Annotated in this window: 43 protein-coding genes (1 of these 43 cut by a window edge); 17 read left to right on the top strand and 26 right to left on the bottom strand. The window is 58.8% G+C overall.

The features are described from left to right. Positions 1–240: 240 nt before the first annotated feature. Positions 241–1,455, bottom strand: coding sequence for a tyrosine--tRNA ligase (gene tyrS / locus FHR87_RS06585; RefSeq protein ID WP_183165928.1), 1,215 nt, complete (start codon positions 1,453–1,455; stop codon positions 241–243). Between the two features lie 172 nt (positions 1,456–1,627). On the opposite strand from tyrS, the gene FHR87_RS06580 reads away from it, so the two are divergent. Further along, the gene (locus FHR87_RS06580) at positions 1,628–3,058 is read left to right on the top strand and encodes a peptidoglycan DD-metalloendopeptidase family protein (RefSeq protein WP_183165913.1); all 1,431 of its coding nucleotides are present in this window, start codon (positions 1,628–1,630) and stop codon (positions 3,056–3,058) included. A gap of 1 nt (position 3,059) precedes the next feature. Beyond that, positions 3,060–4,145, top strand: a complete 1,086-nt coding sequence (locus tag FHR87_RS06575; RefSeq protein ID WP_183165912.1) for an anhydro-N-acetylmuramic acid kinase — start codon at positions 3,060–3,062, stop codon at positions 4,143–4,145. Between the two features lie 76 nt (positions 4,146–4,221). Here the strand turns inward: FHR87_RS06575 and erpA are convergent, their stop codons facing one another. Then, positions 4,222–4,572, bottom strand: a complete 351-nt coding sequence (gene erpA / locus FHR87_RS06570) for an iron-sulfur cluster insertion protein ErpA (protein WP_183165911.1) — start codon at positions 4,570–4,572, stop codon at positions 4,222–4,224. Between the two features lie 81 nt (positions 4,573–4,653). After that, positions 4,654–5,697, bottom strand: coding sequence for an N-acetyl-gamma-glutamyl-phosphate reductase (gene argC / locus FHR87_RS06565; protein WP_183165910.1), 1,044 nt, complete (start codon positions 5,695–5,697; stop codon positions 4,654–4,656). Between the two features lie 138 nt (positions 5,698–5,835). Between argC and hemJ the strand changes: the two genes are divergently transcribed. The 3 genes from hemJ (at position 5,836) to FHR87_RS06550 (ending at position 8,123) form a co-directional block, all read left to right on the top strand. Then, on the top strand, positions 5,836–6,264 hold the full coding sequence (gene hemJ, locus FHR87_RS06560) for a protoporphyrinogen oxidase HemJ (RefSeq protein WP_183165909.1): 429 nt from the start codon (positions 5,836–5,838) through the stop codon (positions 6,262–6,264). A 162-nt stretch (positions 6,265–6,426) separates the two neighbouring features. Beyond that, positions 6,427–6,720, top strand: a complete 294-nt coding sequence (locus tag FHR87_RS06555; RefSeq protein ID WP_183165908.1) for a hypothetical protein — start codon at positions 6,427–6,429, stop codon at positions 6,718–6,720. A gap of 29 nt (positions 6,721–6,749) precedes the next feature. Beyond that, positions 6,750–8,123, top strand: coding sequence for an MATE family efflux transporter (locus FHR87_RS06550; protein ID WP_183165927.1), 1,374 nt, complete (start codon positions 6,750–6,752; stop codon positions 8,121–8,123). Positions 8,124–8,141: 18 nt separating this feature from the next. Here FHR87_RS06550 and FHR87_RS06545 read toward each other — a convergent pair whose 3' ends face one another. The 6 genes from FHR87_RS06545 to treF all read right to left on the bottom strand — a co-directional run bounded on the left by FHR87_RS06545 (position 8,142) and on the right by treF (position 16,455). Then, the gene (locus FHR87_RS06545) at positions 8,142–9,338 is read right to left on the bottom strand and encodes a hybrid sensor histidine kinase/response regulator (RefSeq protein WP_183165907.1); all 1,197 of its coding nucleotides are present in this window, start codon (positions 9,336–9,338) and stop codon (positions 8,142–8,144) included. Continuing rightward, positions 9,331–9,933, bottom strand: a complete 603-nt coding sequence (locus tag FHR87_RS06540) for a chemotaxis protein CheB (RefSeq protein ID WP_183165906.1) — start codon at positions 9,931–9,933, stop codon at positions 9,331–9,333. Before FHR87_RS06540 ends, FHR87_RS06545 begins: the two co-directional genes overlap by 8 nt. Continuing rightward, positions 9,930–10,757: a CheR family methyltransferase gene (locus FHR87_RS06535; RefSeq protein ID WP_183165905.1), complete on the bottom strand. Its 828-nt coding sequence runs from the start codon at positions 10,755–10,757 to the stop codon at positions 9,930–9,932. The genes FHR87_RS06540 and FHR87_RS06535 overlap by 4 nt, the downstream gene beginning before the upstream one ends. Further along, positions 10,754–14,266, bottom strand: a complete 3,513-nt coding sequence (locus tag FHR87_RS06530; RefSeq protein ID WP_183165904.1) for a response regulator — start codon at positions 14,264–14,266, stop codon at positions 10,754–10,756. The genes FHR87_RS06535 and FHR87_RS06530 overlap by 4 nt, the downstream gene beginning before the upstream one ends. A 207-nt stretch (positions 14,267–14,473) precedes the next feature. Further along, on the bottom strand, positions 14,474–14,632 hold the full coding sequence (locus tag FHR87_RS06525) for a YqaE/Pmp3 family membrane protein (protein ID WP_183165903.1): 159 nt from the start codon (positions 14,630–14,632) through the stop codon (positions 14,474–14,476). Between the two features lie 224 nt (positions 14,633–14,856). Then, positions 14,857–16,455 carry an alpha,alpha-trehalase TreF gene (gene treF, locus FHR87_RS06520; protein ID WP_420826727.1) on the bottom strand — a complete coding sequence of 533 codons (1,599 nt, stop codon included), beginning with the start codon at positions 16,453–16,455 and terminating at the stop codon, positions 14,857–14,859. A gap of 616 nt (positions 16,456–17,071) precedes the next feature. Between treF and FHR87_RS06515 the strand changes: the two genes are divergently transcribed. The 5 genes from FHR87_RS06515 (at position 17,072) to FHR87_RS06495 (ending at position 23,725) form a co-directional block, all read left to right on the top strand. Beyond that, positions 17,072–17,605, top strand: a complete 534-nt coding sequence (locus FHR87_RS06515; protein ID WP_183165901.1) for a sigma-70 family RNA polymerase sigma factor — start codon at positions 17,072–17,074, stop codon at positions 17,603–17,605. Continuing rightward, a complete protein-coding gene (locus FHR87_RS06510) occupies positions 17,598–18,572 on the top strand; it encodes a FecR domain-containing protein (RefSeq protein WP_183165900.1) in 975 nt (324 codons plus the stop codon). The genes FHR87_RS06515 and FHR87_RS06510 overlap by 8 nt, the downstream gene beginning before the upstream one ends. A 112-nt stretch (positions 18,573–18,684) precedes the next feature. Then, on the top strand, positions 18,685–21,105 hold the full coding sequence (locus tag FHR87_RS06505) for a TonB-dependent siderophore receptor (protein WP_183165899.1): 2,421 nt from the start codon (positions 18,685–18,687) through the stop codon (positions 21,103–21,105). Positions 21,106–21,289: 184 nt separating this feature from the next. Continuing rightward, the gene (locus tag FHR87_RS06500) at positions 21,290–21,574 is read left to right on the top strand and encodes a hypothetical protein (protein ID WP_183165898.1); all 285 of its coding nucleotides are present in this window, start codon (positions 21,290–21,292) and stop codon (positions 21,572–21,574) included. A 192-nt stretch (positions 21,575–21,766) separates the two neighbouring features. Beyond that, positions 21,767–23,725: a PhoX family protein gene (locus FHR87_RS06495; RefSeq protein ID WP_183165897.1), complete on the top strand. Its 1,959-nt coding sequence runs from the start codon at positions 21,767–21,769 to the stop codon at positions 23,723–23,725. A 313-nt stretch (positions 23,726–24,038) separates the two neighbouring features. Here the strand turns inward: FHR87_RS06495 and FHR87_RS06490 are convergent, their stop codons facing one another. The 7 genes from FHR87_RS06490 to bioB form a co-directional block, all read right to left on the bottom strand. Next, on the bottom strand, positions 24,039–24,461 hold the full coding sequence (locus FHR87_RS06490; RefSeq protein WP_183165896.1) for a heme-binding protein: 423 nt from the start codon (positions 24,459–24,461) through the stop codon (positions 24,039–24,041). Between the two features lie 46 nt (positions 24,462–24,507). Further along, positions 24,508–26,313 (bottom strand): acyl-CoA dehydrogenase C-terminal domain-containing protein, encoded by a 1,806-nt coding sequence (locus FHR87_RS06485; protein ID WP_183165926.1) that lies wholly within the window; start codon positions 26,311–26,313, stop codon positions 24,508–24,510. A 78-nt stretch (positions 26,314–26,391) separates the two neighbouring features. Continuing rightward, positions 26,392–27,096, bottom strand: coding sequence for a dethiobiotin synthase (bioD, locus tag FHR87_RS06480; RefSeq protein WP_183165895.1), 705 nt, complete (start codon positions 27,094–27,096; stop codon positions 26,392–26,394). 1 nt (position 27,097) lies between these two features. After that, a complete protein-coding gene (gene bioC / locus FHR87_RS06475; protein WP_183165894.1) occupies positions 27,098–27,880 on the bottom strand; it encodes a malonyl-ACP O-methyltransferase BioC in 783 nt (260 codons plus the stop codon). After that, a complete protein-coding gene (locus FHR87_RS06470; protein WP_183165893.1) occupies positions 27,877–28,596 on the bottom strand; it encodes an alpha/beta fold hydrolase in 720 nt (239 codons plus the stop codon). Before FHR87_RS06470 ends, bioC begins: the two co-directional genes overlap by 4 nt. Then, entirely contained in the window at positions 28,589–29,770 is a 1,182-nt protein-coding gene (gene bioF, locus FHR87_RS06465; protein ID WP_183165925.1) for an 8-amino-7-oxononanoate synthase, read from the bottom strand. The genes FHR87_RS06470 and bioF overlap by 8 nt, the downstream gene beginning before the upstream one ends. A 105-nt stretch (positions 29,771–29,875) precedes the next feature. Continuing rightward, entirely contained in the window at positions 29,876–30,931 is a 1,056-nt protein-coding gene (gene bioB / locus FHR87_RS06460; protein ID WP_183165892.1) for a biotin synthase BioB, read from the bottom strand. Between the two features lie 101 nt (positions 30,932–31,032). Between bioB and FHR87_RS06455 the strand changes: the two genes are divergently transcribed. Both FHR87_RS06455 and FHR87_RS06450 read left to right on the top strand, forming a co-directional pair. Continuing rightward, the gene (locus FHR87_RS06455; protein WP_183165891.1) at positions 31,033–31,737 is read left to right on the top strand and encodes a ComF family protein; all 705 of its coding nucleotides are present in this window, start codon (positions 31,033–31,035) and stop codon (positions 31,735–31,737) included. 86 nt (positions 31,738–31,823) lie between these two features. After that, positions 31,824–32,798, top strand: coding sequence for a serine/threonine protein kinase (locus FHR87_RS06450; RefSeq protein ID WP_183165890.1), 975 nt, complete (start codon positions 31,824–31,826; stop codon positions 32,796–32,798). A 55-nt stretch (positions 32,799–32,853) separates the two neighbouring features. Here the strand turns inward: FHR87_RS06450 and FHR87_RS06445 are convergent, their stop codons facing one another. Together FHR87_RS06445 and FHR87_RS06440 are read right to left on the bottom strand one after the other, a co-directional pair. After that, positions 32,854–33,702, bottom strand: coding sequence for a 23S rRNA (adenine(2030)-N(6))-methyltransferase RlmJ (locus FHR87_RS06445; protein WP_183165889.1), 849 nt, complete (start codon positions 33,700–33,702; stop codon positions 32,854–32,856). Between the two features lie 27 nt (positions 33,703–33,729). Then, a complete protein-coding gene (locus FHR87_RS06440; RefSeq protein WP_221189746.1) occupies positions 33,730–34,638 on the bottom strand; it encodes a LysR family transcriptional regulator in 909 nt (302 codons plus the stop codon). A gap of 99 nt (positions 34,639–34,737) precedes the next feature. Between FHR87_RS06440 and FHR87_RS06435 the strand changes: the two genes are divergently transcribed. The 4 genes from FHR87_RS06435 to selO all read left to right on the top strand — a co-directional run bounded on the left by FHR87_RS06435 (position 34,738) and on the right by selO (position 41,232). Further along, positions 34,738–35,916: a YbfB/YjiJ family MFS transporter gene (locus FHR87_RS06435; protein WP_183165888.1), complete on the top strand. Its 1,179-nt coding sequence runs from the start codon at positions 34,738–34,740 to the stop codon at positions 35,914–35,916. Position 35,917: 1 nt separating this feature from the next. Further along, positions 35,918–36,124 (top strand): 2-hydroxymuconate tautomerase family protein, encoded by a 207-nt coding sequence (locus FHR87_RS06430; RefSeq protein WP_183165887.1) that lies wholly within the window; start codon positions 35,918–35,920, stop codon positions 36,122–36,124. Between the two features lie 250 nt (positions 36,125–36,374). After that, a complete protein-coding gene (gene mscK, locus FHR87_RS06425) occupies positions 36,375–39,671 on the top strand; it encodes a mechanosensitive channel MscK (RefSeq protein ID WP_183165886.1) in 3,297 nt (1,098 codons plus the stop codon). Between the two features lie 100 nt (positions 39,672–39,771). Then, complete coding sequence (gene selO, locus FHR87_RS06420) at positions 39,772–41,232, top strand: protein adenylyltransferase SelO (RefSeq protein WP_183165885.1); 1,461 nt, start codon at positions 39,772–39,774, stop codon at positions 41,230–41,232. Positions 41,233–41,247: 15 nt separating this feature from the next. On the opposite strand, the gene FHR87_RS06415 is transcribed toward selO, so the two are convergent. After that, positions 41,248–41,577 (bottom strand): DUF1992 domain-containing protein, encoded by a 330-nt coding sequence (locus FHR87_RS06415; RefSeq protein WP_183165884.1) that lies wholly within the window; start codon positions 41,575–41,577, stop codon positions 41,248–41,250. 303 nt (positions 41,578–41,880) lie between these two features. Here FHR87_RS06415 and trxC point away from each other — a divergent pair, with 303 nt between their 5' ends. Beyond that, on the top strand, positions 41,881–42,309 hold the full coding sequence (gene trxC, locus FHR87_RS06410; protein ID WP_183165883.1) for a thioredoxin TrxC: 429 nt from the start codon (positions 41,881–41,883) through the stop codon (positions 42,307–42,309). A gap of 759 nt (positions 42,310–43,068) precedes the next feature. Here the strand turns inward: trxC and FHR87_RS06405 are convergent. From FHR87_RS06405 to gltB, 7 genes are all read right to left on the bottom strand, one after another. After that, entirely contained in the window at positions 43,069–43,680 is a 612-nt protein-coding gene (locus FHR87_RS06405; RefSeq protein WP_183165882.1) for a hypothetical protein, read from the bottom strand. A gap of 50 nt (positions 43,681–43,730) precedes the next feature. Then, complete coding sequence (locus FHR87_RS06400) at positions 43,731–44,297, bottom strand: hypothetical protein (RefSeq protein ID WP_183165881.1); 567 nt, start codon at positions 44,295–44,297, stop codon at positions 43,731–43,733. Then, a complete protein-coding gene (locus FHR87_RS19455; RefSeq protein WP_275944062.1) occupies positions 44,294–44,425 on the bottom strand; it encodes a hypothetical protein in 132 nt (43 codons plus the stop codon). The genes FHR87_RS06400 and FHR87_RS19455 overlap by 4 nt, the downstream gene beginning before the upstream one ends. 69 nt (positions 44,426–44,494) lie before the next feature. Continuing rightward, complete coding sequence (locus FHR87_RS19450) at positions 44,495–44,623, bottom strand: hypothetical protein (RefSeq protein WP_275944061.1); 129 nt, start codon at positions 44,621–44,623, stop codon at positions 44,495–44,497. A 144-nt stretch (positions 44,624–44,767) separates the two neighbouring features. Beyond that, positions 44,768–45,829 carry a uroporphyrinogen decarboxylase gene (hemE, locus tag FHR87_RS06395; RefSeq protein ID WP_183165880.1) on the bottom strand — a complete coding sequence of 354 codons (1,062 nt, stop codon included), beginning with the start codon at positions 45,827–45,829 and terminating at the stop codon, positions 44,768–44,770. 105 nt (positions 45,830–45,934) lie between these two features. Beyond that, on the bottom strand, positions 45,935–47,353 hold the full coding sequence (locus FHR87_RS06390; protein WP_183165879.1) for an FAD-dependent oxidoreductase: 1,419 nt from the start codon (positions 47,351–47,353) through the stop codon (positions 45,935–45,937). A gap of 108 nt (positions 47,354–47,461) precedes the next feature. Beyond that, positions 47,462–50,000 carry the 3' portion of a glutamate synthase large subunit gene (gene gltB / locus FHR87_RS06385; RefSeq protein WP_183165878.1) on the bottom strand. It continues 1,910 nt past the right edge of the window, so the window shows 2,539 of its 4,449 coding nt (coding positions 1,911–4,449); the start codon falls outside the window, past its right edge — the gene reads right to left on this strand; its stop codon occupies positions 47,462–47,464.

The raw sequence follows: 50,000 nt of genomic DNA, 5'->3' as shown, positions 1-50,000 counted from the left end.
ATTTCGTTTTCTACTCAATTGCTTGCCGCTGACTGCTGGGCTAACCAGCTGCCTGCGGGAGGCGCATAATACAGCATCTCAAACTACCGTCAAGCTATTAAAACAACCATAACCTTTCCGACACGCCAAACCACCCTTAAAAACAACATAACCCATTGATTAAACAGAATCTTCCATCAGAAGGCCAGGTAATAAAAAAGCATTACAGAGCAATCAAAAGCGATGTCAGCCAATGTAAAGCTAATCAGCTTTATCTTGCCCCCGCACCATACCAATACGTGCAAAGCTTTTCTTTCCCGCCTGGCATATATATGTTTTGCCAATTTCGAGCACAAAGCTCCGATCAATCACTTCCCCATCTACGCGAATACGCCCAGACTCGAGCAAATCTCGTGCAGCAGCAGCATTTCTCGCCAAACCAGCCTTGTTTAAAACCGCCGCAATAGGCATATCAGAAGCAGTAATTAATTCAATCGCAGGAATATCATCTGGCAAATCACCATCCTTCATTCTATTACCGGCAGCACGATGCGCGCCATGCGCAGCATCTTCCCCATGGAAACGGGCAACGATTTCTTCTGCCAGCTTTATCTTGATATCACGCGGATTGGCGCCTTGTTCGACATCACTACGAAAACCTTCAATCTCCGCCATGGACCTGAAGCTCAAAAGCTCGAAGTATCGCCACATCAATGTATCGGGGATCGATACGAGCTTGCCGTACATAACACCAGGCGCATCCTGAATTCCCACATAGTTCCCCAAAGACTTGGACATTTTTTTGACGCCATCCAACCCCTCAAGTAAAGGCATAGTGATAATACACTGGGATTCCTGCCCATAAGCTCGCTGGAGTTCACGCCCCATCAACAGATTGAACTTCTGATCGGTACCTCCCAACTCGATATCGGCAGACAAGGCAACCGAGTCATATCCCTGAACCAAGGGGTAGAGAAACTCATGAATTGCAATAGAGTGCCCCGATGCGTAGCGCTTATGGAAATCATCGCGTTCGAGCATCCTAGCAACCGTATACTGAGAAGCTAGACGGATAAATTCAGCCGGACTCAACTGATTCATCCAGGATGAATTAAAGGCAATTTCCGTTTTTTCAGGATCCAGGATCTTAAATACCTGAGACTTGTAAGTTTCGGCATTTTCCAGAACCTGGTCACGAGTCAGCGAAGGTCGAGTAGCGCTTTTACCGGTAGGGTCGCCAATCATGCCCGTGAAATCACCGATAAGAAAGACGACCTGATGCCCAAGCTCTTGGAACTGTCGTAGCTTATTGATCAAAACCGTATGGCCTAGATGCAGATCTGGAGCAGTTGGATCAAACCCTGCTTTTATCCGCAAAGGTTTTCCACGCTTAAGCTTGGCAACCAAGTCTGCTTCGACCAGAACCTCTTCGGCGCCACGCTTGATAAGCTGCAGCTGCTCCTCTACAGACTTCATAAAGATCAAACTCGCAAGAATAAAGCCTTCAAAAATACAGGACAGAAAATTTAAAACAAGTTTGACCAAGATCTTGCTTAGGCCAATCCGATCTATTAATCAGGGTTGCCTATACCATATTTTACTTATATTTTAAGCAGCTATTTATCACCATCCCCCATTCCAGCTCCAAATGAACAAAACTGCAAAAAAGGCACCTTTCTACCCAAAGAGCCATTTATTGGCTGCAAGCGGTGTGGCAACGCTTCTCAGTTTGGCGCTGCTGATTTTTCCTTCTCGAGAAGTCGAAGCCAAAAAAACATTCATTAGTATCGATATGGAACCGGCAATCGAACGGGCAACAGAAAGCCTCAGCGAAGCCGTCTTCGAGGAAGGAGTTGATGCCGCCAATGGCTTGACTGTCAAAAGTGAAGAGCCCTTCCTTTTACACTCCGGAGCGGAAACATCTGGCCAGTCCATTGCCGACAGCAGCAAAGATTCGGGCAATAATGAAGCCAAAGAGCCCTTGAAGAGGATAACAGTAGCTCGTGGAGATACCTTGTCCACTCTTTTCGAGAAAGCAGGCCTGTCAGTAGCAACTGTTCAAGACATTCTTGGCAGCAGCACAGAGGCAGAGCAGCTAGTTCAATTGAAACCCGGGCAAGTATTCGAGTTTCAACTGGATAAAGAAGGTCAGTTACTAACCCTCAGCCACAAAATCAATCACTTGGAAACATTACGGCTCGAGAAGACTGCAAACGGTTACGCTCTGCAGAAAGACAAGCAAAAGCCTGAAACTACATCCGCATATGCCTACGGCACTATAGATAGCAGTCTTTTTCTGGCCGCCCAAAAAGCTGGGCTCAGTCATGGATTGGCGGTAGAACTGACTAATATTTTCGGATATGACATCGATTTTGCACTGGATCTCAGAAAAGGTGACTCTTTCGAGCTTCTGTATGAAGAAAAAACCATCAAAGGTAAGCGTACAGGAGGCGGCAAGATTCTAGCTGCTCGCTTCACGAATCAGGGTAAAACCTACACGGCCATTCGCTATAAAAATGCCCAAGGCGGCACTAAATACTACACGGCCAATGGCGATACCATGCGCAAGGAGTTCATTCGTACTCCAGTCGACTTTGCCCGGATCAGTTCACGTTTCTCCATTGGCCGCAAGCACCCTATTCTGAACAAGATAAGAGCCCATAAGGGTGTCGATTATGCAGCTCCTAGTGGCACACCAATCAAGAGTGCCGGAGATGGGAAAATAGTCTTGGCCGGGCGCAATGGTGGCTACGGAAATACAGTGATAGTGCAACACGGGCAAAGATATCAAACGCTTTATGCACACATGCAAGGCTTCGCCAAAGGCATTCGCAACGGTGCTTCCGTGAAGCAAGGCCAGATCATTGGCTATATTGGTACAACCGGGCTCTCTACGGGACCACATCTTCATTATGAATTTCAAGTGGATGGGCAACATATAGATCCACTGAGTCAAAAGCTCGCCATGACAAATCCTTTGACGAAAGATGAAAAGCAGCTCTTTCTGAAATTCAGCAAACCATTGCTGGCACAAATGGATGAAAAAAGAAGCGTGACGCTAGCACTGAGCCAACAATAGCATGAGCTATTACATAGGATTAATGTCTGGCACCAGTCTGGACGGGATCGATTTGGCCTTGATCGAGCAAGGCGGAACTACTCGGCTGGCAGCTACCCATTACATGAGTATGCCCGAAGAGCTTCGCCAGGAAATGCTCGCATTATGCACCCCTGGACCGAACGAATTAGCTCGTAGCGCCATTGCCGAGCAACAATGGGTTCAGCTTACTGCGGCCGGTATTTCGGTCCTTCTCGAAAAAAGCCAAATAGCGCCTGAGAAAATCCGTGCAGTTGGCAGCCATGGGCAAACCATTCGTCACGAGCCCGCTCTCGGCTTCACCATTCAAATCGGCAACCCCGCTCTCTTGGCTGAATTGACGGGCCTGACAGTGATTAGCGACTTTCGGCGCAGGGATATAGCTGCCGGTGGCCAAGGTGCTCCGCTGGTTCCCGCTTTCCATGAGGCTATCTTTGCATCCTCCGAACGCAAACGCGTCATCCTCAATGTAGGTGGATTCAGCAATCTGACGTTATTGTCACCAGATTCCCCAGTACGTGGCTTCGATTGTGGCCCTGGGAATGTGCTGCTCGATTCGTGGATACAGAAGCACCAGGGCAAGCGCTATGACGACAATGGTAGCTGGGCAGCAAGCGGAAAGGTTCAGAATGCGCTTCTACAGTTAATGCTGAGCGACGATTTCTTTTCCAGGCAAGGCCCCAAAAGTACCGGTCGAGAGTTGTTCAACTCAAGTTGGTTACAACAGAAACTTTCTGTATTACCCGAGTGCCAATCTCAGGACATACAGGCAACACTGCTTGAACTTACAGCTAGAAGTATCGTTGATTCAATAGCAACAGAAAGTATCGACGACTTGTTCGTTTGTGGTGGTGGTGCTCACAACCTCGCACTAATCAGACGGCTGCAGGCGCTCCTGCCATCGTGTAAAGTCAGCACGACCCAGAAAATGGGTATCGATCCCGATTGGGTGGAAGCCATGGCTTTTGCCTGGCTGGCACACTGTTGCCTGGAGGGAATACCGGCCAACCGGCCGAGCGTAACCGGAGCAAGAGGTTTACGCGTATTGGGTGCGATCTACCCTGCCTGAGTAGCCCCAGTATACGCAGTAAACCATACAGGCTACTGGTGTGACGCCTCTTAGAGACAGATGTCCAGGAACAAGCTCAGACCGAAAAGGACTGGCCGCATCCGCAAGTGGTCGCGGCATTCGGGTTCTTGATCACAAAGCGAGAGCCTTCCAGACCTTCCTGGTAGTCCACCTCGGCACCTGCCAAGTACTGGAAGCTCATCGGGTCGACAACGAGACTTACTCCATTGCGCTCCACAATCGTGTCGTCATCGGCAACGTCTTCGTCAAAGGTGAATCCATACTGGAAACCGGAACACCCTCCTCCCGTCACGAAGACTCGTAACTTGAGCTGCGGATTGCCTTCTTCGTCAACCAGACGCTTCACTTTGTTGACCGCATTCTGCGTGAACTGCAAGGCAGTTGGCGTAAACGTCTCGACAGTCATTTGATTCTCCCAGCAAAACCTCGACCAGAGGCAGAAGCATGCATTCAAAATCGCCTCGCGGCAACTATTGTACTGATGGATTCAAGGCAGCAGACCAGGATTACCCAAGCCAAGTCGCTCATCCAGACCGAAAAGAATGTTCATGTTCTGCAAGGCTTGGCCTGAAGCACCTTTGACAAGGTTATCGATCACGGAAAGCACTACGATCAAATTGCCATCCTGCGGCCGATGGATAGCCATACGGCAAACATTGGCGCCTCTTACGCTGCGTGTTTCGGGATGGCTGCCTGCTGGCATCACATCGACGAAAGGTTCGTTAGCATAGCGGTTTTCGTATAGTTGCTGTAGCTGTTGCAGGTCGATGGAGGAATCGATCAGCGAAGCATACAGAGTGGCGTGAATACCCCGGATCATGGGCGTGAGATGCGGAACGAAGGTCAAACCAACCTCTCCACCGGCAGCTAGGCGCAGACCTTGAGCGATTTCCGGAAGGTGCCTGTGACCCTTGACCGAGTAAGCCATCATGCTTTCCCCAGCTTCGGTAAACAACGATGAGACCTTGGCTCCGCGTCCCGCTCCACTGACCCCGGATTTGCAGTCGGCGATCAGGCGCAGTGGATCGACCAGACCATTTTCGAGCAAGGGAATAAGCCCCAGTTGAGTGGCCGTAGGGTAGCAGCCAGGCACGGCAATCAAGCGAGCTTCCTTGATCTTTTCGCGATTCACCTCGGGCAAACCGTAAACAGCTTCGGGCAGAAGTTCGGCCGCGCCGTGTGGTTGGCCATACCATTTAGCCCACTCCTGGGCATCCTTGATCCGAAAATCGGCAGATAGATCGATTACCCGGGTTCCGCTTGCCAGCAACTCTGCGGCCAGAGAATGAGCAACCCCATGAGGGGTCGCGAAAAAAACCACATCGCAGGAGCCCAATACATTTGTATCGGGCACGCTGAACACCAAATCATCATAGTAACCGCGCAAGTTCGGAAACATATCGCAGAGCCTGACTCCGCTTTCCGATCGAGACGTGATGACAGCTACTTCCGCCTGCGGATGCTGCGCCAGCAAACGCAATAGCTCGACTCCAGTATAGCCCGTGCCACCTACGATACCGACCTTGATCATGGAGCGCCCCTTGCTACAAACGATTGAAAACTGAAAATGATAAGACCAGTTTTACCAAGAGCCAACCATCTGCAGGGTGACTGACTACTTGACCGACACTACTATGCAGGGCTCGTTCGAAACCGCAAGGAACCCCCCATGCTTTACCTCTGGTTGAAAGCATTGCACATCATCGCTGTCGTCTGCTGGTTCGCCGGCCTGTTCTATCTGCCGCGCCTGTTTGTCTATCACGCCATGAGTGAAGACCAGACCAGCAGAGACCGCTTTTGCATCATGGAGCGCAAGCTTTACAGAGGCATCATGATGCCCTCGATGATTGCTACCGTGATGCTGGGTATGGCAATCATTAAAATGAACCCGGCACTCTTTTCGACCGGAGGCTGGCTGCATGCGAAGCTCGCCCTGGCGTTGCTGCTGGTAGGTTATCACTTCATGTGTGGAGCGCAGCTCAAACGCTTTGCGGATGCGGGAAATACGCATAGCCATAAATTTTTCCGCTGGTTCAACGAAATTCCAGTCTTGTTTCTCGTGACCATTGTCATTCTGGTAGTAATCAAACCATTCTAGTGGCCTGTTTAGTTGATTCGATTAGTCAATTTTGGCACTCGAGGCTCCGTTGCTGCCTGGCAAGAGGGAGTCCACTTGTGCCATCCGCCTGGTCCTCGCCGTTGCCAGGCAATCAAGCCTTGAATGCAAAATGCGCAGTGTCGGCAACCAATGGAGCTGGAAATGGGAATAGAAGGGTTTTTCGAAGGATTGGGTGAAGCCATAGGGGCGGCCATTCGCTATGTTGTCGATGCATTGAAAGGAATTTTCGACTGGATAATTATCGCCGGGTATAACTTTCTCGAAGGTTTATCCAGTGCCTTAGGGATAGATCGTTCCGTTCTCGGTATTGGTGGATTGATCGTTGGCCTGGTACTCATCGTCACGGCCTTCAGGGCCTTTTTCCGACGCGCAGTGGTGAGTGGCCTGATCTGGTTGTTTCTCGGACTCTGGCTATTAAGCTGGCTGATCTACTGAGTGTGCCTCTGCATTTCATGACACCTTTCCTGTCACGGCTGACCAAGGCCTGGAGCCACCGGCCTACCCATACGAAAGCCTGGACGCTGGCCGCACCGATGGTTCTATCCAACCTTTCCGTTCCGTTGGTGGCGCTGACTGACATCACCGTGGTCGGACATTTGCCACAGGCTCACCAGTTAGGTGCTGTGGCAGTCGGTGCAATGTTCTATGAAGTGATGCTCGGCCTTTTCGTTTTCTTGCGCATGGGTACGACCGGCTTTGCCGCCCAGGCAGCAGGACGTAGCGATGGAAACGAGCTGCGCCGGATTCTCTTCCAAAGTCTTGTTCTGGGGTTTGGTCTGGCACTGCTGGTCGCCGTAATAGCTGTCCCTGTCGGCAATACGCTCCTGGACTCGATGAGCGCTTCGCCGGAGCTGAAAAGCCTTGCCCAGACGTATTTCCAGACACGCTTGTTCGGCTTGCCGGCCGCCTTGACCAGTTGCGCACTAATCGGCTGGTTTCTCGGCATACAGAATGTTCGGGTGCCGTTGGGGATGTTGCTGACGACTAATATCATCAACATGATGCTTGCTCTCTGGTTTGTCCTCAGTCTGGATTGGGAGGCGCCAGGAGCAGCGCGCGCTTCGGTAATCGCCGAGTGGGCCGGCGCCTTGCTGGGTTTGGGACTGGCCTGGTTGGTTCTGCCGCGTTATCCGGGCCAACTGGAGTTGTCTCGCCTAGGACACTGGCGCGCCTGGCAACCGCTATTGGCAGTCAATCGCGATATTCTGATTCGTTCGCTGCTCCTGCAGGGAGTGTTTCTCCTGATCGCCTGGCGCGGGGCTCAGCTCGGCGATGCCACCGTGGCAGCCAATGCCCTGCTGCTCAACGGCCTGCTGTTCACCGCGTTTGCCCTGGACGGACTGGCCCACGCCCTGGAAGCCTTGAGCGGCCATGCCATCGGGGCCGGTGACCGTAGCGGGCTGGAGCGCGTGCTGGTCATCTGCAGCGGTTGGGCATTCATAATCAGCCTTGGCTTCGCCCTGTTCTTCTGGATTGGCGGCAATCGATTCATCCAGTTTCAGACCGACATCGAGGAAGTTCGCAGCGCAGCGCAAGCCTACCTGCCTTATCTCATCCTGCTACCGCCGATCGCCGTTTGGAGTTACATGCTGGACGGACTATTCATCGCCGCAACCAGAGCTCGGGAAATGCGCAATGCAATGTTGCTTGCCGCGCTCCTGGCCCTACCGCTGGGCTGGCTGACCTCTGGATGGGGCAACCACGGCCTCTGGCTGACCTTCATCGCCTTCATGCTATTGCGCGGCCTTTGTCTGGGGCGGGAGGCATGGCGCCTGGAACATCAAGGCTGGATAAGGCCACGTGAGCCACAAAGCCCTATCGCAACCCCTGCGGGATAACCGGCCTTACCCTGAAAATCACGGCGAATCTAAAGGCGGCAGGATCACACAGAATCGAGCGCCCTGCCCTTCCGTGCTCTGCACTTCGATACGCCCACCGTGCGCCTTGACGATCTGATCCGCGATGAACAGCCCCAAGCCCAGCCCCGCGCTGTTTTCGCTGCCATCGCCACGTTCGAACTGATGGAAGATACGTTCCAGGTTAGCCGGGTTGATGCCTATTCCGTAATCACGAACCTCAAGACATACGCCATGCGTAACGGAGTAGGCGCGTACCTCAACCGGCTTGCCGACGCCGTAGCGCGCCGCATTGGTCAACAGATTGGCCAATACCTGCTCGATGCGAAATTCGTCCCAGACGCCTGGCAACGACTCCGAACACTGAAAGGTCAGCTCGCAACCATTGATAGCCATCTGCTGGAAAAAGCTTTCCACCACCTTACCGACCAACTGAGCCAAGTCAAAATAAGTGGGTCGAATCGATAGCTTACCGGTACGGATACGTGAAACATCCAGCATATCGTCGATCAGCCGAATCAGACTGCGAATCTGGCGCTCGTCCTTTTCCACCATGGCCTGCAAGCGATCCTCGCTAAAGGCGGCCAAGTTATGTTTGGACAACTGCAATTTGCGCAACTGGACTTCGAGAATCAGCGTATTCAGCGGTGTTTTCAATTCATGGGAAACCATGGACATGAAGTCATCCCGCATGCGCACTGCCTGTTCCAGCTCCGTCTGGGTACTGCGTAATTCGTCCAGCAGGACTTCCTGCTCCCGCCGGCTCTGCTCCAGAGCTTCCAACTGCCGGGCCATACGCTTGCGATTGCGGTAAAGCGCGACGAATACATTGACCTTACTGCGCACGGCATGGGAATCGAGCGGCTTGTGCATGAAGTCCACCGCACCGCTTTCATAACCCTTGAAGGCATAATTGAGTTCGTGCCCGGCGGCACTGACGAAGACGATGGGAATCTGCTTGGTGCGCTCGGTACTGCGCATGAGTTCGGCCAGTTGAAAGCCATTCATGCCCGGCATCTGCACATCGAGGATGGCCAGGGCGAATTCGTGACGCAACAGCAATTCCAGTGCCTGCTCACCCGATTCGGCTTTGTAGAGGGCAATTCCCTGACCTTGCAGCAGCGCATCGAGAGCCAGCAGGTTTTCCGGCAGATCGTCGACGATAAGCAGTTTGGCTTCGTCGTTTTGGTCAGGCATTGCGACACTCCAGCTCACAGAGCAGTCGATGGATCTCGCGCAGCGGCAAGATGAAATCCGGTGTGAAGCGTTGCAACGCAGCACGCGGCATAGTAGCGACCTGCGCTTCGGTTGGTTCTTGTACGATGGTCAACCCGCCAGCCCAATGGACCTTCTCAAGACCAGCGGCACCATCTTCGCTGGCACCGGTCAGCAGAATTCCCACAAGCCGCTCGCCCCAGGCATCGACCGCCGATTCGAAGAGCACATCGATCGAGGGACGGGAAAAATTCACTGCCTCACATTGGCTCAGCGACAGGCAATAATCCTCCTCTACCAGCAAATGGTAGTCCGGCGCAGCGAAATACAGTGTTCCAGGGCTGACCAATTCTTTTTCGTCCACCTCTTTCACCCGCAGCTTCGTTTTATTCTGGAAGACGGAAACGAGGCAGGAAGAACCATGTGGCGGAATATGCTGCACAACCAGTAACGGTAGACGAAACCGGCTCGACAACCCTTCGACCAGCACCGTCAATGCCTGCAGCCCTCCAGCCGAAGCACCGATGACCACTGCGTCCACCTGGGGAATCGGCCGATCCGGGAAGAAAGTAGTCATAGCTTGCGAAAAACCCTCTCTTCTTTGGAGAAATACTCGAAGTAAGAAGCATAGGAAGAAAACTCAATAGTTTCCTTGCTTCCCAACCCCAGGAAACCACGGTGGCAGAGCGACTCATGGAACAAACCAAAGGTGCGATTCTGTAAATCCTTGTTGAAATAGATAAGGACATTGCGACAGGAAATGAAATGAGTTTCGGAAAAGACACTATCGGTCGCCAGGCTGTGATCGGCGAAGGTCACCCGCTCTTTCAACGACTTGTCGAGAATGACTGACTCGTAGGCGGCAGTGTAGTAATCCGCAAAGCTCTGCCGACCGCCGGCAAGCTGGTAGTTACGGGTGTACTGGGGCACATTGTCCAGACTGAAAATACCGCGCTGAGCCTGCTTCAAGGAGTGAGGATTGATATCCGTCGCATAGATTATCGAACGATCCAGCAGCCCCTCCTCGTGCAGCAGGATGGCTATTGAATAGACCTCTTCACCCGTACTGCAACCGGCCACCCATATTTTCAAGGAAGGATAAGTGCGCAACACCGGCATGACCTTCTCACGCAAGGCCAGGTAGTAAACGGGGTCGCGGAACATTTCGCTGACCGGGATGGTGAGATACTGCAAAAGCTCCATGAATACCTCGGGATCATAGAGCACCCGGTGCTGTATCTCGGAAATGCTGGCACATTCCAATTGTCGCTGCGCCAATAGCACACGCCGCTTCAATGAAGCGAGGGAATAGTTCCGGAAATCGTAGCTGTAACGCAGGTAAATAGCTTCGACCAACAGCTTTATTTCGATATCGACGCCTTGCCAGGAAGATGCGCTCAAAACAGTTTCACCTTCGGCAGCCAGACACGAATCAGGGAAAACAGCCGGTCCAGATCGATAGGCTTGGCCAGGTAATCGTTGGCGCCGGCCCGCAGACAGCGCTCCTGATCGTCTTTCATGGCCTTCGCCGTCACGGCGATAATCGGCAACCTGGCCATGCTCGGATCTTTGCGGATTTCCTGCATGGCGGTGAAACCATCCATCTCCGGCATCATGATATCCATCAGCACCAGATCGATCTGGCGATCGCTACGCAGCCGCTCGATGGCCTCGTAGCCATTGCGGGCGATTTCTACCACCGCCCCCTTGTGTTCCAGAGCGCTGGTCAGGGCGAAAACGTTACGCACGTCGTCATCGACCACCAGGATCTTGCGGTCTTCGAAGGTCTTGTCCCGGTTACGCGCACTCTTGAGCATCTTCTGCCGCTCCGGCGGCATGTCCAATTCGACCTTATGCAAGAACAGCGTGACTTCATCCAGCAAGCGCTCTGGCGAGCGGGCGCCCTTGATGATGATCGAACGCGAATATTTCATCAGCGCCGATTCTTCATCGCGGGTAAGGTTGCGGCCGGTATAGACGATCACCGGAGGAAAGGAACAGATAGTTTCGTGTGCCATGCGCTCGAGCAGCTCGTGGCCATCCATGTCGGGCAACTTGAGGTCGATGATCATGCAGTCGAAAACAGTCGAGCGCAGCCGCTCCAGCGCCTGCTCACCCAGTTCGACGGCGGTGATTTCCACGTCGACATCCTCGATCAGGCGCGACACGCTTTCACGTTGCAAGGCATCGTCCTCGACCAGCAGGATGCGCTTGACCTTCTGCGCCAGCTTGCTTTCCAGGCGCTGAAATACTGCCTTGAGCTCTTCGCGGCTGGTCGGCTTCAGTGCATAACCGATCGCGCCCATGTGCAACGCCGCTTCCCGGTGGTCTTCGGCCGACACCACATGCACGGGAATATGGCGCGTTTGCGGAGTCCCTTTCAGGCGCTCCAGGACCGTCAGCCCGGAGTGATCGGGCAAGCGCATGTCCAGCAACACCGCATCCGGTCGATAGCGCAAGGCGGCCTCGAAACCATTGTCGGCGTTATGTTCGATCAGGCAGCTATAACCCAGCTCGTGGGCCAGATCCTTGAGGATCATGGCAAATTGCGACTCATCCTCGATGATCAAGACGCAGCGATCCCTGAACGGATAGGCTTCGCGGTCATCCGGCAGCGCATCCTCTGCTCGCGCCCGAACAATGGGTGCGGATACGGGTGCGGCAATGGCCGGTACCACCGGCGCTACCGGCTGATCCTGTATGGGCGCCGGCAACATGGCCGATGACTCTTGCGCCTTTTCAGAAAGCTCGTAATGCAGCGGAACCAGCAACGTGAACACGCTGCCCTGGCCCGGCTCACTTTGCATTTCGATCCGGCTACCCAGCAACTGTGCCAATTCACGAGAAATGGATAGGCCCAACCCAGTACCGCCATAACGGCGGTTGGTGGTCCCGTCGGCCTGGCGGAACGCTTCGAAAATCATCGCTTGCTGTTCGGCGGGAATGCCAATTCCGGAATCGCGTATGGCGAAGGCCAGCATATCGGCAGAGTGACGGTAGACGCGCAATGTCACAAAACCGGATTCAGTAAATTTGAGTGCGTTGGACAACAGATTCTTGACGATCTGCTCCAGGCGCTGGTGGTCGACGAATAAGGTATCCGGAACGTCCGGCTCCAGTTCTACGGTGAACTGCAGCGATTTATTCATTGCCAAGGGTAGGAACAACTCGCGCAAGCCATCCACCAGCGCAGACAGGACCACGGTTTCCGGACGGATATCCAGCTTGCCTGCCTCGACCTTGGCCAAGTCGAGAATATCGTTGATCAACAGCAACAGATCATTGCCGGATGCATAGATGGAACGAGCGAACCGGATCTGCTCGTCACTGAGATTGCCCTGCGGGTTATCCGCCAGCAGCTTGGCCAGGATCAACGTACTATTCAGCGGCGTACGCAATTCATGGGACATGTTGGCGAGGAATTCGGATTTATAGCGGCTGGCCCGCTGCAAAGCCTCGGCATGCTGCTCGAGTACCAGTTGAGCCTGCTGCAGACGCTGGTTCTGCAAACCGATCTCGTCCCGTTGGCTGGCCAGTTCGGAAGCCTGCTCGGACAGATATTGGTTGGTCTGCTCAAGCTCGGCCTGTTGCTCTTCCAGATTCGATTGCGACTCATGCAAAGCGCTGGACTGTACTTCCAGCTCCTCGTTGGCGGCACGCAGTTCTTCCTGCTGTACCTGCAGCTCCTCGTTGAGCAACTGGGTTTCGGTCAATGCCTTCTGTAGCCGCTGGCGGTAACGGGCCGCCTCGATCGCCGAACCGATCTGGCTGACGATGCTGTTCAGCAACTCCTCGTCCTCATGGCGCAAAGAGCGCAGGAAACCCAGTTCGAGTACGGCATTGAGCATGCCATTATCCAGCACAGGCACCACCATGATCGAACGGCTCGGGGTATTGCCCAGCGCAGAGCTGACTTTCAGATAGCCATCGGGAAGATCGCTCAGCCTGAGCATGCGCTGTTCGAGGGCTGCCTGCCCCACCATGCCTTCGCCCATGTCCAGGAAACGATTGTGATTGAGTTGCTCCAGATCGTAGGCGAACTCGGCCACACGCTGCAGCCTGCTACCTTCCAGGACATAGAGCGAGCCGACTGCAACTTCCAGGTACTGGGCAAGAAAACCCAGGATACTTTGCCCCAGCACGGGCAGCGACAGCTCACCGATGATGGCCTCACCCAGTTGGCTTCGACCAGTGCGATACCAGGCACGCCGCTCCAGATCCCTGGCATATTCGCGTTGTTGCTCGAGGGAACGCGAATAGCCGGTAGACAGGGAATACAGATCGCGCCGCCCCAGATATACCAGCCCCCTACTGAACACCAGGCTCAGGAGCAGGAAACCACCGATCAGAATAGTCGTGATCCGCGTGGAACGGTTGGTACGCTCTTCTCGTGACTGACGCTCCGAGGCAATGAATGCGTTCAATTCATTGCGGATCTCATCCATCAGCAACTTGCCACGCCCATCACGGGCGTGCTCGACGACAGGCAGATTCTGCCGGCGCCGCTCAATCATATCCTGTGCGAAAAGACTCCATCGGTTGTGCAGGTTCTCGACCCACTCGATGCGTCGCAACTGTTCTGGCTTCTGCTCCACAGCCCATTTCAACTCGTCGAAGCGCTTCCCGAGTTTTGGCAGCGCAAGCTCATAGGGCTCGAGAAAGGTTTCATCACCCGTAAGCAGGAAGCCGCGCATGCCAGTCTCCTGATCGACGATCAGGCGAATGACATCGTGAGCCTGCACGACCTCAGTCACCGAAACCTCGACCATGCGATTGACTTCGAGCAGGTAGTAGACGATGGCACTGAAGAAGGCTGCACTGAGAAAACCGAACGCCAGTGGCAATGCCACATTGCGTTTCAGGATACGGTCGAAGCTCTTTCTATCTTTATCGATGGAGGAATCACTCATGTAGTTCCTGCTCCAGCCAGGCTGGCAATTACAAACGTACGCGTCGGGTTGCGCAACGCGTTATACATACAGGGCTCTTACTATTGATCATACTGATCGGCGAAGCCAAATTTCTTTTAACGGCAGGACTTTACACGACACACTCCGTTCCCACAGCACAAAAAACCCGGCTCAAGTGGCCGGGCTTGACGCACCTGAAGCGAGCTGTCAGCGTCTGGCAATGATCCATACGGCATGGATGATTCCCGGCAGGTACCCCAGCAGGGTCAACAGGATGTTCAGCCAAAAGGCCCCACCAAACCCGACCTGCAGAAATACCCCGAGCGGAGGTAAAAGAATGGCAATGATGATTCGAACAAGATCCATCGGTGATCTCCAACTGTTATCGGCGACTTAGAACCAAGAAATGGTAAAAGGGTTCGGCTGACGGATGGAAGCGTCGACAAACGCGAAGGAAGGACGGCTGCCGGGCGCAGATTGTCTTTCTGCCTGGCAACCGGTGAATTTCGCAAAACCGTCTATCTCGGAATAGTTTCCCTTTACTTCAACCCATACCAGGCAAGCATGGACTGGATTGAGCCAAAAACGCTCTAACAGTGCCCTGCACGACAACGATTGGCCTGGTGTCGCGGATCTTCCTGCAGCAGCTTACGGGTGACACCGTTGGTCCAGCCGAAACCATCCTGCAGTGGATATTCACCACCTTTGGCATGCCCGGCATGCGGCCTTAGCACATATTTTTCGACCAGCTTGCATTCGCGCTCGAACAGGTCGGAAACGACCCCTAACCAGCGCTGCTCGATATCCATCGCCAATTCGTATTGGCCGTAGTGCTGCAGGCCGCGAATGGCGATCCACTGCAAAGGTGCCCACCCGTTGGGCCGATCCCATTGCTGGCCACTGTCCTCGACTTCGGTAGTGGACAGCCCACCTGGAGCCAGCAACCGTTCGCGCACGACTATTGCGATCTGCTGAGCCTGTTCGGTGGAAGTCAGCTTGACGAACAGGGGCGTCAGGGTCGCGGCCGTGAGGTTTTCCCGCTGCTGGCCAAGCTGCCAGTCGTAATCGAAATAGGCGCCAATCTCACTGCTCCACAAATAACGGTCAATGGCAGTACGGCGAGTGGCGGCACGCTCCTGGAATTCGCTGGCGCAGGCATCCAACCCTTTGGCCTTGCTCAAGCGGGCAATCTGCAGTTCCAATCGATACAGCAGGCTATTGAGATCGATCGGCAGAATGCAGGTGGTGCGAATGCTGGAGAGCCTGGTCGGGTCGGCCTGCCAGCGTGAACTGAAATCCCAGCCGGATTCCGCCCCGGCACGCAAGTCGCGATACACCTCATGGGCTGGTCGATCAGACGCCTGCGCCGTGTGCACATCCTCCGTATAAGACTCTTCGCGCGGTGTATCGCGGTCGTCCCAGTAGCGATTGAGCAATGCTCCACAAGGCAGGCGCACGCAGCGACGATGAGCGTCACCTGGTCGCAGAAAATCAGCCCCATCCATCCAGAAGGCATACTCCTTGCGCAACTGCGACAGATAATCGCTGGCTCGGTGCACGCCGGTTTCCTCGAACAACTCAGTCATCAGAGCAAACACCGGCGGCTGCGAACGGCTCAGGTAATAGGAGCGATTGCCATTGGGCACATGGCCGTAAGTATCGATGAGATAAGCGAAATTATCGGCCATATCGCGCAGCAGCTGGCGTTCGTTACTCTCCTCCAGACCGAGCATGGTGAAATAGGAATCCCAGTAATACAGCTCGGTGAAACGCCCGCCCGGAACGACATAGTCATGTGGCAGCGGCAACAACGATGAACGCATCGGATGCTGGCCGGGATGGCGGGTCAGGATCGGCCAGAGACGGTCGATATGCCTGGCCAGGGTGTCATCCGGGTTGGCCACGAACTCCTTGGCGGGAATTTCATAAAAGCTGAAATGCTCGAGCACGAACGCGCGCAGATCGAACCCCGACTGCTCCCGCTGGGCACGATAGGCCTCCAGAATCTGCTCCGGATGATTGCATGGCGCGCAATCGACGAAGGTCTTGCTATCCGGAAAGATCCGGCTCGTCTGCACATCGACGAATAATTCCTGGTAACGGTCGGCGGGGCTCAGGGTATCGGCGGAAGACACACCGGCAAGATCAGCTTCGAAAGGATCGGCGAAACCGTAGTCCAAGGCGCTCATTGCTCGCTGTAATTGCATTATGACCCTCCATCTGCATACGAATGGCTCCACGGTCGGCCGGCATCCAAGTACAGCACATCGACTTTCAATGGATCGCGGACCAGCCACGGCAGCTTGTCTGGATATTTTGCATCGACCGGCTGCTTGCGGATGAGAGGCCGGCTCGATTGCTGGATCGACAGGGGCGTTTTGCTACGTCCCTGCCGATGCGTGAAAAAGGACTCAGGAAAAGGTGGCACTCATATCTGAATGTTTCAAGTCGCAAGGAATGCAATGACATGCATCAAGAAAACAGCAAATAACTCCAAGACCGCTTTGCCATGCTTGCCTCCCGATACGATAAGCGGTGATCGCCACTATTTAACCAAAATAGCGACATGATTATTTACTCGGTAACCATGCCTGTTTCGTTCCCGAATCATGTTTGGGGCAGGTACCAACCGACGAATGGACAGATCGCCAAGTCGAACAACGTTCGAGCAGAAAAACCAGCGGCTTGTTTCAATAGCCCGACGCTACGAATCCCATTCGCACAATTGCAACTACTTATCATTTACTCATAAAGTGTGTCTTTTCTTCCCTTTTGCACGGGCCAACCCCAAGAGGCGCAACAACGATGAGTGATCCGGCCGCTAAACTGGACCTGTTCCTATCTTGCCGGAGAGCACTCGTGAACTATGCAACCGCGATCACTGGTGATCGCACCAAGGCCGAGGATATCGTCCAGGAAGCGTACATTCGCTTCCATCCGCTCGGGCGCGAAGAACTGGAATCCATCCAGCAACCGGTGGCCTACCTCTATCGCATCGTGCGCAATCTGGCACTCGACCTGGGACGTAGCGAAATGCGCGAGCAACAGCGCCATACGGCGCCGCCTGACTGGCTGATACCAAGCATGTTCACAACCCCCGAGCAAGCCTGCCTGCGCAGCAACGAGCTGGAAAAGCTGGCGCAGGCCCTCGACGAACTGCCCCAGACCAGCCGCAGGGCACTGGAAATGCACCGTCTGGAGGGGCAGACCCTGGCACAGATTGCCGAACAACTGCAGGTTTCCCTGGCTACCGCGCACCGCTTGGTTCGCGATGCATTGGTCCGCCTGGCGCGTGCCTTGCCGGAGGAAATAGCGAGCGGAGACGTACCTCGTGACTGAACAATCCGCCTCGTACGAAACCACTGATCCACTGGAGCAGGCAGCCGACTGGCAATTGCGCCTGCTGGAAGATTCGTCGGCCCGACCAGCGTTCGAGCGCTGGCTGATAGCCAATCCCGCGAATGCCGCCGCCTGGCAGCAGATCGAACGTGTCTGGGGCGGCCTTGGACAATTGGCGCAAGCCTCGCCGTCGACCAGCGAATCGCCGGCAAGCGAACGCCAGATCGCGCCCCCGCCACCCCACCGCCGTACTCGCCGTTTCTGGCAGTCTCTGGCCTTGGCAGCCAGTCTCGCCGCATTCGCGTTCCTGAGCTATCCCAGACTCCTGCTGCATTGGCAGGCTGACTATCTCACCGGAGTCGCCGAAACCGCCGAACTGCACCTGGCAGACGGCTCCAGCGTGGTACTCGGCCCGCGTAGCGCCTTTTCCAGCAACTTCAGCAATGGCCGGCGCGAGATCATTCTGCTGGAAGGCGAGGCGTTCTTCGACGTCATGCATGACTTGCAACGCCCCTTTGTGGTCCGCAGTGGCACCTATTCGGTGCGAGTATTGGGGACAGCCTTCGAAATAAAAGACGTCGGCGCGCACCTGGATGTGGCCGTGCAACGCGGCCAGGTAGTGGTCGAGGGCCGCAACGTCAGCGAAAAACTGCTACCGGGCGAACGCCTGAGCGTGCAACGCAGCGCCGGCCAGACCGAGCGCCAGCGTATTCCCATCGAACAGGTCGCCGCCTGGCGGCAAGGGCTTCTGTTCGTCGAAAACGCCCCGGTGACCGACATCCTGACCCAATTACAGCGCTATACACCGGGCTGGATATTCCTGGGTGATTCGAGCCTGGGCGAACGCCGCATCAGCGGAGTATTCGATCTGAACCATCCGGACCGCGCACTGGCGGGTTTGGCGCAATCGCTGTCGGTCAACCATCGGCAGATAACGCCCTGGGTCCGTATCGTCGGTAATCGGTGACCTTTGAAAAATTTACCCATTGCCTGAAAAAAATCCACGAGCACGCCGTCTTTCATCGGAACCTTTGAGAATAAATCTCAAATGAAAAGTAGACCTATGAAGGAAAGCTGCCTTGGACAAGTCTTGCCCCTACCCATTTTCGCTTATTTGTCGCCGTGTCGGCCTTGGCATGGGCTGGATGCTCGGGTGTTCTCTGGTGCTCCCGGTATCGCCCGGCTGGGCACAAACTGCTGAAACCATACCATTTCGCAAAACCGATGAACGCCGGTACGATTTCGATATCAAGGCCCAGTCGCTGACTTCAGCGCTGGGTATTTTCGGTCGCCAGACCGGCCTGCAAGTCAGCTTCGATGCAGAGCTTGCCCTGGGGCTGCGGGCTCCAGCCCTGAAAGGCCGCATGACCGAAAGCCAAGCCCTGCAGCAACTTCTGCAAGAAACCGGCCTTGAGTGGACCCTGACGCCCGAGCGCACTCTGTTGCTGCACCGTCCGCAGTCCAGCAACGAGACGATGAATCTGACGACAGTCAACGTACTCGCCGAAGGTCACCAGGAATCCGCCTATGGCCCGGTGCAAGGCTATCGCGCTACCCGCACCAGCACCGGGACCAAGACCGACACGGCATTGCGCGACGTCCCGCAATCGATCCAGGTGGTCTCGCGTCAGGTACTGGAAGACCAACAGATCACCAGCCTCGGCGATGCTTTGACCAACGTCAGCAGCATCCAGCGCGCCAACTCCCACGGCGGCTCCTCGGAAAGCTTCGTCATTCGCGGCTTCAACGCCGTTACCTACGCCATCGACGGCATGCTGATCAGCCCCCTGGTGGAACGCCCGGAAGCCATCACCGACATGGCCAGCGTCGAGCGCATAGAAGTCCTCAAGGGCCCGGCCTCGGTCCTCTACGGGCGCGGCAACCCCGGCGGGCTGATCAACCTGGTCACCCGGCGCCCCACCTTCGCCCCGGAAGCCTCGCTCAAGGCACAGACCGGCACCTATGGTTTCCATCGCCTGGAAGGCAGCTTCAGTGGTCCTCTGAGCGACACCTTCGCCGGCCGGCTCAGCATGGCTTGGCAGACCAAGGAAGGGTTTCGCGACACCTTCCGCGACAATCGCCATACCTATTTCGCCCCGACCTTCCGCTGGCAACCCTCCGCCGACACATTGCTCGACGCCGGCCTGGAGTACATCGACCAGAGCAGCCAGTTCGACCGTGGCCTGATTCCGACCAACGGCAAGATCCACCTGCGCGGCGACCGTTTCCTGCACGAACCCTGGTCGCGCGACAAGGCTGACAAGGTCTCGGCCTGGTATCGGATCGAACACCAGCTCAACGACTGGCTGACCCTGCGCCAGATGACCCGCTGGGACGATTCCAACAAGGACCGTTTCGTGGTGGATCTGCGCGACCTGGCGAGCGACGGCCGTACCTTGCGGCGGCGCACGACCCATGGCGACGAAGAAGTCCGCACTCTGGACATGCAGTTCGAGGCCATCGCCAAGTTCGCCACAGGCAGCATCCAGCACACGGCGCTGGTGGGCTATGAATACATCGACGGCCACCGATGGCTGAAAAACCGGCGCGGCTCCCTGGCCTCGATCGATATCCACAATCCGGTCTACGGCGCCCGACCCGGCCCGCTCAGCTTCAATGGCAAATACGAGCTCGACCTGCAATCCTACAGCGCCTACTTCCAGGACCAAATCGACCTGAACGAACAATGGAAACTGCTGGTTGGCGCCCGCTGGGACAAAACCGAGCAATACAACACCAGCCTCGACAGCGACAACAACCGCACCGCAACCGACATCGACCCCACCGAAGTATCGCCACGGGTCGGTCTGGTGTACCAGCCGACCGACTGGCTGGCGCTATATGCCAGCTACAGCTCCTCGTTTTCTCCCCAGGGCGATATCGACCGCAACCACAAGGCACTCGACCCGGAAACCGGCGACCAATATGAAATCGGCGCCAAGCTCGACCTGATCCCCGATCGCCTGAGCCTTACCCTGGCCGCGTTCGAAATCATCCGCGAAAACGTGTCCGCCCCCGACCCGACGGCTGACGAATACTCGATACAAACCGGCGAACAGCGCTCACGCGGTATCGAACTGGACATCAGCGGCCAGCCGCTGGACGGCTGGAACCTGATCGGCAATATCAGCGTAATCAATGCCAAGGTGACCAAGGACTCCGTCATCAAGGAAAACAACAAGCGACCCGGCGTACCCACCTTCAGCGGCTCGCTATGGTCGACCTACCAAGTGCAGACGGGCAAGCTCAAGGGTCTGGGCCTGGGTGGCGGGATGATCTTTGCCAGCGAGCGCGAAGGCGACATCGAGAACACCTACAATGTCGGCGGCTACACCCGCTTCGATGCCACCTTGTTCTACGATCTCGGCCAGCGTTTTCGCGTTTCCCTGAACGGTCGTAATATCACCAACCGCAAATATATCGAGACCGTGGCCGGCACCGACGGCAACTATGCGGGCGAACCGGCTTCGGTCATCGCCACCCTCAGCGCGAAGTTCTAAGGGTTGAAATGCTGAGGGTTTTCGCAACAGCGGCGGCCTGCTGCCGCGACAGCGTGTAATCCGCATAGACACATCGCCCTACAACAGGACGCGCACAAGCGTACGGTACAAGTCGAGGTTTTCGTCGATCCAGAACACAGCACCGGGCCCGCAGTCTACAGTCGAGACGAACGGGAGACCCGACATGAGCCATCGATTCAGTCCTGGTGACCTGGCAATGACACTGGTCAGCCTCAAGCAGCATGCGGCCGGTTCGGTAGTCGAGCTGGAAAAGAAGGTCGAAGCAGGCCGAGTGGTCCGTGAGCTGTCGACTCGCAAGCTCTATCTGGTCAAGGCCAGCGCCTGGATCTGCACCCGCGCCGACGAGCAAGGACGCTTCGTCTATGAAGAAAAGAACCTGATGCCGCTGAGCGGCACCCCCTCCCAAGCGAACGAAACAGAAGAAGATCCGCGCTTGCCGACAAATTGAATCCCCTCGAAATGCTCAGGCAGTCGGTCACATGGCGCATCCGCTTTTTGACCAGTAAATGTCATCCAACTGCAACCAAACGGCAGTCATAGTGCAAGCCAGCACTTGATCGTGCCTGCTACCGCCCTGCCGGCCATGATCTTGCGCGTAGCACGCCGATAAACGAATGACAGGATACGTTCGAGAACACCCATGAAGCAGGATTTCACAGACTTTCATACCGAACTGAAAGCACTTGATGAGCAGTCGATCAACCCCAGTGGCAACGCTGCGCTGGAGCAAGTAGTCGACCACGGCCGACGTGATCTGCTCAAAGGCAGTCTCGCGCTTGCCGCCGTCGGCTTTCTTTCCGGCGGACCGGTAACCTACGCCAGGGCAGATACTTCGCCGCTGCTCGGCTTCTCCGGCGTACCGCTGCAGACCGCGCAAGATTTCGATCGGGTAGACATCGCCCCCGGCTATCAGGCCCGACCGTTCTTTTCCTGGGGTGATGCCGTGCTGGCCGATGCCCCGCCATGGCAGCCCGACGCCAGCGACGACTGGCAGGCGCAGCTCAAGCAATCCGGCGATAACCACGACGGCATGCACTATTTTCCATTCCCGGATGCGCCCAACGAACATGGCTTGCTGGTGATCAACCATGAGTACATCAACCCGACGCTGCACACCAACGGGCTCAATTTCGTCGACGGCAAACGACCGCTGGAGGAAGTGCGCAAGGAACAGGCGGCCCATGGCCTGAGCGTCATCGAGATTCGCAAGGATGCCCAGGGCCAGTGGCAGCGCGTCCTGCCGTCACCCTATAACCGTCGTCTTTCTGCGCTGACGCCTATCCGTATTTCCGGGCCGCTGGCTGGCCATGAGTTGATGAAAACCGCCTCCGATGCCAGCGGGTGCGAGGTGCTGGGTACGCTCAATAATTGCTCCAGCGGCATCACGCCCTGGGGTACCTATCTGATGTGCGAGGAAAACTGGCACTACTACTTTCTCAACCGCGACAACGTCGATTATGCGCAGCGCGTCTCGCACCAACGCTATGGCATTTCCAACAAGGCCAGCAGCCTGCTGTACGCCTGGGAAACTGCCGATCCGCGGTTCGATGTCACCCCGGTTGCCGATCAACCCTATGCTGGCCATGCCCAGGAACCACACCGCTTTGGCTGGGTGGTGGAGGTCGACCCGTTCGATCCGGCCAGCCAGCCGGTCAAGCGCACGGCCTTTGGTCGTTTCTGCCGCGAATGCGCGGTGCTGTCCATGGGGCAGGATGGGCGCATGGCCTATTACTCGGGTGACGATACCAAGGGCGAATATGTCTACAAATTCGTCCCGTCCGGGCGCTTCGACGCCGCCAATCCCCTGGCCAGCCGCGATCTGCTGGACGCGGGCACGCTCTATGTCGCGCGTTTCGATGCCGACGGCTCCGGCCAGTGGCTGGCGCTGGTCCATGGGCAGAACAGCCTGACCGCCGAGAACGGCTTTCCCAGCCAGGCGCACGTCCTGCTCAACGCTCGCGCCGCAGCGGATATGGCCGGCGCCACGCCGATGGATCGCCCGGAATGGGTCGCCGTGCATCCCGAGACGCGTGAGGTCTACATCAGTCTCACCAACAACGACGACCGTGGCGACAAACAGCCGGTCAACGCGGCCAACTTGCGCCCGGGCAACCTGCACGGGCATATCGTCCGCTGGAACGAGAAGGACGGTGACCCCACTGCCACCGAATTCCAGTGGGAAATCTTCCTGCTCGCCGGCGAGCACCCGGGCGCCAGAAACGCCAGTGGCCAACCGGTCCCGGCCAACCTGATCGGCACCATCGACGGCGACATCTTCTCCTCGCCTGACGGCCTGGCCTTCGACGGTGCCGGGCGCCTGTGGATCGAGACCGATGCCGAGCAAGCCCCCGAACTGATGCAAAGCATGGGCTGCAACCAACTGCTGTGCGCCGATCCAAAGACCCGCGAGGTCCGCCGCTTTCTGGTCGGTCCGCGTGGTTGCGAGATCACCGGCATCACCTGGACGCCGGATTACACCTCCATGTGGATCAACATCCAGCACCCCAAGCTGAGCTACCCGGCCAGCGACGGCAAGACGCGCCCACGCTCGACCACCGTGCTGATCACCAAAAACGACGGCGGTGTGATCGGCAACTGAGGCATGGTTCGCTGACCAAAGCCAGCGAACCTTCCGCCCGCTGCCCGGCACTGACACTGGCCCGCCATGCAAAAAAAACCCCGCTTGCGCGGGGCTTTGCAGACTGAATTTTCGCCATCCATGAGCATGCACCATCCTGGCGCCTATCCTTGCGAGATCCCTGTTGTCTGTAGCGCTTCCAGCGCATCGCTTGTCTCAACGCTGTCAGGTTAAGCGCGAACGCGACCGCGCTGTAGCAGCCAATGACCGTATTTTATGTAAGACATTGACTATTTGGTCGAGTCTGGATGCGTGTCCGGCTGACACAGGAGGCTCACTGCGTTTCCACTGCAGCGACCAGTGCAGCGATTCCTGCCTTGGCGATCTGCGCGTCATCGCTGGATTTCACGCCGGAAACCCCTACCGCGCCGACGACCTGCCCGTCGATAACCACCGGGATACCACCCTCGAGCATGCCTTGCAGCATGGGGATGGACAGGAAGGCCGTGCGGCCATTGTTGATAATCTCTTCGAAACGCTTCGATTCCCGGCGACCCAGAGCGGCACAACGTGCTTTCTCCGGGGCGACATAGGCCGTGGTTGGCGTGGCATCGTCCAGCCGCAACAGACCTAGCAGATGTCCGCCATCGTCCACCACAGCGATACTCACCGCCCACTGGTTGCCTTCGGCTTCGGCACGGGCTGCCGCCAGTATGATTTCAACATCGGTCAGGCTAAGGACAGCTTTCGTTTTCATGGACACTCCAGTTTGATTAAGGGATCGGCCCGGCTCCGGGGGCAGATCAATAGCCGAGGGAAAAATCCGCCTCGGCCATGTCCATCAGGGAATCAGCGCCGGACAGCATGGCTTCCAGGTGCGCACGGGTGCGCGGCAGGATGCGCTGGTAATAAAACCGCGCGGTCTGCAGCTTGGCTTTGTAGAAGCCTTCTTCAGCGGTGCCGGCAGCCAGTTTTCCAGCCGCGACCCGCGCCATGTCGGCCCAGAAGTAGGCCAGGCAGATATAGCCGGAATACATCAGGTAATCCACCGCAGCGGCGCCGACCTCTTCACGGTCCTGCATCGCCGCCATGCCGATCTTCATGGTGCTTTCGCCCCACTCCTTGTTCAGCCTGGCCAGCGGCTCGATGAATTCCTTGAGTACGGCATCACTTTCATTTGCCTGACAGAACTTGTGCACGACCTTGGTGAAGCCCTTGAGCAGCTCACCCTGGCTCATCAATACCTTGCGCCCCAGAAGATCCAGCGACTGGATGCCGGTGGTGCCTTCGTACAGGCAGGATATCCGGCTGTCGCGCACGTTCTGCTCCATGCCATGCTCGGCGATGTAACCATGCCCGCCGAAAACCTGCACTCCGTGGTTGGCCGCCTCGAAGCCGGTTTCAGTCATGAAGGCCTTGGCGATCGGGGTGATGAAGGCCAGCAGCGAGTCGGCCTGCTCGCACTGCGCCTCATCCTGGCTGTGCTGGACCACGTCCACCAGCTTGGCGGCATAATAGAACAGCGCCCGGTTGCCTTCGGCGAAGGCTTTCATGGTCAGCAGCATGCGCCGTACATCAGGATGCACGATGATCGGATCAGCCGGCTTATCCGGCGCTTTCGGGCCGCTCAAAGAACGCATCTGCAGACGCTCGCGGGCATAGCGGATCGCCCCCTGGAAAGCCAGTTCGGCGTGCGCCAGCCCCTGCATTGCCGTACCCAGGCGGGCAACGTTCATGAACGTGAACATGCAATTGAGGCCCTTGTTGGGCGGACCGATCAGAAATCCCGTGGCACCATCGAAGTTCAGCACACAGGTGGCATTGCCATGGATGCCCATCTTGTGTTCGAGGGAACCGCAGTTCACCGCATTGCGCTCGCCCAGCCCATCGTCGGTGCCCGGCAGGAATTTCGGCACGATGAACAAGGAAATGCCCTTGGTTCCTGCGGGCGCATCCGGCAGACGAGCCAGCACGATATGCACGATATTTTCGGCCATGTCGTGCTCACCAGCGGAAATGAAAATCTTGGTGCCCTCGATCCGGTAGCTGCCATCGGCCTGTGGCACGGCCTTGGTGCGCAACAGGCCAAGGTCGGAGCCGCAGTGCGCTTCGGTCAGACACATGGTGCCGGTCCATTGGCCAGAGACCAGCTTGCTCAGGTAAGCCGCTTTCTGTTCGGGCGTGCCATGGGCATGCAGAGTGCTCATCGCGCCATGGGACAATCCCGGATACATGCTCCAGGCCCAACTGGCCGTGGCCAGCATCTCATTGACGGTCATGGCCAGTGATTCCGGCAGCCCCTGGCCGCCATATTCCGTCTCGTGGGCGAGGCTCGGCCAGCCGCCTTCGACATATTGGCGATAGGCCTCCTTGAAACCGGTGGGCGTTGTTACGCCATCCGCGCTCCAGGTACAACCTTCAAGATCGCCAATCCGATTGAGCGGTGCGATGACGTTTTCGCAGAACTTCGCGCCCTCTTCGAGAATCGCAGAAACCACGTCCGATGTGGCCTCTGTGCAACCGGGAAGGCTCTGGTAATGCGCTGCGTAACCGAGCAGTTCGTCACGCACGAAACGAATGTCGCGCAGGGGCGTCTTGTAGTCGGGCATAGCGTTGACCTCACCGATGGATTCTTGATTCAACGCCTTTTATACCAGCCCCTGCCCTGGCATGGAGACCGCAAAGGCTCAAAATAGCCGGGAATCACCCTGGCCGAACAATGCTTCCAGCTTCAGGTGAACCGCGACCTGAGCGGGCGTTGGCGGGTCAAGATACGGTACACACCCAAGGCAAGGTGCTGGCAGGCGCTCGGCAAGGGTAACGAGATTATCGTCCAGGCGCGCCGTGCGGGGATCAACGAGATTCGCCACCCAGCCGGCCAGCGGCAAACCATCGCGCAGGATCGCTTCGGCGCTCAACAGCGCATGGTTGATGCAACCCAGGCGCACACCGACCACCAGAATCACCGGCAAATCCAGCGCGATAGCCAGATCGGCCAAGTTCGCGTTGCCGCTCAAGGGCACGCGCCAGCCGCCGGCGCCTTCGATCACGGTGAAATCCGCCTGCAGCGCCAGCACCGGCTGCACGGCTGCGGCCAGAGAGTCGGCGTGCAGCTCGATACCCACCTCGCGCGCCGCCAGATGCGGCGCAATCGCCGGGGCGAAGGCGAAAGGATTCACCTGTGCATAAGACAGCGGCAAGCTACATTCACCCAGTAAGGCCAGGGCATCGGCATTGCGCAAACCGTCATCCGTCCGTTCACAACCGGAAGCGACCGGCTTGCTGGCAGCGGTAGAAAGCCCCAGGCGGCGTGCGGCATGCAACAACCCGGCGGCGATGGTGGTTTTGCCGATCTCGGTATCGGTGCCCGTGAGAAAAAAGGCGTGCGCCATGTCAACGCTCCTTGCGCAGCAGTCCGTAGATGACCTGATAGGTGGCCGGCAAGCCGTCCGGGCAACGGTAAGTGTCATAGGCCGCGGTCAGTGCCTGAATCCGGGCGCGTCCAGCGAGCCCATCCGGACGCCCCGGATTCAGGTTACCAGCGCCCAGAACCTTGAGCTCATGGGTCAGTTGGCGCAGATCGGGAAAGAACAGCACCTCGGGCCGGCACTCCAGCGCGATCAGCTCCAGCCCGCTATCTGCGCAAAGCCGCTGGTATTCGTCGAATCCGCGAAAACGATTGACATGGGTGAAGCTGTCCACCATCCGCCAGCTATCCCGTAACTCCTGCAAGGTGCCGGCACAAAGACTACTGAAAGCCAAAACCCCGCCGGGGCGCAGCACCCGCTCCGCTTCAGCCAGCACTTCGGCGAAATCGGCGCACCATTGCAAGGCCAGGCTGGAAAAAATCAGCTCGAAACACTCGTCTTGCAACGGCAGGCATTCGGCATCGCCAGCCACGAAAGCCTGTGCGCCCCCCAAAGGAGCGGCATGGCGCAGCATACCTTCGGCGAGATCCAGTGCGAGGCCGTCTGCCAGCGGAAACCGCGCCGCCAGAAGTCGGGAAAAATGCCCGGTGCCGCTGCCAAGATCCAGCCAGCGGTGTACGTTGAGCGCATCCGGCAGACGCTGCAGCAGGTCGTTACCCACCTTGCGCTGTAGCGCAGCGACACCGTCATAGCTCGCTGCCGCACGGGAGAAAGAAGCGGCGACCTGGTGCTTTTCCGGGCGCCTCAACGCCGGCTCCCGAGAAAGTCCAGCATGAGCTGTGCGACATCGTCCGGCCGCTCCAGCGGCAGGCCGTGGCTGGCTTCGGCAACGATCTCGACCTGCGCTGCCGGCAATAGGCTGCGCAGCGCAGCGGCAGCCGCCTGCGATACCAGCACGTCGCGTTCGGCGAACACATGCAGCTGCGGGCCGGTGTACTTTTGCAAGGCATGACGATTGTCCAGCCGCTCCAGCAATTGCAGACCGGCAGCCAGGACCGCTGCCGGCTTGTTGAGCATGATGACCTGCAACTGTCGGCCAAGGGTCTTGGGATCGAAGCCGCCCCGGCTGCACAGCAGGCTGAAGCGCTTGAGGGTTTCCTCGGGGTCCAGTTCAAAAGCCCGGCAGAAATCGTTGAACACCTTGACCGGCATCGCCGTGGGCCAGCCATCGCGACTACGGAAACTGGCGTTGCTGCCCAGGGTGATCAGACCACGGCAGGCGTGCCCGCGCCGTGCCGCCAATTGCGCAGCAAGCATGCCGCCGAGCGACCAGCCGGCCAGCCAGGACGCTTCGCTCAGTCGCAGGTGCAACTCATCCAGCCAGGCATCGCCCTGCAACAGCGCCGGCAATGGGGCGATCTCCACATCCAGCCAGGGTGCCTGCTGGATCAGGCATTCACGCAGGGGGTCCAGTGCGGCCGGTTCAAAAGCCCAGCCGGGTAACAGAATCAGACGTTCACGCATCGCTATCGGCTTCCTTTGCCAGGATTGACCAGCATTCGTCCAGGCAGACAAGTAGACGTTCCATTTGCGCCTCGCTGTGCGCAGCACTGAGGGTGATCCGTAGCCGTGCGCTGCCGGCCGGCACGGTGGGTGGGCGGATCGCACCGACCAGAATACCGCGCTCGCGCAACAGGCCGGAAAGCTTCAACGTACGCTCGCTGGTGCCAATCAGGAGCGGCTGAATCGGCGTCGGACTGTCCAGCAAGGTCAGGCCGATCCCGGCTGCGCCCTGGCGAAAGCGCGCAATCAGCCGAGCCAGGTGTTCGCGCCGCCAGTGTTCGTGGCGTAGCAACTCCAGGCTTTTCAAGGTAGCACAGGCGACTGCCGGCGGCTGGCTGGTGGTATAGATGTAGGGGCGGGCGAACTGGATCAGCGTCTCGACCAGTTCTTCACTGCCGGCCACGAAGGCACCAGCGGTGCCGAACGCCTTGCCCAAGGTGCCGACCAGTACCGGCACCGCATCCAGCCCCAGGCCGAAGTGCTCGACGATACCCCCACCGTGCGCACCCAGCGGGCCGAAGCCATGGGCATCATCCACCATTACCCAGGCGTTCTTTCTGCGAGCTTCGGCGCAGAGTGCCGGCAGGTCGGCCAGATCGCCATCCATACTGAATACGCCATCAGTGACGACCAGGGTAGCGCCCGTGGCTTTTTCCAGCCGCCCGGCCAGACTGGCCGCATCGTTGTGCAGATAACGGGAAAACCGCGCCTCACTGAGCAACCCGGCATCCAGCAGAGAAGCATGGTTGAGGCGATCCTCCAGCACCGTATCGCCCTGGCCGACCAGCGCGGTGACGGCAGCGAGATTGGCCATGTAGCCGGTGGAAAACAGCAGCGCGCGTGGTCGGCCGGTGAAATCGGCCAGCGCCGCCTCCAATTCATGGTGAGGCGTACTGTGGCCGCAGACCAGGTGCGAAGCACCACCGCCGACACCCCAGCGTGCCGCGCCCTGGCGCAGGGCGCGGATCACCTCGGGATGATTGGCCAGGCCCAGGTAGTCATTGGAGCAGAAAGCCAGCAGGTGTTGGCCATCCACCGTCACTTCCGGCCCTTGCGGGCTCTCCAGCAATGGGCGCTGGCGATAGAGATGTTCGGCGTGGCGGGTGGCGAGACGGACAGCAAGATCGAAAGACATGATATCGGGCACACTCAAAGCGTGGATGACCAGCAGTAGGTCATCCACGCGACACAATCAAACCTGATGCTGGGTGGATGAACGCTGCTCATCCACCTGCGGTAATCAAACAGCCGCGTTATAAAACAATTTCGAATCGCGCTGCTCACGCAGTGCATGTTCGATGGCCGCCTGATGCACTTCGTCGTCGTGTCCGGCGCGCTCCTCCGGCTTGATGCCAAGACGTTTGAGCAAGGCCAGGTCTTTGTCCGCCTGCGGGTTGCCGGTGGTCAGCAACTTCTCGCCGTAGAAGATGGAGTTGGCGCCAGCGAAGAAGGCCAGTGCCTGCATTTGCTCGCTCATCTGCTCGCGTCCGGCGGAAAGACGCACATGGGAGTTGGGCATCATGATCCGCGCCACCGCCAGGGTACGGATGAAGTCGAACGGATCGACCTCTTCAGCTTCAGCCAGCGGGGTGCCCTTGACCTTGACCAGCATGTTGATCGGCACGCTCTCCGGATGCTCGGGCAGGTTGGCCAGTTCGATCAAAAGGCCCGCGCGGTCATCGGCCGATTCGCCCATGCCGAGGATACCGCCGGAACAGATCTTCATGCCCGCCTCGCGCACATGGGCCAGGGTTTCCAGGCGCTCGGCGTAGGTGCGGGTGGTGATGATGTTGCCGTAGAACTCCGGCGAGGTGTCCAGGTTATGGTTGTAGTAGTCCAGCCCGGCCTGGGCCAGCGCCTGGGTCTGCTCGCGGGACAGCTTGCCGAGGGTCATGCAGGTTTCCAGGCCCAGCGCCTTCACGCCTTTGACCATTTCCAGCACGTAGGGCATATCCCTGGCCGACGGATGCTTCCAGGCTGCGCCCATGCAGAAGCGTGTGGAGCCGATGGCCTTGGCCGCCGCTGCGGCTTCGAGTACCTGCTGCACCTCCATCAGTTTCTGCTTTTCCAGCTCGGTATCGTAGTGTCCCGATTGCGGGCAGTATTTGCAGTCCTCCGGACAGGCACCGGTCTTGATCGACAGCAGCGTGGAAACCTGCACGCGATTGGGATCGAAATGCCGGCGATGGACCGTCTGCGCCTGGAACAGCAGATCGTTGAACGGCTGCGCGAAGAGCGCTTGCACTTCGGCAAGAGTCCAGTCGTGACGCAGGGAAGAAACGGCAATGGCGCTCATGGGCATTCCTTGGGCTGGTACGCAGTGCGGTGACATATTCGGAGAGGATGGGCAAGAATGGTCAACTAATCCTCCAAACACTGTCAACCAGGAAAGGAATCATGGTTTACAAGTGGTTAAAAAAAGAACAGACCTGTCTACTCTGTGACGAGCCCAGCGACTCTCAGCCCATCTGCTCCGCTTGCGAACTCGAACTGCCCTGGCTTGGCGCTCATTGCCGGATCTGCGCCCTGCCCCTGCCGGTCACTGGCCAGATCTGCGGCGAATGCCTGAAACGCCTACCGACCTTCGACCACGTGCAAGCCCCCTGGCGCTTCGCCTTTCCGGTCGACAGCCTGATCGGCCGCTTCAAGCACCGGGCCGACTGGCCCAGCGGCCGCATCCTCGCCGAACAACTGCAACAGCACCTCGAACATGCTTACGGTGAAGGACTGACGCGCCCGGAAATGTTGCTGCCGGTCCCCTTGTCGCGCCAGCGCCTGCGGCAGCGCGGCTTCAACCAGGCCGGAATGCTGGCCGACTGGCTGGCCCGCATGCTGGGTATTCCCTGCAACCCGCACCTGCTGCGGCGCACCCGGGAAACCCCGGCCCAGCAGCAACTGGACGCCGTAGCCCGGCGCCGCAATCTACGCCAGGTCTTTGCCCTGCTTCCCGGCCACACGCTGGAAAACCGGCACATCGCCGTGGTGGACGATGTGCTCACCACCGGTGCCACTGCCGAGGCCATTGCCCGCGTACTCAAGCAGGCCGGTGCGCAACGAGTGGATGTCTATTGCCTGGCGCGTACCCCCAAGCCTGGAGATTGAGCAGCTTCAGGCTTCAGGCTTCAGGCTTCAGGCTTCAGGCTTCAGGCTTCAGGATAGACTGTAGAACCAACCATCCGGAGCCAACCATGAGCCATCCCTTCGACGCCCTTACGCCCGATCTGGTCCTGGATGCAGTGGAAAGCCTTGGCCACCTGAGCGACGCCCGCGTGCTGGCACTGAACAGCTACGAGAATCGCGTCTACCAGGTCGGCATCGAGGACAGCCAACCCCTGATCGCCAAATTCTATCGCCCGCAACGCTGGTCGGATGCGGCAATCCGCGAAGAGCACGCCTTCACCCTGGAGCTGGCCGGACACGAAGTGCCAGTCATCGCACCACTGGTGCAGGAGGGTGAAACCCTCTTCGAGCACGCAAGCTTTCGCTTCGCCCTGTTCCCCCGGCGCGGCGGCCGTGCACCGGAGCCGGACAACCTGGACCAGATGTTTCGCTTCGGCCAGTTGCTGGGGCGCCTGCATGCCATCGGCGCAAGCCAGCCATTCAGGCATCGAGAACAGCTCGGCGTACAGAATTTCGGTCACGCTTCGCTGGCCACTCTGCTCGACGGTGGCTTCGTGCCGCAAAGCCTGCGCCCGGCCTACGAGTCGGTGGCCAGGCACCTGCTGGAGCGCGTCGAGACGGCCTTCGCCAGCACGCCGTTTGCCTCGATCCGCCTGCACGGTGATTGCCATCCGGGCAATATTCTCAGCCGCGACGAGCAACTGCTGCTGGTCGATCTGGACGACTGCCGCAGCGGCCCGGCCATGCAGGATCTGTGGATGATGCTGGCGGGTTCGCGGCAGGAACGGCTCGCCCAGTTGGCCGAGCTGGTGGAGGGTTATCAGGAATTCTTCGATTTCGATGCCCGCCAGTTGCGCCTGATCGAACCACTGCGTGCTCTGCGCCTGCTGCATTACAGTGCCTGGCTGGCACGGCGCTGGGACGACCCGGCCTTCCCGCAGAGCTTTCCCTGGTTCGGTAGCGAGCGCTATTGGGGCGACCAGATCCTGACCCTGCGCGAGCAAATGGCCGCACTGGACGAAGAACCGTTGCGGCTCTTTTAGCCAAATTTGGGCGAAAAGGCGCAAATTCGACTTTTTCGCCCAGCTTTCAGCTCCGTTACCGGCTTTTTTGCTCTTCGATCAACCAATCCAGCCGCCAGTTGCCCTGGCTCTGGGCCAACTGCCCGGCCAGCCAGGGCAACAGCGATTCCAGTTCATCCTCCAGGCCCCACGGCGGATTGGCGATGACCAGACCCGAACCGTTCAGACGTTCGGCTGCGTCGGCCGGATGCACCAGCAGCTCGGCGCGCAATAGCTTGGGTGCGCCGGAGCGGGCCAGATCCTGATAGAACCGCTTGAGCTGGCGCTCGTCCTTGATCGGGTACCAGATGACCGCGATGGTCTGGCGCATACGACCGATGGCCTCCTGCAAGGCTTGCACACAACGCGACAATTCATCGGCCTGCTCGAACGGCGGGTCGATCAGTAGAACCACGCGCTTTTCGGCAGTCGGCAACAAGGCTCGCGGCACTTGCCAACCTTCGCCGAGATGCACGGCAACGCGCGGATCGCCGCGCATGTTGTCCTTGAGCAGCGCGCCATCCTCCGGGTGCTTCTCGTTCAGGTGCAGGCGGTCCTGCGGGCGTGCCAGACGGCGCGCCAATTCGGGCGAGCCAGGGTAATAGCGCAACCGGCCATCCGGATTAAATGCCCGCACGGCATTCAGGTAGTCGGTCAACAACGCCGGTGCGGCGTCTGCCTGCCAGAGCCGGTCGATACCTTGCAGCCATTCCCCGGTACGGCTGGCCTGCGTGCCGGCCAGATCATAGAGCCCGGTACCGGCATGGCTGTCGAGATAGGCATAGGGCGCGTCCTTGCGCGCCAGCAGGGCCAATATCCGCGACAGGACCAGGTGCTTGAGGACATCGGCATGGTTACCAGCATGAAAGGCGTGGCGATAGTTCATCGTAAGACTCCTGGAAGGCCGCGCATTTTAGCCGTTAGCAGCCCGCGCAAGCGATTGCAGCGGTCGGCCCAGCAATTCGCGCAGATGTTCCAGGGCCGGATGGGCCGGGACATCGTGTCGGCGCATCAACAAAGTGGGCGCCGCGGCAAGATCGCTTTCAATCGCTCGGGAAACGACTAGCCGCCCGCGTGGATGCGCCTCCAGCAGGCTGCGCGGCAGCAAGCCAATCCCCATGCCGACGGCAATACCGCCAAGGATTGCGTCGATCGAACCATAGCTTTGCCGAGCCTTGACCTTCAATTCGTGGCGCTCGCTCCAGCGCTCCAGACGCTCGCGATAATGGCAGCCAGAGGGGAAACCGAGCAGGGTCAGCGGCTCGCGCAGCAGGGTTTCCACTACCGCGCCGGCCGGCGTGACCAGCATCAGTTCTTCATGCCAGATCGTTTCGCTGTGCAATTGCGGATGCTCGCAAGGACCGCCGACCAATGCAGCATCCAGCCGACCGGCCAGCACCTCGTCGAGCAGATGCCGGCTGGTACCGGTAATCAGGCTGAGGCTGACGTTCGGTGCATCGCGATGGAACGCCGCCAACACTTCCGGCAGGCGCACCGCCGCCGTGGCTTCCATCGAACCAAAGCGCAACTCGCCGGCCCAGCCATCGTCCTGGACACTGCGCCAGGCCGCCTGGCAGAGCAGCTCCAACTGCTGGGCGTGCGGCAACAACCGTTCCCCCGCTGGCGTCAAGCTCAGCCGCTGCGCCCCACGCTGCAAGAGCGCGACGCCCAGTTGCGTTTCGAGTTGCCGCAGCCGCGCCGAGACATTCGACGGTACGCAATGCAGTTGCCTGGCAGCCTCGCTCAGGGAGCCGGCCCGGCTGACCGCGAGAAAATAGCGTAGCAACTGCGGATTGAGGCGTTGCCAGGAGGAAATGGACAACTTATTCACTCATAGTGAAAGCAAGGTTCATTATTTTTCATTACTGGTCACATACAGGCAACGGCTAAGGTTGGATCAAGCCCTCAAACGGACCTTGACATGAACTCGACGCCACCGCTCAGAATCGCGCTTGCTCTGCTCGCCGGCAGTACGGCTCTGGTCGTAGTGCATTCGCTCGGGCGTTTCGCCTTTACCCCGCTCCTGCCCTACCTGATTGCCGATGGCCTGATCGATCTGGAACAGGGTGCGCGCCTGGCGACCTGGAACTATATCGGCTATCTGCTTGGCGCCTTGCTGGCGCTGGTCATGCACCGTCCGTCACGCCTGCGTATCGGCTTGCCGGTGGCGCTGCTGACGAATGCCTTGCTAACCCTGGCCCAGGGCTTTACCGCTGACTACGATCTGCTGCTTTGGCTACGCCTGGCCAATGGCATCAGCAATGGCCTGGTATTTGTCATGGCGCCGGCACTGGTGCTGGAATGGCTGGCCCAGCGGCAGCGAGCCGGGCTCAGCGGCCTCGTCTACCTAGGCGTTCCCATCGGCCTGCTCGTTTCCAATGTTCTGGCCAATCTACCCACCGAACAGTTACACAGCGCCCAGCGCTGGTGGCCGATGGCGGCGCTGGCCCTGCCACTGGCGCTCCTCAGCAGTTGGCAACTGGGACGCCTGAAAATCACCATTCCGGCCCGGGTCGCCACCGCACCCGAAACGCTGTTCGACCGGATCAGCATTCCGCTTTTTCTGGCCTACGCCGGTGCCGGCCTGGGCTACATCTTGCCGATGACCTTTCTACCGACCCTGGCCCGGCAACTGTTGCCCGCCGGCGACCCGCTGATCACCGGGGCCTGGCAATGGACCGCGATCGCCTGCCTGGCCAGCATCCCACTGTGGAATCACCTGGGAGCCCGCCTGGGCGACCGCCGTGCGCTGGCGGCCAGCTACCCTTTACAGGCGCTGGGCGCCGCCGCGCCCCTGCTGTGGCCGGGACACACCGGGGTGCTGCTGTGTGCCTTGCTGGTGGGCGGCACCTTCGCCGGCAGCGTCCTGCTGACCCAGCGCCTGGCGCGGCACCTGCAACCGCACCAGGGCATTCGCCTGTCGGCCGCGCTGATCGCCCTGTACGGCGTGGCTCAGTTGCTCGGCCCCTGGCTGGCGGAGCTCTGGCTGGCCCATGGCGGCGACCTGACCCAGAGTTTCGCCATCGGCGCCGGCGCCCTGCTCTGGGCCTGGTTCTGGGCCTGGCTGACACCTTCCACCCCCAAGACGAGGATTGACTGAAATGCCATACGTGAATATCAAAATCACCCGCGAGGGCGCTACCGCCGAGCAGAAGCAGCGCCTGATTGAAGGCGCCACGCAGTTACTGGTGGATGTCCTGGGCAAGAATCCGGCAACTACCGTAGTGGTAATCGATGAGGTGGATACGGATAACTGGGGCATCGGCGGCATCCCGGTTACGCAACGCCGCTTGCAGGAAAATCCCTGAAACAGCCGGAACATCCGACCAGCGGCTTCCTTTCTCCCGCCAGTGGAAGAGGGGCTCTCAATCGCCTCCGGCAAAGCCGGGAATGTCCCGCAAAGCCAATGAAAATCGGCCTGAAATTTCTCGATGCTGGTAGCCCGGCCCCGGGTTTAATGCCCTGGGTCGGCCCTCGGAATAATCCTGTTGCATCTGGTCCAACAGCTCAAGCCTGTTAGACTGCCTCTCCCGCAATCAGCAGTAGACCCGTAGTCCAATGCCATCTTTGCGTAACGTCCTGCTCGCCATACTTATCGCCCTGACCACCCTTCCACAACTCATCCAAGCCGCGCCGAATACGGCCGCGCAGCCCGCTCCGGCCTCCGAGACAAGTCTCGCCGACCAGACCAAGGCACTGCTCGACCAGGCCAAGAGCCGGCAGCAAAGCCTGGCCGAACTGAAGGAACAGTTGGCGGCAGCGCCCCAGCAAACCCGGACAGCCGAACGCGAACTGGCTCGTCTGCGCGCCACTGCGGCGCTCGATCCGAGCAAAGCTTTCGCCAACCTATCCGTGCCCGAGCTGGAGCAGCGGCTTGCCGACCGCGTTCGAGATCTATCCGGGTGGCAGAAGGCAATCAGCGATGCCAACAGTATGGTCATCGCTGCCCAGACCCGACCGGAGCGAGCCCAGGCGGAAATCAGCACCAAGCAGGCCCGCACCCTGGAAATCGAAGGGATACTCAACAGCAACAAGGAAAACGGCCAGCCACTTGCTCCGGAGCGCATCGCCAACCTGAAAGCCGAGCAGGACGCTTTGCGCGCCACCATCGACTTACGCCGCCAGGAACTGACCGGTAATACCCAGATGCTCAATCTGGGCAAGGCCCGGCGGGATCTGCTCAACGAACAGGTCAACCGTGCCCAGCAGGAAACCCTGGCCCTACAGACGCAGCTCAATAACAGGCGCCGGGAACAGTCCGAGCAGACCGTTGCGGAAATCTCCCGTTCGTCCGCCTCCGAAGACCTGACCAGCAATACCATCCTGACCAAGGCAAGCTCGGAAAACCTGGAGCTTTCCAACTATCTGCTACGGGGTACCGAGCGGCTCAACGAACTGACCCAGCAAAATCTGCAGACTCAGCAACAGCTCGATTACCTGAACCAGGCGGATCGCTCGCTTGAGGAACAGATTTCCGTACTCAGCAGCAGCCAGGTTCTTTCGAAGATCCTCATCCAGCAACAGCAGGCGCTGCCACAGATCGAGGTGGATCCGAACCTGACCAACTATATTGCCGACCTGCGGCTGTATCAGTTCGATCTGAGCCAGCGGATGGAAAAAAACAGCGATCCGCAAGCGTATATCGGGCAGTTGCTACAGGGCCAGCCGGACGGGACAGATACCCCCGAACTACGCCAGGGGCTGCTCGATCTGCTGCAAAGCCGCGGCGATCTGCTCCGGCAACTGGAGCAGGTGCTCAACTCGCTGCTCAGTGAAGCGGTTACCCTGCAGGTCAATCAAAAACAACTGCAGGATACAGCCCAGACCATCAGCAAAACCATCAACGAGCAAATGTTCTGGATTCCCAGTAACAAGCCGTTGACCCTGAGCTGGTTCAAAACCTTACCCGAGCAACTACAGGCACAACTGGACAGCATCCCCTGGAAGGATGTGATGACCCAATTGGGTGCCGGTCTCGTGCAGCAGCCGCTGTTCTTCCTGCCGCTGCTGGTGTTGATCGCCGCCATGCTTTGGAAGCGCAAGGCCATTGGCGATCAGCTGGATACCATGGGCAAGAGCATTGGCCATTACCACAAGGATTCCCAGCTGCACACGCCGCTGGCCTTGTTGCTCAATATCCTGTTGGCCCTACCGGGCGCAATGGCGCTGGCCCTTTGTGGTTTCGCCCTGGAAATGGATGGCCGCGGCCAAAACGTCAGCCTCAGTGCAGCCTTCTTCCAGATGGCTCAAGCCTGGCTGGTGTTCTATACCGCCTACCAGATACTCAGCCCCGCCCGTATGGCAGAAGTTCATTTCCGCTGGGCACCGAAGCAAGTGGCCTTCTTGCGCCGGGAAGTCGGCCGCCTGGGCATCATCGTCATGATCATGGTTGCCGTGGTGACCTTCGCCATGCATCAGCCCGCCGGGTTGGATAACGATGTGCTGGGCATCATCACAGTGCTGGTCTGCTATTTGCTGATCTGCCTGGGGCTGGTGCGCATCCTGCTCAAAGGGCCGAACAGCGATAACGCCCCCCTGCCGCGCCAGGCCCTGGGCCTGCTTTTCAGCATGCTGCCTCTGGCCTTGGCGCTGACCGTAGGGCTGGGCTATTACTACACGGCCCTGCGTCTGACCGGGCGTCTGACCGATACGTTGTACCTGCTTCTAGTCTGGATCCTGATCGAAGCCATGCTGGTGCGCAGCCTCAGCGTGGCGGCCCGGCGCTTGGCCTACAAGCGGATGATGGACAGGCGCAAGAAGCTCGCCGAAGAAGGTCAAGACCAGAGCGAAATCAAAATCGAAGAGCCGGCCATCAATATCGAGCAGCTCAACCAGCAATCGCTGCGGCTGATGCGCATCACCCTGTTCGGCCTGTTCTTTGTGATGCTCTACTGGGTGTGGTCCGATGTGATCTCAGTGGTGTCCTATCTGGACAACTTCATCCTGTATCAGGCGGGCAGCGGCGCGAACATGACGTCGATCAGCTTGAAGGATGTGCTCAGCGCCCTGCTGATCGGCGGCATTTCAATCGTCCTGGCACGCAACCTGCCCAGCCTGTTCGAAGTCTTCATTCTGTCGCGACTCAAACTGACCCAGGGCAGCGCCTACGCGACCAGCACGCTGCTGACCTACATTCTCATCGCGCTTGGCATCACCAGCACGCTGTCTGCCGTCGGAGTGCGCTGGGATCAGTTGCAATGGCTGGTGGCAGCGCTGTCGGTAGGTCTTGGCTTCGGTTTGCAGGAGATATTTGCCAACTTCGTCTCCGGTCTGATCATCCTGTTCGAGCGGCCGGTGCGGATCGGCGATCTAGTGACCATCAATAATCTTACGGGTACGGTCACCAAAATTCGCATTCGCGCAACCACCATTACCGATGCCGACCGCAAGGAAATCATCGTACCGAACAAGGCTTTCATCACCAGTCAACTGCTCAACTGGACCCTGAGCGATACGGTGACACGTGTCACCATGCAGATAGGCGTGGCCTACAATTCGGATCTGGCTCTGGTACGCAAGCTGATCCTGCAAGTGGCCAAGGACAATTCACGCGTGATGAACGATCCGGCACCTTCTGTCGCCTTCATCAATTTCGGTGAATATGCCGTTATCCACGAGCTGCGTCTGTTGGTACGTGAATTGGGTGACCGTCAGGCCGTGGTCGATGAAATCAGTGCGGCCATCGACCGGCAGTTCAGCGAGCACGGCATCCTGCTTGCCGCGCGCCAGACCAACATTACCCTAACCAATGGCACAGGACATCAGATGGAACTCACCTCAGAATCTGCAGAGCCAGAGAAAGGCCCGACCGCTATTCCACCTCAAGCGCCTACTCAAGCGCCTAAACTGCCGTAACCGGCCAGCGCGAGGAACGGCCATGGCTCCATGGCCTCCAACTTAGTGCCTGGCCCGCCCAGGCACGCCAAATGGCCTGGAATTCCCATGGAGCGTACCCTTGAAGAACCTCATCGAGCTTCGCTTCGACAACCGCTTCGCTCGCCTGGGCGACACCTTTTCCACCGCGATCCAACCCCAACCACTGGAAGCCCCGCGGCTGGTCGTCGCCAGCCCGGCAGCCATGGCATTGCTCGACCTCGCTCCCGATACGCTGGAAAACCCGCTCTTCACCGACCTCTGTTCCGGCCACTGGCTCTGGCCGGCGGCGGAACCGCGGGCAATGGTCTATTCCGGTCACCAGTTCGGCATCTACAACCCACGCCTTGGCGATGGCCGTGGTCTGCTGCTCGGCGAAGTCGTCAACCAGGCAGGCCAGCACTGGGACCTGCATCTCAAAGGCGCAGGTCTTACCCCCTACTCACGCATGGGCGACGGCCGAGCAGTGCTGCGCTCCTCGATTCGCGAGTTTCTCGCCAGCGAACATCTGCATGCCATGGGTATTCCCACCTCGCGGGCCTTGTGCGTGACCAGCTCCAGCACACCGGTCTGGCGCGAGCGGCAGGAGCCAGGCGCCATGCTGATGCGCCTGGCCAGCAGCCATGTGCGCTTCGGTCATTTCGAATATTTCTTCTACACCCGCCAGCACGAGGCGCTGAAAACGCTGCTCGACCATGTGCTGGCCCAGCATTACCCACAAAGCCTGGAGCAATCACAGCCTTACGCCGCGTTCTTCCGTGAAGTGCTGGAGCGTACCGCCGAAATGATCGCCTACTGGCAAGCCTACGGTTTCTGCCATGGCGTAATGAACACGGACAATATGTCCATTCTCGGCATCACCTTCGACTTCGGCCCCTACGCCTTCCTCGACGACTTCGACGTCAACTTCATCTGCAACCATTCAGACGACACGGGGCGCTATTCCTTCGACAATCAGGTGCCGATTGCCCACTGGAATCTCTCCGCGCTGGCGCAGGCCCTGACACCTTTCGTCGATAAGGACAACCTGCTCAAAACCCTGGGTTTGTTTCTGCCGATCTACCGGGCCGCCTGGCTGGACCTGATGCGCCGCCGCCTGGGCTTCACCAGAGCGGATGAGAACGATCAGGCATTGATCCAGCAGCTCTACAAACTGATGCAAGGCAGCGCAGTGGACTACACGCGCTTCTTCCGTGAGCTCGGCGATAGCACCGCGCCTGAAGCCGTTCGACGGTTACGCGAGGACTTCGTCGACCTGGCCGGTTTCGATGCCTGGAGCGAGCGCTATCGACAACGAGTCGAGCACGAAGGGGGTAGCCAGGGCGAGCGCCGAACGCGCATGCATGCAGTCAATCCAAAGTACATCCTGCGTAATTACCTGGCTCAACAAGCCATCGAAGCCGCCGAACAGGATAATTACGCCCCGGTGCGCGAGCTGCACGCGGTGCTGTCCCGTCCGTTCGACGAGCAGCCAGGCATGGAACGCTACGCCGAACGCCCACCGGAATGGGGCAAGCATCTGGAAATCAGCTGTTCATCCTGAAACAGCCAAAAACAGTCAGCGCCCCGCCATCCGCCGGAGCGCTTCGAGACGAAAGGCCAGCTTCTGCTCCAGCCCGGCGAGCTGCCGCTGGAGGCGTAACCGGGTGTCGGCATCCACAGCCGCATCAAGCGCCGCCTGCAAAGCGGCCCGCTGCTGGAAAAGCTCGACTTCCTGGGGCGGTATGCCAGCGTTCTTCAATACACGAAAACCCATGCGCAGCGGCTCCGGCGTCTGCAACCAGGCATCGTCCACTTCCAGCGGCTGCCCCGGTTCGGTCACCTGTTTCTGCCAAGAGGAAATCGCTCTGGCAATCCGCTGCTCAAGTTCCTGTTCCAGCGTACTCATGCCGTCCTCCTGTCTGTTGAGCCGAAACTCACTGTCGTTTCCCGCAATGCCGAAAGACAAGCTCAAGGAACCGCTGCATTCGCTGAGGGTTGTGGTCGCCATGCTGGTCATTGCGCGAATCTGGCCCCTGCAGTCACGTCAGTGGCCTACTTGATTGGTTCGTTGAATCAATTGTCGGCACTCAAGACTGTCAGGTATGAGACGGCGTAAAGCCAGGATGCTCTAACATTTTGCCGGGCTTGATATTGGCCCGCGAAACTCCACATTCGCAGTCATGCAGCAGCTACAGCCAGGAGCGCCCTCATGCCGGACTCACTCGTCATTCCTTGCGCACATTGCGCCGCGCTCAACCGTATTCCCGCAAGCCGCCTGGGCGAGACACCGCATTGCGGGCGTTGCAAAAACGAGGTGCTGACAACCAAGCCTTTCGAGCTGAACCAGACAAGCTTCGCCAACCAGATCAAGGGCGACCTGCCGCTACTGGTGGATGTCTGGGCCAGTTGGTGCGGCCCCTGCCGCAGCTTCGCGCCCGTATTCGAACAGGCCGCCGTCCGGCTGGCGGGACGCTACCGGCTGGCCAAGCTGGACAGCGAAGCCCACCCGCAGCTTTCCACGCAGCTCGGAATCCGCTCGATCCCCAGCCTTATCCTGTTCAAGAACGGCCGAGAAATCGCCCGCCAGAGCGGTGCCCTGCCATTGCCGCAACTGCTGGACTGGCTGGAAAGGCACTGAGCCGCAGCCCTTTTAAAGTGTTTGGCCCGTGTTTGTGTTGAACCGATACGCTTTCCCGGGTGTGGGCGATAGGTTTCGCCTTGCGCGGCGACTTACTTTCTTCTTGCTTGCCCAAGAAGAAAGTAAGCAAAGAAGAATGGCACCCCCGCCATCCGGGTCCGGCCTGCGGCCAGACTTCCCTCCCTCCATCGCCGCTCTAGGGGCCGGCGTACAAGGGCCATCCATGCCACTCGCTCCCTTCCACGGCGATTCCGCTCGGCCTACTGAAGGGGGAGTTGGCGCCGTTCCCAGCTTCGCGGAAATAAAAAGCAAACAGCACAGGCGGAAAGCTTTTTCAGGAGCACTTCCGGACATCCAGGCGGCGCCCCCGTCCCGTTCAGGAGGCCGAGTGGAGGCGTTGCGTAGGGGGATGCGAGGCATGGATGCCGAGCGAGGAACGAAGGGACAGGGACGTCCCTTCGTGACGTGCCCCCGGAGCGGCGCCGGAAGGAGGGAAGTCCGGCCATAGGCCGGACCCGGATGGTCGGGTGTGCTTTCTCTTTGCACAGGCAAAGAGAAAGTGACTCGCCGTGCAAGGCGAAACCTGTCGCCCACCACCCGGAAAGCGCATCGGTCCCACACGAACCAAACACCTTGAAAGCAACCCAACTCCCGCACGCGCTACCAAGCTCCCTAAAAAAACAGTCACTTACAGCTTCTATTTCTTGAGAGGACTGGCACTGAGCCGGCAAAAGGTGCCGGGAACCAGGCGGAAATCCGCTAATCGACAAGCCATCGCTCCCGGTGCCAAAGCCACGGACACAACCAGGCCACCACCAGCAAGGCGGCGATACCGGCCAGGCCCCAGCCAACCAGCAGGACACCCAGCAGGGAAGAGTCCGCCATAAGTGTGCTGATCTGGCTGGCCACCAAGCTGAAGATCAGCACGCTGAACTGCAACACCAGCAACCCCCACCAGCGGAGCAGGCCACGCAGAACCAGCAAGGTGCCCACCAAGCCCAGCGGCAGCACCACCAGCACTACGAGCAGCCACCACTGCCACCAGGCAGGCGGCAGTTCGCAGTAGCTACCCAGAACGCTCGCCAGGATGGCCAGTACCAGGAAACGACGCACCTGCAAACCCAGAATCATGCGCAGCATCAGCCGCCCCCAGTCGCCCTGGGGCGTCAATCCGGGCAGCGTGACCAGTTCGGCGCATTGGGCACGGGCCGTCGACTCCCGCAGAGCAGCCAGGGAGAAGACGCGGCTGTCGAACTGCAGGAGCAGACGTGGCCCCCCCATGCTCACCAGCATCGACAGCAGCGATTTCGATAGAAACTGCCCGGCCACCCAGCCGGCGAAGATGCCGCCAACCACAACGGCCAGGGGCAAACGCCACGCTCCATGGCGCCCGCACCCCGACCATGTGAGGCCCAGGGCTGTCACCAGGCCAGGCTGCCAAGCAGGAAACCTCCCGCAGCCAACAGTAGCCATCGCTCCGGGCGGTCCGCCAGGAGACCTTGCCAATCGATGGCCAGACTGCCGGCAAGATTGACGACCAGCCACAGAGCGAGCCATACCAGCAGCCAGCTGGAAGCCGGCACGCTGGACAGGAAAAAGCCCAGCCCGGCACCCAGAGCAAGAGCGCCAAACAGCCGAAAGGGAGCGATCTCCGGAATCAGGATCGCCAGCAGTCCTGTCGGCACGATGATCGACAACGAGCCATGCCCCAAGCCGAACCTCAGCAGCATGCAGCCCAGGTTCGGCAAACGGAGAGCGCCACCACACCAGGCCAGCATCGACCCGCGCGACCCCAGCAGCAGCCACCAGATACAGGAAAAGCCGCCAGCACTGAACAGTATGAAAACGCCATCCTGCTGCATTCCCTTGGCGTAATGCAGATAAAGGCTCGGTGACATGAAGAGCACGCCCAGCAGCACGGCGACCAGAGTGCGCGAGCAATTGGGAAACATCACCCGGGTCCACGCGGAAAGCCCTCCCGCATTCATCGCGCCAGTTCCTCGAAGATGTCTTCCAGCCCAAGGGCATCCGTCCGCGCATCCGGAAGTCTTTCCAGATCGTTGCCGTCCTCCACCAGCAGGGCTCCAGCTACCGTCCGCCAGGTGCCAGCGCGCATGCTCGCCGGGCAGTGGATTGGCCGGAAGATCGCTGCCGGATGGCAGCCAGACCCGGCGCAATCGTTCCTTCAGCTCATCCAGCGGCGCATGAAGCGCCAGCCGGCCCGTAGGGTGGAAAACCCGCGCAGCGGTTTTCCACCGGGAAGGTCCGGACCATTCGCCCCTCGTTCGGTGGACAAGCCTACGGCGTTGTCCACCCTACGCGGGGAAAATCCGTGCTGCGGTTTTCCATGGGCAACAGGCGCTTCTCGAAGATGCAGTGGAGGGCCGGATAAAAAGGCGCTTGCAGCTACGCCCTGTTTTTCACCTGGCCTTCCGCTGCTCTTATCGGCCTTTCGCCGTCAGTGGTAGCGCGCCGAGAGTTCGTGCACCGCCTCGATAAAGACCCCGGCATGGGCCGGATCGACCTCCGGGGTGATGCCATGGCCGAGATTGAAGACATGCCCCGAACCCTTGCCGTAGCGTTCGAGAATTCGCCCGACTTCGGCACGAATGGCCTGCGGATTGGCATATAGCACAGTTGGATCCATGTTGCCTTGCAACGCCACTTTGTCGCCGACTCGCTCGCGGGCGTTGCGGATATCGCAGGTCCAGTCCAGCCCCAGCGCATCGGCACCGCTGGCAGCCATCGCCTCCAGCCAGAGTCCGCCGTTCTTGGTGAAGAGAATCACCGGTACCGGTCGCCCATCGTTCTCCCGAGTCAAACCAGCGACGATGCGCTCCATATAGGCCAGGGAAAATTCGCGATAAGCCGCATCGGACAGGCTACCGCCCCAGGTATCGAAAATCTGTACTGCCTGGGCACCGGCACGGATCTGGCCGTTGAGGTAGCTCGTCACCGCTTGCGCCAACTTGTCCAGCAACAAGTGCATGGCCTGGGGATTGTCGTAAAGCAGCGCCTTGGACTTGCGGAAATCCTTCGAGGAGCCGCCCTCCACCATGTAGGTGGCCAGGGTCCAGGGGCTGCCGGAAAAGCCGATCAGCGGCACCCGGCCATTCAGTTCGCGGCGGATGGTCCGCACCGCTTCCATCACATAGCCCAGATCCTGCTCGGCGTCGGGAATCGGCAGCGCCTCGATGGCGGCGCGGCTGTCGACGGCCTTGCGGAAACGCGGTCCTTCGCCGGTCTCGAAGTACAGGCCCAGCCCCATCGCATCCGGCACGGTGAGGATGTCGGAGAACAGGATGGCCGCGTCCAGCGGATAGCGATCCAGCGGCTGCAAGGTCACCTCGCAGGCCAGCTCCGGGTTGCGGCACAGGCTCATGAAGTCGCCCGCCTTCTGCCGGCTGGCCCGGTATTCGGGCAGGTAGCGCCCAGCCTGGCGCATCATCCAGACGGGCGTGACATCGACGGGTTGCTTGAGTAGGGCACGGAGAAAGCGGTCGTTCTTCAGAGCGGTCATGGCGGGGTTCCGGCAGGAAATTACCGATGGATTGTCGCAAAGCGAAAAACAAAAGGCACGGACAAGCCGTGCCTTTCATGAATTGCCAAAGGGACGACCCGGCAATCAGAGCCCCAGGTAGTCGAGAATACCTTCAGCAGCCTCACGGCCTTCGTAGATGGCTGTGACGACCAGATCCGAGCCCCGCACCATATCGCCACCGGCGAAAATCTTCGGGTTGCTGGTCTGATAGCGGAACTGACCAGCCTCCGGTGCCACCACGCGCCCCTGGCTGTCCGTCTCGATCCCGAACGCTTCGAACCAGGGTGCCGGGCTCGGGCGGAAGCCGAATGCGATGACTACCGCATCGGCCGGCAGAACCTGTTCGGAACCGGGAATCGGCTCAGGGCTGCGGCGTCCGCGCGCATCCGGCTCTCCCAGACGAGTTTCCACAACCTTGACGCCCTCGACCTTGTCTTCACCGACGATAGCAATGGGCTGGCGGTTGAACAGGAACTTCACGCCTTCGTCCTTGGAGTTCTTCACTTCGCGACGAGAGCCCGGCATGTTTGCAGCGTCGCGCCGGTAAGCACAAGTCACACTCTTTGCGCCTTGGCGAATGGAGGTACGGTTACAGTCCATGGCTGTATCGCCGCCACCCAGAACCACAACGCGCTTGCCTTTCATATCGATGAAATCTTCGGAAGATTTTTCGAAGCCCAGGTTGCGGTTGACGCTGGCGATCAAAAAATCGAGCGCATCGTAGACACCAGGCAGGTCTTCTCCAGGAAAACCGCCTTTCATATAAGTGTAGGTTCCCATGCCCATGAAAACCGCATCGTAATCGCTCAGCAACTGCTCGACCTGGATATCCCTGCCCACTTCGATATTCAGGCGAAACTCGATACCCATGCCCGTGAAGATTTCACGTCGCCGGCTCAAGATGCTCTTGTCCAGCTTGAACTGGGGAATTCCGAAGGTCAGCAAGCCCCCTATTTCGGGTCTTTTTTCGAAAACTATCGGCGTCACACCGTTGCGCACCAGAATATCGGCACAACCGAGACCGGCCGGACCGGCACCGATGATGGCGACTTTCTTGCCCGTCGGCTTGACCCGCGACATATCCGGCCGCCAGCCCATGGCGAAGGCGGTATCGGCGATGTATTTCTCGACGGCACCGATAGTCACCGCCCCAAAACCATCATTCAGGGTGCAGGCGCCTTCGCAAAGGCGATCCTGCGGGCAAACGCGACCACAGACTTCCGGTAGGGTATTGGTCTGATGCGACAGTTCGGCAGCAGCAAGAATATTGCCCTCGGCGACCAGTTTGAGCCAGTTGGGTATGAAATTGTGAACCGGACATTTCCATTCACAATAGGGGTTGCCACAGCCCAGACAGCGATGTGCCTGCTCCGCTGCCTGCTGAGGCTTGAAGGGCTCGTAGATTTCCACGAACTCCTTTTTGCGCTGTCGCAGCAACTTTTTCTTGGGATCCTTGCGCCCGACCTCGATGAACTGGAAGTCGTTGTTCAGACGATCAGTCATTACTTAACCTCTTTACAGCAGCCGCCAGCCACACGCTTCAAGCTGCAAGACGATCACGGTGAGCCGACGGAGCGGACACCAGGTCCGGGTCCGTCGCTCGAAGCTTGCTTATTGCGGATTCGCCCGGGTGCTGGTAAGCAGCGAGGCCAGGTTGGCCGCTTTTGGTTTGACCAGCCAGAAGCGCCGCAGGTAGTCGTCCAGATTTTCCAGCAGCTCGGCTCCCCAGGAACTGCTGGTTTCCATGACATATTCGCTCAGCACCTCACGCAAACGATGGCGATGGGCCTCCATGGATTCACCAGTGATGCGATGGATATTCACCAGCTCGTTGTTCAAACGATCGACGAAGCTGTTGTCCAGATCGAGCACGTAAGCGAACCCACCGGTCATACCGGAAGCAAAGTTATAACCGGTCTTGCCCAGCACACAGACGAAACCGCCAGTCATGTATTCGCAACAGTGATCACCAGTACCTTCGACAACCGTGTGCGCGCCCGAGTTACGGACGGCGAAGCGTTCACCCGCCGTACCGGCAGCGAACAGCTTGCCACCAGTAGCACCGTACAGGCAGGTATTGCCGATAATAGCCGACTCTCGGGTGTCCAAGGACGAGCCCTTGGGCAGCGTGACCACCAGCTTGCCACCGGTCATGCCTTTGCCTACATAGTCGTTGGCATCACCTTCGAGGTACAGGTTGAGCCCGCCGGCATTCCAGACACCGAAACTCTGCCCGGCAGTCCCCTTGAAGCGGAAGGAAATCGGCGCATCGTTCATTCCATGATTGCCATGCGCTTTGGCGATTTCGCCGGAAACACGAGCACCGATGGAACGGTCGCAGTTACAGATATCCATTGCAAAATCACCGCCACTCCTGGCAGCAATGGCAGCCCTGGATAGCTCGACCATTTTTTCAGCCAGCAACCCCTGGTCGAACGGAGGGTTACGCTCGGCCAGGCAAAACTGGGGTTTGTCCTGGGGAACAAGATCGCTGCCCAGCAACGGCGACAGATCCAGGTGCGCCTGCTGCTCGGTCTCGCCAGGCAGCACTTCGAGCAGATCGGTACGGCCGATCAGCTCGGCAACCGAACGGACTCCCAGCCTGGCCAACCACTCACGGGTTTCTTCGGCAACGAAGGTGAAAAAGCTCATCACCATTTCCACTGTGCCGATGAAATGCTCCTTGCGCAGTTTGTCGTTCTGAGTGGCAACACCCGTGGCGCAGTTGTTCAGGTGACAGATACGCAGGTATTTACAACCCAGGGCAATCATCGGTGCCGTACCAAAACCAAAGCTCTCGGCACCAAGAATGGCAGCCTTGATCACATCGAGACCGGTCTTCAAACCGCCATCGGCCTGTACCCGAACATTGCCGCGCAGGTCATTGCCGCGCAGGGTCTGATGAGCTTCGGCCAGCCCTAGTTCCCAGGGACTGCCGGCATAGCGAATCGACGACAGCGGCGAGGCACCGGTTCCGCCATCGTGGCCGGAGATCGTGATCAGATCAGCATAGGCCTTGGCCACACCGGCTGCGATAGTACCCACTCCCGGCTCGGCCACCAATTTCACCGAGACCAGGGCCTCAGGATTAACCTGCTTCAGGTCGAAAATCAGCTGCGCAAGGTCTTCGATGGAGTAAATATCGTGATGCGGTGGCGGCGAAATCAGGGTCACACCCGGTACCGAGTGGCGCAGGCGGGCAATCAGTGGATTCACCTTGCCACCCGGCAACTGACCGCCTTCACCTGGTTTGGCGCCCTGGGCCACCTTGATTTGCAACACTTCGGCATTGACCAGGTATTCCGGGGTCACACCGAAGCGGCCGGTAGCGACCTGCTTGATCTTCGAGCTTCTGATGGTGCCGTAGCGCGCCGGATCTTCGCCGCCCTCACCCGAGTTCGAGCGGGCGCCCAGCCGGTTCATTGCCTCGGCGATGGCCTCGTGGGCTTCGGGAGACAGGGCTCCAAGAGAGATACCAGCCGAATCGAAACGCTTGAGGATAGACTCGATAGGCTCTACTTCTTCCAGGGCCAGAGGCTGCTCGGCCTCCTTGAGCTTGAGCAGGTCGCGCAACATGGAGACCGGACGCTGATCCACCAAGGCCGAGAATTCCTTGAATTTTTCGTAGCTGCCTTCCTGTACTGCTGTCTGCAATGCCCCGACCACATCGGGGTTGTAGGCATGGTACTCGCCACCGTAGACGAACTTGAGCAGCCCGCCCTGTTGAATAGGCTTGCGTACGCTCCAGGCCTCGACAGCCAGAAGCTTCTGCCCAGCTTCCAAATCGACGAAGCGAGCGCCCTTGATACGACTGGCTACCCCACGGAAACTGAAATCCACCACCTCATCGGATAATCCCACGGCCTCGAACAACTGGGCACCACGATACGAGGCCACGGTGGAAATCCCCATCTTCGAGAGGATCTTCATCAAGCCCTTGGAAATACCTTTGCGATAGTTCTTGAATACTTCGTAGAGGTCCCCGAGGATCTCACCGGTGCGGATCAGATCACCCAGCACCTCGTAGGCCAGGTAGGGGTAGACTGCCGTCGCACCGAAGCCGATCAGCACAGCAAACTGGTGCGGATCGCGGGCCGTAGCCGTTTCGACCAGGATATTGCAGTCGCAGCGCAGACCTTTTTCCACCAGA

It is taken from the genome of Azomonas macrocytogenes, from assembly GCF_014191985.1.
GTDB classification, from domain to species: domain Bacteria; phylum Pseudomonadota; class Gammaproteobacteria; order Pseudomonadales; family Pseudomonadaceae; genus Azomonas; species Azomonas macrocytogenes.
The sequence above is the reverse complement of the archived record's forward strand: the minus strand, read 5'-3'. Positions and strand labels throughout refer to the sequence as shown.

What these genes read in the sequence shown, in the direction of transcription:
- erpA (WP_183165911.1), bottom strand. Translation starts at nt 4,572, where the DNA reads ATGACTGTCGAGACGTTTACGCCAACTGCCTTGCAGTTCACGCAGAAT.
- FHR87_RS06515 (WP_183165901.1), top strand. Translation starts at nt 17,072, where the DNA reads ATGAGTGATCCGGCCGCTAAACTGGACCTGTTCCTATCTTGCCGGAGA.
- FHR87_RS06445 (WP_183165889.1), bottom strand. Translation starts at nt 33,702, where the DNA reads ATGAACTATCGCCACGCCTTTCATGCTGGTAACCATGCCGATGTCCTC.
- FHR87_RS06435 (WP_183165888.1), top strand. Translation starts at nt 34,738, where the DNA reads ATGAACTCGACGCCACCGCTCAGAATCGCGCTTGCTCTGCTCGCCGGC.
- bioD (WP_183165895.1), bottom strand. Translation starts at nt 27,096, where the DNA reads ATGGCGCACGCCTTTTTTCTCACGGGCACCGATACCGAGATCGGCAAA.
- FHR87_RS06555 (WP_183165908.1), top strand. Translation starts at nt 6,427, where the DNA reads ATGGGAATAGAAGGGTTTTTCGAAGGATTGGGTGAAGCCATAGGGGCG.
- bioB (WP_183165892.1), bottom strand. Translation starts at nt 30,931, where the DNA reads ATGAGCGCCATTGCCGTTTCTTCCCTGCGTCACGACTGGACTCTTGCC.
- FHR87_RS06485 (WP_183165926.1), bottom strand. Translation starts at nt 26,313, where the DNA reads ATGCCCGACTACAAGACGCCCCTGCGCGACATTCGTTTCGTGCGTGAC.
- FHR87_RS06470 (WP_183165893.1), bottom strand. Translation starts at nt 28,596, where the DNA reads ATGCGTGAACGTCTGATTCTGTTACCCGGCTGGGCTTTTGAACCGGCC.
- FHR87_RS06530 (WP_183165904.1), bottom strand. Translation starts at nt 14,266, where the DNA reads ATGAGTGATTCCTCCATCGATAAAGATAGAAAGAGCTTCGACCGTATC.
- mscK (WP_183165886.1), top strand. Translation starts at nt 36,375, where the DNA reads ATGCCATCTTTGCGTAACGTCCTGCTCGCCATACTTATCGCCCTGACC.
- FHR87_RS19455 (WP_275944062.1), bottom strand. Translation starts at nt 44,425, where the DNA reads ATGCGCGCTGGCACCTGGCGGACGGTAGCTGGAGCCCTGCTGGTGGAG.
- hemE (WP_183165880.1), bottom strand. Translation starts at nt 45,829, where the DNA reads ATGACCGCTCTGAAGAACGACCGCTTTCTCCGTGCCCTACTCAAGCAA.
- bioF (WP_183165925.1), bottom strand. Translation starts at nt 29,770, where the DNA reads ATGTCTTTCGATCTTGCTGTCCGTCTCGCCACCCGCCACGCCGAACAT.
- trxC (WP_183165883.1), top strand. Translation starts at nt 41,881, where the DNA reads ATGCCGGACTCACTCGTCATTCCTTGCGCACATTGCGCCGCGCTCAAC.
- FHR87_RS06500 (WP_183165898.1), top strand. Translation starts at nt 21,290, where the DNA reads ATGAGCCATCGATTCAGTCCTGGTGACCTGGCAATGACACTGGTCAGC.
- FHR87_RS06545 (WP_183165907.1), bottom strand. Translation starts at nt 9,338, where the DNA reads ATGCCTGACCAAAACGACGAAGCCAAACTGCTTATCGTCGACGATCTG.
- FHR87_RS06390 (WP_183165879.1), bottom strand. Translation starts at nt 47,353, where the DNA reads ATGACTGATCGTCTGAACAACGACTTCCAGTTCATCGAGGTCGGGCGC.
- treF (WP_420826727.1), bottom strand. Translation starts at nt 16,455, where the DNA reads ATGAGCGCCTTGGACTACGGTTTCGCCGATCCTTTCGAAGCTGATCTT.
- argC (WP_183165910.1), bottom strand. Translation starts at nt 5,697, where the DNA reads ATGATCAAGGTCGGTATCGTAGGTGGCACGGGCTATACTGGAGTCGAG.
- FHR87_RS06490 (WP_183165896.1), bottom strand. Translation starts at nt 24,461, where the DNA reads ATGAAAACGAAAGCTGTCCTTAGCCTGACCGATGTTGAAATCATACTG.
- FHR87_RS06580 (WP_183165913.1), top strand. Translation starts at nt 1,628, where the DNA reads ATGAACAAAACTGCAAAAAAGGCACCTTTCTACCCAAAGAGCCATTTA.
- tyrS (WP_183165928.1), bottom strand. Translation starts at nt 1,455, where the DNA reads ATGAAGTCTGTAGAGGAGCAGCTGCAGCTTATCAAGCGTGGCGCCGAA.
- FHR87_RS06540 (WP_183165906.1), bottom strand. Translation starts at nt 9,933, where the DNA reads ATGACTACTTTCTTCCCGGATCGGCCGATTCCCCAGGTGGACGCAGTG.
- FHR87_RS06575 (WP_183165912.1), top strand. Translation starts at nt 3,060, where the DNA reads ATGAGCTATTACATAGGATTAATGTCTGGCACCAGTCTGGACGGGATC.
- FHR87_RS06495 (WP_183165897.1), top strand. Translation starts at nt 21,767, where the DNA reads ATGAAGCAGGATTTCACAGACTTTCATACCGAACTGAAAGCACTTGAT.
- hemJ (WP_183165909.1), top strand. Translation starts at nt 5,836, where the DNA reads ATGCTTTACCTCTGGTTGAAAGCATTGCACATCATCGCTGTCGTCTGC.
- FHR87_RS06430 (WP_183165887.1), top strand. Translation starts at nt 35,918, where the DNA reads ATGCCATACGTGAATATCAAAATCACCCGCGAGGGCGCTACCGCCGAG.
- FHR87_RS06415 (WP_183165884.1), bottom strand. Translation starts at nt 41,577, where the DNA reads ATGAGTACGCTGGAACAGGAACTTGAGCAGCGGATTGCCAGAGCGATT.
- FHR87_RS06525 (WP_183165903.1), bottom strand. Translation starts at nt 14,632, where the DNA reads ATGGATCTTGTTCGAATCATCATTGCCATTCTTTTACCTCCGCTCGGG.
- FHR87_RS06400 (WP_183165881.1), bottom strand. Translation starts at nt 44,297, where the DNA reads ATGAATGCGGGAGGGCTTTCCGCGTGGACCCGGGTGATGTTTCCCAAT.
- FHR87_RS06455 (WP_183165891.1), top strand. Translation starts at nt 31,033, where the DNA reads ATGGTTTACAAGTGGTTAAAAAAAGAACAGACCTGTCTACTCTGTGAC.
- FHR87_RS06450 (WP_183165890.1), top strand. Translation starts at nt 31,824, where the DNA reads ATGAGCCATCCCTTCGACGCCCTTACGCCCGATCTGGTCCTGGATGCA.